This is a genomic window from Halobacillus litoralis, assembly GCF_020524025.1.
Classification (GTDB): domain Bacteria; phylum Bacillota; class Bacilli; order Bacillales; family Halobacillaceae; genus Halobacillus; species Halobacillus litoralis_D.
Map to the genome: position 1 here is coordinate 115,344 of NZ_JAIVKN010000004.1, position 57,671 is coordinate 173,014.

Consider the following 57,671-nt stretch of genomic DNA (forward strand, 5'->3'; position numbering starts at 1 on the left):
ATTCAAAGCCAGGAATGGTGGCAGATGACTCCGCTGTTCCGGAGCCTGTTGTTCCTTATCCTGCTATGGCTAATGAGCTATTTGCTTTACTACTGGTTTGTTGTAGCGAGGCGGATGTTTTTCTTTGTTTTGTTGACATTGATCTTCGTGACCGTCGTAGATACATTTACGGTATATGATGGTAAGTGGGCCATCGTCCGGACATTTATACTGGGAATGATGGCACTTGGGCTGTCTAGTTTTGCGAAAGAAATGGAGAAAGAATCCATTTCTATTGATGGGTTTCATAAAGCTAAAGTGTGGGCAGTCCCGCTGTTGGCCATTATTCTGCTTTCTTCTGCAGCCGCCTATGCTTCTCCTAAGCTTTCACCGCAGTGGCCGGATCCAGTGCCCTATCTAGAAAGTGCAGCAGGGGGATCAGGACCTGGTGGAAGTGGAAGGACTGTGCAGAAGGTCGGTTACGGCGAGGATGACAGTCGTCTGGGCGGTTCGTTTATACAGGATGACACCCCAGTATTTGAAGCAATGGCCGACGGGGATCGTTATTGGCGCATTGAATCGAAGGATACGTATACCGGAAAAGGGTGGGAGGATACGCTTGAAGAACCTGTTACAAACATGAACCCGGCAGATATTACATTTGAGACTTTTTCTGATGAAGTCGAAGTAGAGGAACAGACGGCGATGATAATGATGAAGCGAAATGCTTCGTTCCGCAAACTTGTCTATCCTTACGGCATCACTTCGATTAAGGGATACCCTCAAAACTATGACCTTCTTGTCCATGAAAATACAGGGGAAATGGACACGGTGAGTGCAGGAAATGGTGATCCTGCCAGACTGGGTTCCTCCATCATCTCCTATGAATTTCCGTCTTTTGAATACAATCAGTTGAGGGAGGCGGGAGCAGACGATCCGCAGGAAATACAAGAAAAATACCTGCAGCTTCCACAGCAGCTGCCGGGCAGGGTCCAAAACCTTGCCGGAGAAATTATGGAAGGTGAAGACAATCGATATGATAAGGCCAAGGCTGTGGAGTCCTACTTTTCTGCCAACGGCTTCGAATACTCAACAACCGAAGTCCCGGTCCCTGGAGAGAATCAGGACTATGTGGATCAATTTTTGTTTGAATCCCAGATCGGATATTGTGACAACTTTTCTACGTCCATGGTTGTCCTGCTTCGATCAGAAGGGATACCTGCCCGGTGGGTCAAGGGTTTCACAGGCGGGGAGCGAGTGGATACAAGAGAAACTTTTTCCGGTGATAACGTCCAAAATGTGTATGAAGTAACCAGTGGAAATGCTCACTCATGGGTAGAGGTTTACTTTCCGGATATCGGATGGGTACCCTTTGAACCGACTCAGGGATTTACCAATAATGCTGATTTCTATACAGACGTTGACACACCAGAAAATGAAGATGAAACAACTGGGACAGAGAACCAGCAGCCGGAGGATAATATGGGAAATCCGCAGCAAATGGAGGAAGAAGAACAAACTTCAGGAAGCACAGATGTCAGGGACACTAATAATGTGAATTGGACATGGGTGTGGATCACTCTGGCTGTTTTATCTGCAATCGCACTGGGGCTTTATTTTACCCGATTCCGGTGGATGTCTACATTGCTCATTTACAGGTATCGAAAGAATAAAGATGAGAAAACCTATGAAAAAGCTTATCACTTTCTCTTAAAGCTGCTGGACCATAGAGGGATTAAGCGGCAGCCGGAACAAACCTTAAGGGACTATGCGATCAAGGTGGATAAACATTACCAGTCCACAGAGATGCGCCGTTTGACGCACAACTACGAGAGAGTTATTTACCGAAATGAATCACAGCAGTCTCAGTGGCCTGAAGTAACTGAATTATGGGAAAATTTAATCAAAAAAACATTGTCTTGATTCCTTTCAGTCCGGTTGTTAGAATGGATGAAAATTATCAGATACATTCTTCCTTCGTATATCCTCGAGAATATGGCTCGAGAGTCTCTACCGGAGCACCGTAAAAGCTCTGACTATGAAGGTGGGAATCACAAGACATGTATAGTCATGGATGGATTTCTGCCTTCGTCGCTTATCTAGCAAACGTAAGGCAGAAATCCATTTTTTTTTGATAAAAGTACGCACGATTCTATCCAAACAGGGAGTGGAGCATGATGGAAAAAGTACAAGGAATGATTCTCGTTCTTGATTTCGGGAGTCAATATAATCAGCTGATAACACGAAGAATTCGTGAATTCGGCGTGTATAGTGAACTTCGTTCGCATCGGATAAGCCTGGAAGAAATCAAGGAGCTTAATCCAAGCGGAATTATTCTTTCTGGTGGACCGAATAGTGTCTACGGTGAAGACAGTTTTCGCTGCGATGAAGACCTATTCGAACTTGGCATTCCTGTTCTAGGAATTTGCTATGGCATGCAGTTGATGACCCATCATTTTGGTGGGAAAGTCGAACGTGCAAAAGAACGTGAATATGGGAAAGCAGAAATCAGCGTAGCAAAAGACCCGGTCCTGTTCCGTAAGACCCCTCGTGAACAGACGGTATGGATGAGCCATAGTGACAAAGTCATTGAGGCACCTGAAGGTTTCCAGGTTGATGCGACGAGTGCTTCCTGCCCGGTTGCGGCAATTAGTAATCATGATACCCGGATGTACGGAGTTCAGTTCCACCCGGAAGTCCGCCATTCGGAATATGGCAATGACCTTTTGCGCAGCTTTGTTTTTGACGTATGTGAAGCTGAAGATGATTGGACGATGGAGCATGTAGTGGAAATGGAAGTCGAAAAAATCCGCGAGCAAGTAGGAGATCGTAAAGTCTTATGCGCCTTAAGCGGCGGTGTAGATTCCTCCGTTGTAGCTGCTTTAATCCACCGTGCCATTGGTGACCAGCTGACTTGTATTTTCGTCGATCATGGACTGCTCCGTAAAAATGAAGCGGATGATGTAATGCGTACCCTCGGAGACGGATTCAATATGAATATCCTTAAAATCGATGCGAAAGAGCGCTTTATGAGTAAACTGGAAGGTGTGTCTGATCCAGAGAAGAAGAGGAAAATCATTGGAAATGAGTTTATCTATGTATTTGATGATGAAGCGGAAAAACTTAAAGACATCGACTACCTGGCTCAAGGAACGTTGTATACAGACATTATTGAAAGTGGCACGGAGACTGCACAGACAATTAAGTCCCACCACAATGTCGGCGGCCTGCCGGAGGACATGGAGTTTCAACTGATTGAACCACTAAACACCTTGTTTAAGGATGAGGTGCGTGCTCTTGGTACTGAGTTAGGTGTTCCTGAGCATATCGTCTGGCGTCAGCCCTTCCCTGGACCTGGTCTTGCAATTCGAGTACTTGGAGAAGTAACAGAAGAAAAATTAGAAATTGTCCGTGAATCCGATGCAGTTTTGCGTGATGAAATTAAAAAAGCCGGCTTAGATCGTGACATATGGCAATACTTCACAGTACTCCCGGATATCCGTTCTGTTGGGGTAATGGGAGATGAGCGTACGTATGATTACACGATTGGTATTCGCGCGGTTACTTCCATTGATGGTATGACATCTGACTGGGCTCGTATTCCATGGGATGTGTTGGAGAAGATCTCCACAAGAATCGTTAATGAAGTCGATCACATTAACCGTGTCGTATATGATGTAACGAGTAAGCCGCCTGCAACCATCGAGTGGGAATAATCGAACAATGATAGTTTTATATAAAAAAATGTTCGTGTTTAGGGTTGACTCCTTTTGTCGATTCTTGTAAGATAAAGACAAATCAATAAAGCAACACCGTCGTATAATTTTGGGGATATGGCCCATGAGTTTCTACCAGACTACCGTAAATCGGTCTGACTACGTTGGTGATTCGGAAGCAGGCATTTTTCCCGAGGCCTGTCGACCGTTCCCTATCGTATAAATGTAGACACTCTTGGATCATCCAAGAGTGTCTTTTTTTTTAGAACGCCTGGTACAACAAATAAATAAAACGGCTGGGTTCTCCGTATGGGAGATCGAAATTGAGACGATGCGGCGTGGATAAATGGTTAGATATGGGGAGGAATAAGAAATGAGTAAGTATTTTCAATTTAAAAAGTTCGGCACGACCTACCGCCGGGAGTTCATGGCGGGGTTAACGACATTTTTAGCGATGGCATACATTTTGTTCGTCAATCCATCTACACTTGCACTTGATGGAATCGAACAGCTTCCAGAAGGGGTCACTCGTATTGACAAAGGAGCTGTATTTACAGCTACAGCCATTGCCGCAGCTATCGGAACGTTAATTATGGGACTACTTGCGAAATATCCGATCGCTTTGGCGCCTGGTATGGGATTAAATGCATTTTTTGCGTACACCGTTGTCCTTGGCTTTGGAATTCCATGGGAAACAGCACTAGCAGGTGTGTTAGCTTCTGGACTTATATTTATTGTATTGACTGTTACAGGCCTGCGTACGATGATAATCGATGCTATTCCTGCCAATTTAAAACTGGCTGTCGGAGCGGGTATTGGACTGTTTATTGCTTTTATTGGCTTTCAAAATGCAGGGATTGTCCAGAATAGTGATGCCACGCTTGTTCAGCTTGGTGACTTAACGGCTGGACCGACATTGCTTGCTATCTTCGGTATTGTTGTCAGTATTGTTCTGATGGCTCTTGGTCTTAAAGGCGGTATATTCTATGGAATGGTCCTGACATCCATTGCCGGCATCATAGCAGGATTAATCGATCCTCCATCCGGAATAAACGGGATCGTAAGCACTGCCCCGAGCGTTGCGCCGACATTTGGAGCAGCGATTACTCATTTTGGTGACATCTTCACCATGCAGATGCTCGTCGTTATCTTAACGTTTTTGTTTGTCGATTTCTTTGATACAGCAGGTACGCTTGTAGCGGTGGCCACACAGGCAGGGTTTATGAAAGACAACAAACTGCCGCGTGCGAACCGTGCGCTTTTCGCAGATTCGGCTGCAACTGTTGTAGGAGCCGTCGTAGGTACGTCAACAACCACCTCCTACATCGAGTCAACAGCGGGTGTTGGAGCTGGCGGACGAACAGGGTTTGCATCTGTTGTAACAGCCGGTTTCTTCATTCTGGCCCTTTTCTTTTCTCCGCTTTTGGCGGTTGTAACAGCGGAAGTAACCGCTCCTGCTTTAATTATTGTTGGAGTTCTGATGGCGTCTACTTTGAAAAATATTGATTGGGATCAGTTCGAAATTGCAGTGCCGGCCTTTTTCACCATTGCTGCAATGCCGCTTACCTACAGCATAGCGACAGGTATTGCCATCGGGTTTATCTTCTACCCGATTACAATGCTTCTGAAAGGACGCAGGAAAGAGATTCATCCGATTATGTACGGTCTGTTTGCAATCTTTATTTTATACTTCGTATTCCTTGCTTAAGGCTTTCATTGGTGTTAGTGAAAGAAAAAGCCGGCACTCCCGCTTTAGGGGAGGCCGGTTTTATTCATCCTCAAGGTGACGAATAGTAATGGGCTGCTGACGCGTGGAGTCAGAGATGTACCGGTGCAGTTGAATGATAAGAAGTCCGTGCTTATAGGTGGCTTCTACTTTATCGTGTCGGACCGGGAAGGGAAGATCGATGCTGCGTTCGAAGGTGCCGTCAGCAATTTCTGATTTAATTTGATGACCGCCCCGGTGGTTGATTTCAATCTTTCCGCGCAGGGTAAGGGTCGAGTGGTTAACGAGTACATCTACATTCTTCGGATGGTTCATACCAGGTACATTAACAAAGCAGAGAAGTTCATTGTCGTATTGATACACATTGACAGCTGGAATAGAAGGCTTCATCATCCCTTCAAAGTCACCCCAGAAGTCCTGGCCGAAGAACCGGTCGAGGTTGTTTTTCCAATCCTTGAACTGATTCATTTTATCCACCTCCGTAATTTGTCTGTTTTTGCGGTAAAAACAGGTTGTGTCTGTGCATTCTCATGGTTTATAGTTTATGCAAGTGAATCGATTAGGTGAATGTCCCGGTGATGTATATCTAACGGAGGAGGCTTCCATTATGCTCGAAAACCCATTGTTGATCCTTGCGATTATTTTAGCTGTGAACATTACGTACGTCTCATTTTTTACGCTTCGGATGATTTTTACGTTAAAAGGACAGCGCTACATTGCTGCTTTTATCGGTATGTTTGAAATTGTCACGTATATTTATGGTCTTGGGATTGTCTTGGAACGATTGGATCAAATTGAGAATGTGATCGCTTATGCGGTCGGTTACGGTCTCGGAGTCATTGTAGGGATGAAGATTGAAGAGAAGCTCGCTCTCGGGTATATTACAGTTAATGTGATATCTTCAAACCCGGATATTGAATTTACCCGCAGACTTCGGGAAAAGGGGTATGGTGTGACGAGCTGGTATGCGTATGGCATGGAAGGTGACCGCCTGGCGATGCAGATCCTGACACCACGAAAGTATGAGCTCTCCTTATATGAAACCATTCGCTACATTGACCCGAAAGCGTTCATTGTAGCTTATGAACCGAAGCAGATTCACGGGGGGTTCTGGGTGAAATCCGTAAAGAGAGGAAAGATCCGCAATGCCCAAAAAGAACAGCAAGAAAAACAAGAAGCGCTTTGAAGTCGGTGAGAAAGAAACGATTGATCAATGTCTTGACCGCATGAAGAAAGAGGGATATATGCCAATTCGGCGCGCGGAAGAACCTGTTTTCCGTGAAGAAGTCCGTAATGGAGAGAAAGTTATGGAACCCGTAGGTAAAACAATCGTTTTTCATGCTGTGAAGGATTAAAACCGAACGATTATTGAAGTTTATTTCGTTAATGTTCGCTAATAGCGTTGACATTCAAGTGAATTTCTTGATATGATGAAAGCAGAATTGCATAGACGACCTCATATAAGACGGGGATATGGCCCGTACGTCTCTACCTGGGAACCGTAAATTCCCGGACTATGAGGGGAGTATAAGTCAGCTGCGTTTTTCAAACCGGACACACGTATGCCTGTTTGACTCCTCTCATTATTGAGGGGGAGTTAAGCAGGCTTTTTTTGTGGGGTATTTTATAAGGAAAGAGGGGATCCGCATGGCTGATGTTGGTGTAATCATGGGAAGTCTATCGGACTGGGAAACAATGAAAGAAGCGTGCAGCGTTCTGGATGAGCTTGGGATTGACTATGAAAAAGAGATCATTTCCGCTCATCGGACACCCGAAGACCTATTCTCCTATGCAGAAACAGCAAGAGATAAAGGGTTAAAAGTTGTCATTGCTGGAGCGGGCGGTGCTGCCCATCTACCAGGAATGGTTGCTTCAAAAACGACGCTTCCGGTCATTGGTGTTCCAGTTGAATCGAAAGCTCTTCAAGGATTGGATTCTCTATTATCGATTGTACAGATGCCGGGGGGCGTACCTGTTGCGACGGTGGCAATCGGCCGTGCAGGAGCGAAAAATGCCGGGCTGCTTGCAGCTGAAATGATGGGAGCCTACGATCCAACCATTGCTGGGAAATTGGCAGACTACCGTCTACAAATGATAGAAAAGGTCGAAACGATGAGGAGAGATTTACATGAAGCCTGACGTTATTCGTCCCGGTCAGACCATAGGAATTCTTGGAGGGGGTCAGCTCGGTCGGATGATGGCTGTCGCTGCCCGCCATATGGGATACAAAATAGCGGTTATGGATCCTGTTGAAGCCTGCCCGTGCGCACCGGTTGCGGATGAGCATATCATTGCTGCTTATGACGATGTCGAGGCAGCTGAGCGACTCAGTCAGATCAGCGATGTCATTACTTATGAATTTGAAAATGTGGATCTTAAGGTAGCGAGGCTTTTTGAAGAAGCTGGCAGACTGCCGCAGGGAGCTTACGCATTAGAAATTACGCAAAACCGAGAAAAAGAAAAAGCCATTGCAGTGGAAGCAGGTCTTTCTGTTCCTGATTATCGTATTGTTACCACTTTCAACCAATGTGAAAAGGCCCTGGAGGAAATCCCGTTTCCTGTCGTTATGAAAACGATCAGCGGGGGCTATGACGGAAAAGGTCAGTTGAAAATAGAAGGAGAAGATCAGCTGGATGAAGTGCGTTCGTTTATGAAAGAGGGCGGGACGTACATCGTAGAAGAATGGATCTATTTTAATCAAGAGATCTCACAAGTGTTTACCCGATCCCAGGATGGACGCATCACTTCGTTTCCATTAGCAGAAAATATCCATAAGAACCACATTCTTCATGAAACACGTGTGCCGGCAGAAGTTCCGGGAGGTGTGGTTCATAAAGCCAGAGAGGCCGTAGAGGCTTTAGCGGAGAAGATCGGTGTCGTCGGAACGTTCGCGGTGGAGATGTTTGTCAGGGGTGAAGACATTTATATCAATGAAATGGCTCCCCGTCCCCATAATTCCGGCCATTACACCATTGAAGCGTGCAGTGTCTCACAGTTTGAACAGCATATCCGTGCGATTTGCGGCCTTCCGCTGCTTCCTGTGTATACCTTTGGGGCAGCTGTGATGGTCAATGTACTAGGAAAACACAAAGGAATCCTGATTGATCGAATTGAAAAATATGAGGGCTGTCACATCCACGATTACGGCAAGCATGAATCCCGGACCAATCGGAAAATGGGACACCTCACCTTTATTGGAAATAATTTAGAAGAAATAGATGAACGGATCCAGCAAAATCAGATTCATCTATGGTAGGAGGAAGACGATGATTGAACGTTATACCCGTCCTGAAATGGGCGCCATTTGGACAGAAGAAAACCGTTATCAGGCATGGCTGGAGGTTGAACTTCTAGCTTGTGAAGCTTGGAGCGAACTTGGAGTCATCCCGAAAGAAGATGTAGAGCAGTTGAGAGGAAAAGCGACGTTCTCCATTGACCGTATCCATCAAATTGAGGCAGAAACACGTCATGATGTGGTGGCCTTTACCCGTGCGGTATCGGAAACCGTCGGAGAAGAGCGGAAGTGGGTTCACTATGGTTTGACGTCCACAGATGTTGTAGACACCGCCCTTTCTTATCAATTAAAGCAGGCGAATGAAATCATCCGGAAAGACCTGGTGAATTTCATTGGTATCCTCGGAGAGAAAGCGCGTGAACATAAGCATACGGTCATGATGGGGCGTACCCATGGCGTACACGCGGAACCGACAACATTTGGCTTAAAACTGGCATTGTATTATGAAGAAATGAAGCGGAATCTGGAACGTTTAGATCTTGCGATTGAACACATTCAAGTCGGCAAGCTGTCAGGAGCGGTAGGCACCTATGCCAATATCGATCCATTTGTGGAAGAATACGTTTGTGACAAACTCGGTCTTTCCGCTGCTCCTGTCTCAACTCAGACTCTGCAGCGTGACCGCCACGCTCATTACGTATCGACGCTTGCATTAATCGCTACGTCCATTGAGAAGATTGCTGTTGAAATACGCGGACTTCAAAAAACGGAAACACGTGAAGTTGAGGAGTTTTTCGCGAAAGGACAAAAAGGTTCTTCTGCCATGCCGCATAAACGCAATCCGATCGGCTCAGAGAACATGACGGGAATGGCTCGTGTGCTGCGAGGTGAAATGGTGACCGCTTTTGAAAATGTGCCCCTGTGGCATGAGCGCGATATTTCTCATTCATCAGCAGAACGCATTATTCTACCGGACGCTACAATTGCTTTGAACTATATGTTGAACCGTTTCGGCAGCCTTGTGAAAAACTTGACGGTATTTCCTGAGCGCATGCAGGAAAATATGGAAAAAACATACGGATTGATTTTCTCTCAACGTGTGCTGCTGACACTAATTGATGAAGGGATGGTTCGTGAGGAAGCTTACGATCTTGTTCAACCGAAAGCGATGGAAGCTTGGGAACGTGGTGTTCCATTCCGGGACCTTATTGAAGCGGATGATCAAATCACATCAACCCTTTCTGAAGAGCAGCTCGATGCATGCTTTGATTACAAGCATCACCTGAAGCAGGTCGACCGTATCTTCGATCGTATCGGACTATCCTGACTATTGATTCCAGCTTAAAATTGAACGTAACGATAGAGTATAAAAAAGAATGGCCTGTGGCAGTAAAAGCCGCAGGCCATCTAAAAATCCCATCCTGAGTGAGGTGTTTCTTGTATGAAAGGTTCACTATTATATGAAGGAAAAGCGAAACGGGTTTATCATACGACCGACAACTCTGACCGCCTGATTTTAGCCTATAAAGACGATGCCACGGCCTTTAATGGTAAGAAAAAAGATGAGTTTACAGGCAAAGGGCGCCTCAACAATCTGATCACCTCGAAAGTCTTTGAATACTTACATCAGCAAAACATCACGACCCACTTTATTGAAGCGTTGAACGACAAGGAGCAGCTGGTCAATCAAACGACCATCATCCCTCTTGAGGTTGTCGTTCGAAACAAAGCCGCTGGCAGCATTACCCGCCGGCTGGGCATTCAAGAAAAAACGAGCTTCATCCCGCCTATCATTGAGCTGTTCTATAAAAAAGATGAATTGGATGACCCCTTGATTAATGATATCCATGCTTATTATCTGACAGACATAACAGAACAGGAACTCACTTTTATTAAACAACAGGCCCTTGCCATCAATGAGCATTTAAAAAATCTATTCCGCAGTGCAGGTCTTGAGCTCATCGATTTTAAACTCGAATTCGGCCGTCTGCCTGACGGAACCATTGTCTTATCCGACGAAATATCCCCGGATACTTGCCGCCTTTGGGATATTGAAACAGGGAAGAAAATGGACAAAGATGTTTTTCGTGAAGATATCGGCAGCTTGATTGATACGTACGAAATGATTTTACAACGACTGGAGGAGAATGTATGCGCAAAGTAAAAATCTACATCACGTTAAAAGAAGGTGTCCTTGATCCTCAGGGCAAAGCAGTTCAAAACTCTCTGCAGTCCTTACAGTACAACAATGTTCAGGACGTACGCGTAGGAAAGTATATGGAAGTGCTCCTTGAAGAAAGTGAGAATCTTGACGAGCAGATCAATCGAATGTGTGATCAACTGCTGGCCAATCCTGTCATTGAAGATTACAGCTATACGATCGAGGAGGCAGGTTAACGTGAAATTTGCCGTTGTTGTTTTTCCGGGTTCGAACTGTGACCGTGATATGTACCATGCTGTCAAAGATAGTTTAGGAGCAGAAGCAGATCTAGTCTGGTATCAGGAAGCAAATCTAGCAGACTATGACGCTGTCCTTCTTCCGGGAGGCTTCTCCTATGGAGATTATCTGCGCTCAGGAGCAATGGCTTCGACTTCTCCAGTCATTAAGCAAATACGAGAAGCAGCCGAAGCGGGTAAGCCCGTACTGGGGGTCTGTAACGGATTCCAGATTCTCCTTGAAATGGGACTGCTCCCAGGCGCGATGCTTCCCAATGAACACTTAAAATTCATGTGCCATTATGAAACACTGACAGTTGAAAATGCCGATACTCTTTTCACCACCCACTATGAGAGCAAAGAAAAAATCCGAATTCCAATTGCCCATGGAGACGGAAATTATTATTGCGATGAAGCCACATATCAGCAGCTTCGTGACAACAACCAGATCGTCTTCACCTATGACAACAATCCGAATGGGTCTGTAGGGGATATTGCCGGTATCACAAATGATAAAGGCAACGTTCTTGGCATGATGCCGCACCCGGAACGTGCAGTGGAGGCATTGCTAGGTCATGATGACGGGTTACGTTTATTTCAATCGATTTTGACACACTGGAGGGAACATTATGCCATCAACGCTTGAGATCAGTCCGGAAATGATTGAAGAACAACGTCTATACGCTGAGATGGGATTGAAGGATGAGGAATACACATCGATCCGTTCAATCTTAGGACGACGCCCCAACTATACAGAAATCGGATTATTTTCTGTTATGTGGTCGGAGCATTGCAGTTATAAAAATTCCAAGCCGCTCTTGAGAAAATTCCCGACAGAAGGGGCACACGTTCTGCAGGGACCGGGTGAAGGTGCCGGTATCATTGATATTGGTGATGATCAGGCCGTAGTTTTCAAAATTGAAAGCCATAACCACCCGTCAGCCGTCGAGCCTTATCAAGGCGCTGCCACCGGCGTGGGCGGGATCCTGCGCGATGTGTTTTCTATGGGGGCGCGCCCCATTGCGCTGCTCAATTCATTAAGATTCGGATCGCTTCAACAGCCGCGCGTCAAATATCTGTTTGAAGAAGTCGTCCGTGGCATTGCAGGATACGGAAACTGTGTTGGTGTGCCGACGGTCGGTGGGGAAGTTCAGTTTGATGATGCTTATAACGGTAACCCGCTTGTGAACGCAATGTGTGTCGGACTGATCGGCCATAAGGACATACAGAAAGGCATTGCTGCCGGAACCGGCAACACAGTCATGTATGTCGGCGCCAAAACAGGACGCGACGGCATACATGGTGCTACATTTGCATCAGAAGAATTGTCGGAAGAGTCCGAAGGAAAGCGTCCTTCGGTACAGGTTGGCGATCCGTTTATGGAAAAACTTCTGATTGAAGCCTGCCTTGATGTCATTCACCATGACGCTCTTGTCGGTATCCAGGATATGGGAGCTGCTGGTCTTACGTCATCTGCCAGTGAGATGGCAAGTAAGGCGGGCACAGGAATGACGATGAACCTTGATCTCATTCCACAGCGGGAACAAAATATGAGCGCTTATGAAATGATGCTGTCGGAATCACAGGAGCGTATGCTTCTTGTTGTTGAAAGAGGGCGTGAGGAAGAGATTGCTCAAGTCTTCCGTAAGTATGACTTAGAAGCGGTGGCTGTTGGTGAAGTGACCGACACGAAGCGGTTCCGCTTAGAACACAAAGGAGAAGTTGTGGCAGATGTACCTGTTGACTCTCTTGCGGAGGATGCGCCGGTCTATCATCAACCTTCTAAACTACCAGCCTATTACCAGGAGTTTCAGAGTATGGAAGACTACCTTCCAACGGTGAAAGATCATAAGCAGACGCTCATCGATCTATTGAAGCAGCCGACCATTGCCAGTAAAGAGTGGGTCTATGATCAATATGATTCGATGGTACAGACAAACACGGTCGTAACACCGGGATCAGATGCGGCTGTCCTCCGCGTGCGTGGAACGAATAAGGCGCTTGCGATGACAACCGACTGTAACTCACGCTATATCTATGTCGATCCAGAAATTGGCGGGCAGATTGCCGTTGCTGAAGCAGCACGTAACATTGTCTGTTCAGGTGGCCGTCCGCTTGGAATTACGGATGGTCTTAACTTCGGTTCTCCGGAAAACCCGGAAATTTTCTGGCAGATGGAAAAAAGCGTAGATGGCATGAGTGAGGCTTGCCGGGAATTGAACACGCCTGTCATTGGCGGAAACGTCAGCCTTTACAACGAATCATTCGGAGGAAAAGCGATATATCCAACACCTATCGTTGGGATGGTCGGATTAATCGAGGATTTAGAGTACATTACTCAGTCTCATGCAAAAACAGCTGGCGACCTTATCTATATGATTGGGGAGACAAAAGCGGAATTTGGCGGCAGCGAATTACAGGGGATGATGGAAGGTAGACATTTTGGAAAAGCGCCAGCGCTTGATTTGCAGACAGAATCCGCCCGTCAGCAGCAGTTGCTGACAGCGATCCGCTCAGGCCTCGTAGAATCTGCCCATGATCTTGCAGAAGGTGGTCTTGGCGTAGCCCTTGCAGAGAAATTGTTCAATCAGGAGCTTGGCTGTGATGTAACAGTAGAAGGTGACGTGACAACAGTTCTCTTCTCAGAAACTCAGTCCCGCTTTTTAGTAACCATCAAGCCGGAGAACAAAGCGGCGTTTGAAGAGGCGGTGACAGATGCCCGCCCTATCGGAACGGTAACGGATGATGGCGTGTACCGCGTACGTCAAGGTGAAGTAGTCCTTGAAGCACAAACCTCAGAGCTGAAGACAGCGTGGAAAGGAGCCATTGCATGCTTGGTGAAATCAAAGGCTTAAATGAAGAATGTGGCATCTTTGGAGTCTGGGGGCACCCGGATTCTGCTCAGTTGACGTATTACGGACTGCATGCCCTCCAGCACCGTGGGCAGGAAGGGGCCGGGATTGTCACAACTGACGGCGAACAGTTAAAGCTTGCTAAAGGTCACGGCCTGATCAACGAAGTATTTTCCGAGAACCGCCTGGACGATTTAGAAGGTCATGCCTCGATCGGCCATGTTCGTTATGCAACAGCAGGAGATGGCGGCTATGAGAATATTCAGCCGCTCCTGTTCCGCTCGCAGACAGGGGGGCTTGCACTTGCGCACAATGGCAACCTGGTTAATGCCCATGCTTTGAAAAATCAACTGGAGGCTCAAGGGAGCATTTTACAGACGACATCGGATACGGAAGTGGTCGCGCATTTAATTAAGCGTGCCCGTCACCTCCCGCTCGACCAGGCGATTATGGAAGCTTTGTCAATGATTAAAGGCGCCTATGCCTTCTTAGTCATGACAGAGGATCGTATGTTTGTTGCCAATGACCCGCGTGGTTTACGCCCATTAAGTGTCGGCCGCCTTGGAGATTCGTGGGTCGTATCCTCTGAAACCTGTGCTTTTGACGTCATCGGGGCCACGTATGATCGTGAAATCGATCCCGGTGAACTTTTAGTTATTTCGGATGAAGGAATCGAATCAAAGCGTTTCTCCGCACCGATTCAGCGGACGCTCTGCTCGATGGAATATGTGTATTTTTCAAGACCGGACAGCAACGTCGACGGTAGGAATGTTCATGCCTCCCGTAAACGGATGGGCAAGGCGCTTGCTGAAGAGGCACCGATTGAAGCGGACGTTGTCACAGGGGTGCCGGATTCCAGTATCTCCGCAGCGATCGGGTATGCGGAAGCTTCAGGGATTCCTTATGAGCTTGGGTTAATTAAAAACCGCTATGTGGGCCGTACGTTTATCCAACCTTCCCAGGAGCTTCGTGAACAAGGGGTTAAAATGAAATTATCGGCTGTTCGCGGAATCGTTGAAGGCAAAAGGGTGGTCATGGTCGATGATTCCATAGTCCGGGGAACGACCAGCCGCCGGATTGTGAAAATGCTGAAAGAAGCGGGAGCTAAGGAAGTGCATGTGAGGATAGCATCTCCTCCAATTAAAAATCCCTGCTACTACGGGATCGATACTTCAAACAGCGGGGAGCTGATCGCGGCTAATCATTCGCTTGACGAAATGGAAGAGCAGATCGGTGCGGACAGTCTTTCTTTCTTATCGGTAGAAGGGTTAAACCAAAGCATTTACCAAGGAGAAGAATCACTGAAACACGGCGGTTGTATGGCCTGTTTCACAGGAAACTACCCGACAGAAATCTATCCGAGTACGATGCATCCATATGAAAAAGCGTAGGGAGGAACAATGATGAGTCAATCCTATAAACAAGCTGGCGTAGATGTTGAAGCCGGCTATGAAGCTGTTGAACGAATGAAGAAACATGTCAGCCGTACGATGCGTAAAGAAGTACTCGGCGGCCTCGGTTCTTTTGCAGGATTGTTCGATATCAGCGGTATGACGTATGAACAGCCCGTGCTCGTTACAGGGACAGACGGGGTCGGAACGAAGCTCAAACTCGCTTTTGATATGGATCGTCATGATACGATAGGAGTGGATGTTGTCGCCATGTGCGTCAACGATATTGCTGCCCAGGGGGCGGATCCTCTTTTGTTTTTAGATTATATCGCCTGCGGAAAGAACGAACCGGCACGTATTGAGCAGATTGTCAAAGGCATCGCGGACGGGTGTGAACAGTCTGGAGCAGCGCTGGTCGGCGGAGAAACAGCTGAAATGCCCGGCATGTATGACCCTGAAGAATATGACCTTGCCGGCTTTGTTGTCGGAATGGCTGATAAAAAACAGATTATTACAGGAGAGTCCATTACAGAAGGGGACGTCCTTATTGGTCTGCCGTCATCGGGTGTGCACTCAAATGGATTCTCGCTTGTCCGTAAGCTAATCGCAGACCTTGATCTGAATAAGGTCTATCCAGGTTTAGATCGACCGCTTGGCGACGTGCTTTTGACACCGACCGTCATCTACGTTAAAGCGATTCAGGCCCTTAAAGAATCGGTAGAAGTCAAAGGGCTCGCCCACATTACCGGAGGCGGGTTTTATGAGAATATTCCACGCTCGCTGCCAGAAGGACTTGGTGCTTTAATTGAAACAGACAGTTGGCAGGTCCCTGCTGTATTTCGCTTTCTACAGGAAAAAGGCGGTCTTTCCGATGAAGAGATGTTTGGTGTTTTTAATATGGGCATCGGGATGGTCGCGTCCATCCGTCGGGAAGATGTAGACAAAGCAGTCGCCTCCTGCCCGGATGCTGTTGTCATCGGCCGAGTGATCGGCGGAGAAGGGGTGCGGTGGTCATGATAAACATCGCTGTCTTTGCTTCCGGGACGGGTTCGAATTTTGATGCGATACTAAAGGCCATTGAAGAGGGGACGCTTGATGCCAGGGTAGCTCTGCTCGTCTGTGACCGTGTAGGTGCAGGAGTTATTGAAAAGGCGCAGCTTCATGAGATAGATACGGTTGTTTATACCCCGAAGATATTTGAAAATAAAGCGGCTTATGAAGCTGCCATCCTGGAAGACTGCCGGACAAGAGGGGTAGAATTTATTATTCTAGCCGGCTATATGCGGTTGATCGGACCAACGCTTTTACAGCCTTATGAAGGTCGGATTGTTAATATTCATCCATCTCTACTGCCCGCGTTTCCCGGTAAAGATGCGATCGGCCAGGCACTAGATGCAAAAGTAAAAGTGACAGGAGTAACGGTCCACTTTGTCGATGATGGAATGGATACAGGACCAATCATTGATCAGGAAGCAGTCAAAATTGAAGCTGCAGATGGCCCTGAAGATCTAAAAGAAAAAATTCAGGCCGTTGAGCACCGCCTTTACCCAGAAGTCATCCAGTCTTTATTCATCAAGGAGGAATTGAAATGAAAAAACGAGCACTGCTCAGCGTATCCAACAAACAAGGACTCACGGAATTTGCGAAACAACTGCATGAACTAGATTACGAACTTGTCTCTACAGGCGGAACCAAGAGGACAATTGAAGAAGCGGGAGTGCCCGTTTTATCCATTTCCGAGGTGACCGATTTTCCTGAAATCATGGACGGACGTGTAAAAACGCTCCACCCTTCTGTTCACGGCGGTCTGCTTGCCAAGCGGTCCAACGAAGATCATATGAAACAGCTGGATGAATTGAACATTGAAACGATCGATCTTGTCGCCGTCAATTTGTACCCGTTCAAAGAAACAATTGCTAAAGAAGATGTAACGGAAGCAGATGCGATTGAAAACATCGATATCGGCGGACCAACAATGCTTCGTGCCGCTGCCAAAAGTTTTGAAGATGTCGCGGTCGTTGTTGATCCTGCTGACTATAGCGAGGTGGTATCGAGTCTGCGTGAAGGAGAGCTCTCCTTTGAAGCCCGCCGTAAGCTTGCGGCAAAAGTGTTCCGTCATACAGCCAACTATGATGCAATGATTGCCGGCTACTTCGCTGAGCTGACAGAAGAGGCGTACCCAGAAACGTATACAGTTACCTATGAGAAAGTTCAGTCCCTGCGTTATGGTGAAAATCCACATCAGAGTGCTTCTTTCTATAAAAAAGCCAATGTGGATGGAACGTCTCTTGCAGAGGCCGAGCAGCTGAACGGAAAAGAACTTTCCTATAATAACATACAGGATGCCAACGCTGCGCTTGAAGTGGTGTTGGAATTCAACCAGCCGGCAGCAGTAGCTGTGAAACATATGAACCCGTGCGGTGTCGGGGTTGGAGATAACTTATATGATGCTTATGTGAAAGCTTATGAAGGAGATCCAATATCCATTTTCGGTGGAATCGTTGCGCTCAATCGTGAAGTAGATGCGGATACTGCAGCAAAGTTAAAGGAGATCTTTCTTGAAATCATTATTGCTCCTTCCTTTAGTCAAGAAGCGCTTGATCTATTGACAACGAAGAAGAATCTCCGTCTTCTGAAAGTCGATATGAAGAAATCTGATCGACCGTCACACAAGCTTACAACTGTAAATGGAGGATTGCTCGTTCAGGATTCAGACGAAGGATCCCTGGATGACGTGGACCTTGAAGTAGCGACAGAACGTGAACCAACAGAACAGGAATTGGAAGACTTAAAGCTTGGCTGGAAAGTAGTTAAGCATGTGAAGTCAAACGCCATCATTGTTGCAAAAGGTGATCGTACGCTTGGAGTCGGCGCAGGGCAGATGAACCGTGTAGGAGCAGCAAAAATCGCTTTCGAACAGGCTGGTGAAAAGGCGGAAGGAAGTATTATGGCCTCAGATGCCTTTTTCCCAATGCCGGATACAGTCGAAGCAGCAGCTGAAGCTGGTGTAAAAGCAATCATCCAGCCTGGCGGATCTAAACGAGATCAGGATTCTATTGATGCCTGCAATAAACACGGCATAGCGATGGTCTTTACAAAAATGCGTCATTTCAAACATTAATGGAGAAGGGGGCAGGGCGATGAATATACTCGTTATCGGACGTGGAGGGCGTGAGCACAGTCTCGTTCAGAAGCTTTCAGAAAGTGAGCAGACCGATCGGATTTTTGCAGCACCTGGAAATGCAGGCATGGAGAAAATCGCGGAATGCGTGGTCATTGACGAAGGCGATCATGAGCGGCTTATCGCTTTTGCTCAGCAGAATGAAGTGGGATTGACAATCGTCGGACCGGAAAACCCTCTCCTTGATGGAGTTGTGGACCGCTTTGTCGAGGCTGGGTTGAAAGTGTTCGGCCCTTCGCAGGCAGCTGCTTTGATTGAAGGAAGCAAGCATTTCGCTAAGCAGCTGATGGAAAAGTACCACATTCCAACCGCGGGTTATCAAGCTTTTGAAGATATAAAGAATGCCAGGGCTTACATTGAAGAGAAAGGTGCCCCTATTGTCATTAAAGCGGATGGCTTGGCAGCTGGAAAAGGCGTGGTAGTCGCTGAAACAGTTGAGGAGGCCGTTGCTGCAGCTGAAGAGATGCTTGAGAATGGGCAATTCGGGGATGCGAGCAGAGAGATTGTCGTTGAGGAATTTTTAGCAGGGGAAGAATTTTCGCTGATGGCTTTTGTTAATGGAGAAGAAGTGTATCCGATGGTTCCTGCAAAAGATCATAAGAGGGCATTCGATGGTGATGAAGGTCCAAACACCGGTGGCATGGGGGCTTTTGCTCCTGTCCCTCAACTAACCGAAAAATCGTATCAGACGGCACTCCATGATATCGTTACTCCTGTAGCGGCAGCTATGGTGGAAGAGGGGCGGTCGTTTACCGGAATTCTATACGCTGGATTGATTGAAACGTCAGAGGGGCCCAAAGTGATTGAATTCAATGCGCGTTTTGGAGATCCTGAGACGCAGGTAGTACTTCCGCTGTTACAAAATGACCTTGTGCAGGTGATTTTGGATATTCTGGACGGCAGGGATCCTCAACTGTCATGGACGAATGAGTCGTGCGCAGGTGTTGTTGTGGCCTCCAAAGGGTATCCAGGAGCCTATGAAAAAGGGCGGCTTCTTCCTGCCATTTCGGTCGAGGATGATGTGTTTGTCGTTCATGCAGGAACAGCCCTTGATGAAAAAGGGTATGTATCCAACGGCGGACGCGTCCTTCTTGTTGGCAGTAAAGGAAAGACCTTAGCTGATGCATTGAGTCAGACCTATCATTCTGTGCAGGTCTTTGATAATTTCGATGACTTTTTTTACAGGCATGATATTGGTCGTTCATCGGTTCTTTCTTCGGCTTCGCACTCCGACGAAGAATAGTGCGGCAACCGAGCCGATGATGGTAACGACAACAAATCCAATGTCTGTTAAGTTTTCCATGAAATCCATAGTACCCATCCTTTCGTTCAGCGGGGTCTTCCCCGCTCTTTTTTTGTCTGGAAAAATGAAACAGTCCCTTTATATATGGTGATTTTATTTAAGCTTCCTTATCAGGAACAGTTGATTTCGAGGTGTAGGCTGAGTGTAAGGAGCAGTAGAAAAGGATTCGCTTTCCTGTGGGGAACTGACGAGCTTCCCCGGGGTTCGCCCTGTGGGATCTCGTCTACTCCCTTTTACCGCGGAAGTCGCACCTTTTCCTACGCCCCTTAACGTGTAGGATTTCCCGAAATCCCTATTGGAGTCTTATAGATCGTTAAAAGATTATGGAAGGGGTGATGTTTTGATCCTTTCCAGTATGACGGCAGAAAAATCTAGTAATCCTTAAATTAAATTGCGGATCCCCTGGGTTTTATTCGGCATGCACACCGATTGAACGCTGTCCGCCTTTCTTCTTCTCCACAAAAATAGAAAAGTGCGTCATGATTCCGCTTTTCGAATGAATGGAAGAAGGAACTCCCGAAAATGGGGAGTTCCTGGGGCAGTTATGAGGCTGCTTTTTTGGGTTTCTCGGTCTTTTTCTTCATATATCGGCTGAATACAAAAAGAAGTGGAAAAAACACTGACAAACACCTCCACTGACGGAGCATCTATTAGATGCGTACGCTTTTATTGGTGGTGCGGAATGTCTTGCTGCCAGCTTTCTTCTTTTCCATCCGTCTCTGTCGCCATTTCTTCATAAATCGCAGTGACCGGGCAGAACCGTACAATACCTTCAGCAACTTTCAGTGCAGCCATCATAATCAGCATCGGGTGAGAGGAAGCGTCCTTTTTGCGGACGCCTCGTATGGTTAGGAAAGTAAGCATACTTAATCCTGCCGTAATGCGAACCATGCTGTTGATAATCCCAATGTTCGGCTTCATCAGGTTCCTCCTTACCATATAGGAATAGGCTGTGTTACGATAGAACATAATGAAATCAGGGAGGGATACTCCATGAATGAAACACGTTTCCGTTGGCGGAACCGTCAGCTGAGAGAACATGCAGCGGTCATTGACGGTAAGAACGCGCCGACGAAAGTAATTACGAACACGACCTATTTAAATGTTTACTTAAAAAAATGGATGACCGGCCATATCTGGCTATACAATGATCGAATCATTTATACAGGGGAAGCACTTCCTTCCAATACAGAAGGAACAGAAATGATTGATGGGAAAGACAGTTATATTGTCCCTGGCTACATCGAGCCTCATGCCCATCCATTTCAATTATATAATCCCCAAAGTTTAGCTGAGTATGCAGGCGCAACAGGTACGACTACACTCATCAATGACAACTTGATGTGGCTTTTTTTAACAAAAAAAGAGAAAGCGTTTTCTTTATTGGAGGACTTCATGAATCTGCCTGCTTCGATGTACTGGTGGGCGCGATTTGACCCCCAGTCCGTCCTGCGTGATGAGGACAGACAGGCGTTTGATGACCAAATTCCTGACTGGATCAATCATGATGCTGTTATTCAAGGGGGAGAACTAACCGCGTGGCCCGATGTGCTCCATCATGGAGATGAGCAGATTCTGCACTGGATGCAGGAGACAAAGCGCTCGCGCAAGCCTCTTGAAGCACATCTTCCCGGGGCATCGGAAGATACTTTGGTTAAAATGCGTCTCCTAGGCATGGATTCAGAACACGAGTCGATGAGCGCAGAAGATGTAATTAAACGTCTGGAAATTGGATACCATACTGGTCTTCGCTATTCTTCCATTCGTCCTGATCTGCCTGTTATTCTGCAGGGGCTTGTTGAGCAGGGGCACGAGCATTACGATCACTTAATGTACACGACAGACGGGTCTACTCCAGGTTTTTATCGAGATGGACTTATCAATTCCTGTATTCAAATTGCTCTTGATGCAGGAGTTCCTGTAATAGAGGCTTATATGATGGCAACCTACCAGGCTGCCCGCCATTTTGGAATTGAAAACAGGGTCGGCAGTTTAAATGCCGGTCGTGTTGCCCACTTGAATTTCTTATCAGATCCGAAAAATCCAACCCCTCACTCCGTCATTGCCAAAGGGGAATGGGTGAAGAAGGATTCTAAAGTCATAGCAGAAGAAACGACTATTCAATGGGAGAAAAATGGGATTCAGCCACTCGAATTGGATTGGGAAGTTACCGAAGGAGACTTACAGTTCTCTATGCCGGTGGGTCTGAAAATGATTAACGATGTTATTATGAAGCCGTATGCCATTGATACAGAAGCGGCGACTGAACGGCTGTCTGATGAGACGGATGAATCATTTCTTGTATTGCTTGACCGGGAAGGGGAGTGGAAAGTGAATACCCTGTTGAAAGGGTTCACACGAACCCTCGGAGGACTTGTCAGTTCCTATAGCAATACCGGTGACATTATTTTAACTGGAAAATCGAAAAACGATATGCAGATGGCGTTTAAACGCATGAAAGAAATAGGCGGAGGTATTGTTCTGGTGAATGAAGGGGATATTGTTTTTGAAATGGCCCTGCCACTGGGAGGAGTCATGTCAGATCTCCCGATGAAAGAGCTTATTGAAGAAGAGGCACAATTGAAAGCGATTCTGAACGATTATGGTTTCGGATTTTCAGATCCCGTTTATACGCTGCTTTTCTTATCTTCCATGCATCTGCCTTATATCCGCATCACACCGCTTGGAATTATGGATGTAAAAAAGAAAGAGGTACTCTTTCCTTCGATAATGCGTTAAAATAAAGATGGGACTACAGAAGAGGAAGTGCTGTAATGAGAAAGCTTACGTTCTTTTGTTTGCTTTTCATTTTGCTACTCACTGCTTGTAATGGCACAGACGATATTGTGCAACGGTTTAAAGAATGGAAAGAGAAAGATACAGCGGCCGAAAACCAAAACGGGAATGAAAAGATTTTTCCATTGACGGGTGAACAAGCGCCGGATCAAGTAGATCACCGCATCCTTTCTGTCATGATCAATAACCATACCAAGGCACGGCCACAGACTGGGCTGAGCCAGGCAGATATCGTATATGAAGTATTGGCAGAAGGGCAGATCACACGCTTCTTAGCTTTGTTCCACAGTGAGATTCCTGATACAATTGGACCAGTAAGAAGTGCGCGCCCGTACTTTCTTGAAATTGCAAGAGGGTTCAACGCTCTCTATGTATATCACGGCGCTTCCAATAAAATTAATGATCAGGTCGCAGCCAGCGGCATCAATTATTTGGATGGAGCGCTTTATGACAATAACGGCTGGCTTTTTCAGCGGTCATCAGACAGACAGGCACCACACAATTCCTACTTGTTGACGCAGGGAATTGAACGAATGGCTGAACAAAAAGGATACGTTTTTACTCATTCGGTAAATGCGCTGCCATTTGACAGCCAGGCGGAGCTTGACGGTACACCTGTTAACCATATCATCATTACGTACGGGCCACGTACCAAGGTTCGTTATTCTTATAAACCGAAGGAAGGTTTCCTGCGCTCCAGTGATGGAGAGCCGACAGTGGATCGTGCAGATGGTGAACAGATTGCTGTAGAAAACCTATGGATCATCAAAGCAGACCATCGTGTAATGGATAGCGCCGGCCGGCGTGAGATTAATCTAAAGTCAGGCGGCACAGGTTATCTCTTACAAAAAGGGCAGATGAAAGAAGTCCAGTGGAAAAATATAAGTGGGCGCTTACTGCCGTTTGAAGATGGAAAAGCACTCCCATTCCTCCCGGGGAAAACCTGGGTCAATATTATATCAGAGAACACGACCGTTGAACGGTCATAGTTAAAGGAGGGAATCCTAATGCAAATCGATAAACTGCGTGGAAAAACGCTTGATCAGCTTTTTGAAGCTATTCTATCTTTACAGGATGTTGAAGACTGCTATGAGTTTTTTGACGACTTGGCAACAATGAATGAAGTGCAATCCCTGGCTCAGCGACTGGAAGTGGCTCGTATGCTGAGAGAAGGATTTACTTATCATAAAATTGAAACTGAAACCGGCGCATCGACAGCGACGATTTCCCGTGTGAAACGCTGCTTGAACTACGGAAACGACGCCTATACCAAAGCGCTTGATCGTGTCCAGGCGAAACATACAGAGTAAGAAAAAAAGACTACCATCCCGGTAGTCTTTTTTAATGGAAACTCGAACATTTCTTCTTTGCTCTCCAATCACTATAACGTATCTTCTATTTCAGATAGGACGAGCATAGGTTAGTACTATGGAAGGAGACTGGCCTATGAAGCAGATGGTGAAAAAAGGTGTGATGATCCTGATCGGCAGTTTCATCCTTTCTTTAGGAATCAATTTTTTTCTCATTCCCGACCACGTACTGGATGGAGGTATTATCGGTATCGGGATGATTGCTAATTATATGTGGGGAATGAAGGTAGGGCTGACCATCATTTGTTTTAGTATCCCTATTTTCACGCTCGCCTGGTTCTACTTCCGTGCCTACTTTTACAACAGCCTGCACGGACTTCTCGTTTCTTCGTTTTCAATTGATGTCCTACAAGGCCTGCGTGCTTACCATCTTCCCATTGATCCTGCAATCAGCTCTATTATAGGCGGGGCGCTGGTTGGGGGCGGGATAGGAATTATGCTTCGTCACCAAACGAGTACAGGAGGCACGGACCTTTTAGCTCAAATGATTGCCGACTGGTGTAAGGTTAATGTAGGTTTTGTAATATTAGCGATTGACGCTGTAGTCATCGGTGCAAGCGGCGTCTTATTTTCAGTGGAAACATTGTTATTATCGGCCATTACTATTCTGAGTGTCGGTCTTGTAACCATGACGTTTACATCAACGCGACTGCTCCCTGAACACCCTTCCTAAAAAGCAGCCTTCTCCAGTAAGGCTGCTTTTTTATTTGCTCTTTTGAGCTGGTTTTACATAAGATCTCTTTTTTAAAGCTGAAGTTTCCAGGTGGTTTTAGAGTATTATAAGGTCCTGCAGATGATGTAGACCTATCTCATTCAAGTTCTTAAGATAACTGCCATACCCCGCTTCAAGGATGTGACCGTTCCTTTTAAAGATAAATTCACGTACATTTGCGCGGAAAGAGGGTACGTTAAGAGATAGACTCTCTCCCTCATCCTATAGGAGCTTTTCTAAAGACAGAATTTTTTATCGGCGTTCAACTCTCAACCCGGGGCGTAAATTTTGTTATAATGAGTGAATGGATAACTGTTGTTTTGGAGGACGGAAATGTACAATATAAGCGAGTGGGATCATGCGTTTAAGCTTGATCCGAATAAGACGATCACGAATGAGGATCTCCGGCGGATCTGTATGTCAGGAACGGATGCGATCATCGTCGGAGGGACAGATGGTGTAACATTTGAAAATGTCACAGATTTGCAGGAAAGGATCGAAAGCTATGATGTCAGGTGTGTGCTTGAAGTCTCAGACCTTGAAGCCATCGCTCCTGGCTTCGATGCGTATTTCATTCCGCTTGTTTTAAACAGCGGGGAGAAAAAATGGATGATCGACGTTCAACACCAGGCGATCAGGGAATATGCTGACGTCATCAATTGGGAGGACATGGCTGCTGAAGGGTACTGTGTATTGAACCCTGAAGCGAAAGTGTTTAAGAAAACGACGTGTACGCTTCCAAGTGAAACAGACGTTGTCGCCTATGCGCAAATGGCTGAACATATTTTCCGTCTGCCTGTTTTCTATATGGAATACAGCGGAACGTATGGGAATCCAGCTCTTGTACAATCCGTCGCCAGTCAATTAGATAAGACAACGCTCGTCTACGGGGGCGGCATCCGCTCAAAGAGTCAGGCGCAGGAGATGGCTGCTTATGCGGATGTCATCGTCGTCGGTGATGTGATTTATGATCATTTAGAAACGGCTCTTCAAACGGTCGAAGCAGTCAAATCAACAAAGATGAAGGATGGTGGACCCTCATGACCCAGGCTTTGAACGCATTGATTCAAGGTTTGAATACAGAACAAAGAAACGCGGTAACCCACACAGAAGGACCGCTTTTAATTATGGCAGGTGCCGGCAGTGGAAAGACCCGCGTATTGACACACCGTATTGCCTACTTACTTAGTGAAAAAGATATAGCGCCACGAAATATATTAGCCATTACATTTACAAATAAAGCGGCACGCGAGATGAAAGAGCGTGTTGAATCACTTGTCGGAAAAGACGGTGAGAAAATCTGGATGTCCACGTTCCACTCCATGTGTGTGCGGATATTACGACGGGACATCGACCGCATCGGTTATGATCGGAATTTCTCCATTTTGGACTCCAGTGACCAGCTTTCTGTCATTAAGCAGGTACTTAAAGAAATCAATCTGGACCCGAAAAAGTGGGATCCGCGTGCGATGCTCGGTGCAATCAGCAATAGCAAAAACGAACTGATGACAGCAGAGGACTATGCCAAGCAGGCAGGAAATATGCACGAAGAACAGATTGCTGAAATCTATAAAGGTTATCAGAAAAAGCTTCGTAAAAATCAGTCGCTTGACTTCGATGATCTCATCATGCAGACACTACGGCTTTTTGATGAGGTTCCAGAAGTTCTTGAATCCTACCAGCGCCGTTTTCAGTACATTCACGTAGATGAGTATCAAGATACCAACCATGCACAATACCAGCTTGTGAAACATTTAGCGAGCCGTTATCAAAACCTTTGTGTAGTCGGTGATTCCGACCAGTCCATATATGCTTGGCGCGGGGCGGATATTCAGAACATCCTCAATTTTGAAAGCGACTATCCAAATGCGCGAACGATTCTGCTTGAGCAGAACTATCGTTCCACAGAATTGATTCTGGATGCGGCGAACAATGTAATTGACAAGAACAGCGGTCGTAAACCAAAGCGCCTTTGGACAGATAATAAAGGCGGAGAGAAAATTCATTACCACCAGGCAGGCACGGAGCGTGAGGAAGGTCTTTTTGTAACGGATAAGATTGAAGACCTTGTCCGCCAGGGCCGGTATCGTTATCAGGACGTCGCGATTCTTTACCGTACCAATGCTCAGTCTCGTACGATTGAGGAAACGTTTGTAAAAGCGGGCGTTCCTTATCAGATGATTGGCGGTACAAAGTTCTATGACAGAAAAGAAATTAAGGATATGCTTGCGTATCTCCGCCTGATCGCTAACCCGAATGATGATTTGAGTTTCCAACGTGTCGTCAACGAACCGAAGCGTGGCGTTGGTAAAACAAGTATGGATAAAATGCTTGCCTACGCAGCGGATCATGACATTTCTTTATACGACGCAGCAGCTGAAGTCGATTTTGTTGGTGTGAGTGCCAAAGCAGCAAAAGCAATTATGAGCTTTCGTAAAATGATTCAAAATTGGTGTGATCAGCAGGAATTTCTATCAGCGACAGACATGGTTCAGGAAGTGATTGATAAAACCGGCTATGAAGAAATGTTGAAGAATGAAAAAAGCATTGAAGCACAGAGCCGACTGGAAAACATTGAAGAATTCAAATCCGTAACCAAAAACTTTGAAGAGAATGCAGAAGACAAGACGCTTGTCGCTTTCTTAACAGACCTTGCTTTAATTGCGGATATTGATTCCATGAATGAAGATCCGAGCAGTGATGACACAGTCACACTCATGACGCTTCACTCAGCCAAGGGTCTTGAGTTTCCTGTTGTATTCCTCATTGGAATGGAAGAGAACGTCTTCCCTCACAGCCGTGCCCTGATGGAAGAAGAAGAGATGGAGGAAGAACGTCGTCTTGCTTATGTAGGGATTACACGTGCGGAGAAAGAATTATTTATCTCCCATGCGAAAATGCGGACTCTTTACGGACGTACAAATATGAACCCGATCAGCCGATTCATTCATGAGATTCCAGGAGAATTGATTGAAGGTAAAGAGGAAAAAGAAGAACTGCCATTCTTCAATAAAAAGCGGGAAACAACTCCATTTGGTGCAAAACCCCAGGAAGCTCCGCAAAAGCGTGCAGCAAAGAAAACGAAGAAAAAAGAATCAACAGGTGGAGAGAAAATTACCTGGCAGCCTGGAGACAAAGCCCAGCATAAGAAGTGGGGAGAAGGAACGGTCGTTAAAGTCCAGGGTGAAGGGGACGCGATGGAACTGGATATCGCCTTCCCTGCACCGACCGGCATTAAGCGACTGCTTGCCCGGTTTGCTCCGATTACGAAAGCGTAAGGAAGTGGATGGAAATGAACCCAACGGAAGCGCAACAAAAAATAGAAGCTTTGAGAGAAGAGCTCGAGCAATACAGCTACGAATACCACACGAAAGATAATCCAAGTGTGTCGGACTATGAGTATGATAAAAAAATGCAGGAACTGATCAAACTGGAAGAAGAGTTTCCTGATCTTCAAACACCGGACTCGCCATCCCAGCGAGTGGGAGGCGCTCCTTTAGATGCCTTTGTCAAAGTCCAGCATGACATTCCGATGCTCAGTCTCGGCAATGCTTTTAATGAAGAAGAGCTGCGTGATTTTGACCGCCGCGTCAAAAATGGAACGGATGCTGACGTAAGTTATGTGTGTGAGTTGAAAATTGATGGACTTGCCGTTTCCTTGAAATATGAGAATGGCCTTTTCGTCCGCGGCGCAACACGTGGGGATGGGACGACAGGTGAAGATATTACCAAGAACCTGCGGACAATCCGTAACATTCCGCTTCGTTTGAAAGAACCCGTTACCCTGGAAGTGCGTGGAGAAGCGTATATGCCAAAGAAATCTTTCGTGGCCTTGAATGAAGCGAAAGAAGCGAATGGAGATGAACCATTCGCAAACCCGCGTAATGCAGCTGCAGGATCACTGCGTCAATTAGATCCAAAAATCGCAGCGAAACGGAATCTTGATATTTTCTTATATGGGATCGGTGTTTGGGAGAACGACCCGACAGATGCTCACAGCGAACGACTCGAGAAAATGAAAACCCTCGGATTAAAAACCAATCCGGAGTGGAAAAAGTGTAACAATATTGATGAGGTCATCGACTATGTAAATAGCTGGGTTGAGCACCGCCCCGATTTAGACTATGAAATTGATGGCATTGTTATTAAAGTTGACTCTCTTGATCAGCAGGAGACGCTCGGGTTCACAGCTAAAAGCCCGCGCTGGGCAACGGCATATAAATTCCCTGCCGAAGAAGCCGTGACTAAATTGAACGATATCGAGCTCAGCGTCGGCCGTACGGGGGCCGTTACACCAACAGCAATTCTTGATCCTGTTAAAGTAGCGGGCACAACTGTCCAGCGGGCTTCGCTTCATAATGAGGATCTTATTAAAGAAAAGGATATCCGAATCGGTGATACTGTCGTCATCAAAAAAGCGGGGGATATTATCCCGGAAGTGGTTCGTGTCCTTGAAGATCAGCGTACAGGAGAAGAGGAACCGTACCGCATGCCCGAAACATGTCCAGAGTGTGGCAGTAACCTTGTACGTTTAGATGAAGAAGTCGCACTTCGGTGTATCAACCCTAACTGTCCCGCTCAACTGCGTGAAGGTCTGATTCACTTTGTATCCCGAAATGCGATGGATATTGAAGGGCTCGGAGAAAAAGTGATCGCCCAGCTTTTTCAGGAGAATTTAATTCACAATATTGCTGATTTGTACAAGCTTGACCGGGACGAGTTGCTGCAGCTTGACCGGATGGGAGAAAAGTCAGTCGAGAACTTATTGAACGCCATCGAAGCTTCTAAAGAGAAGTCCTTAGAGCGTCTTTTGTTCGGCCTTGGCGTCCGCTACGTCGGTTCAAAAGCGGCAGGCACACTTGCCCAGCATTTTGAACAGATGGACAACCTCCTGCAAGCCGATGCAGCTGAGCTTGAAGCGATCCCTGAGATTGGCAGTAAGATGGCCGAGTCCATTGCCAGCTACTTTAATAAATCACAAGTGATTGATTTAATTGAGGAGCTGAAATCGCTCGGGCTTAATATGGAATATAAAGGTGCGAAGAAGAGCGACCAGCCGGCTGACTCACCATTTATGGACAAGACCATCGTCCTTACAGGGAAAATGGAACACTTCAGCCGATCAGAAGCGAAGAAAATTGTTCAGGAACTTGGCGGGAATGTCACTGGAAGTGTGAGCAAAAAAACCGACCTTCTCATCGCCGGGGAAGATGCCGGTTCAAAATATACTAAGGCGAGTGACCTGGGAATTGAAATCTGGGACGAAGAGAAGTTTAGAAGCGTTTTATCAGAGTAACTGCAGGATGGTTTAAGGGAATATGATCTAGCTCATGCGTCTTTTCTCTGTTTTTTTGGCTCGTTCTGAGGATAAAACATATCGGAGAGTAAAGGCGCCTGGGTTTTTCTTAATTAGGGAGTGGGAAACATGAGGAAGTGGCACGCACTGTTACTTAGTTCTGTGTTCGTTGTAAGCGCGTGTACGCCCGTTTTTGACAACAGAGAAGAAGTCATACAAGAAACGAAAGATGAAAACAATAACCAATCCGCTATAGTACCAAACTACAGCATGTCAGAAGAAGATTACCGGATGATTTTAACCGAAAGCAGCCCGAAAGTGTCAAGTGCCAGGGCCGTAACGACGAATCAGATGGGAAACCGGATGGATATCGATGAATTTGAAAGTGGACTCCGCCGTCATTCTAAAGAATACTACAACCCGGAAAAGTACTTTTTTCAGCCGGGACAGTATCTGAGTGATGGTACTCTTTTAGATTGGTTATCCAGAAAAAGTAGTACAAAAGAAGCAGGGTTGAATCCGGAACTTGATGAGGATAAAGCAACAGAAGAAGATTTCCGTGAAAAACCCCGCTATATATCCAACATCGTTGAACAGGACTATCTGGTGAAAAAAGATGAAAATGTGGTGGAATTAAAAGGCCTCACTATTGGAATTTCCCTACGTACCGTCTACAATTTTAAGACGCCCGATGGGAAGAGTTTTTCAGAGGACCATTCGACTTCAGAGTTGTTGAAAAAAGGAAAAGAATACGCAGGCGAAATTCTTAAGCGGATCCGGGAACGGGAGGAGCTTAATAACGTCCCGGTAGTGTTTGCGCTCTACGAAGAAGAAGAAGCAAGCTCCAAAGTACCCGGTAAATTTTTAAGTAAGGCATATGTGAAAGGCTCTGACATGACCGTGGACGGCTGGGATTCGATTAAAGAAAAGCACATCCTTTTCCCGTCAGCAGAAGCTAAGAAAGATCACTTCGATGACTCGCAGATTTTCTCTGATTTCAGGAATGAAGTCTCCGATTATTTCCCTAACTTTGTAGGGATGATAGCGAATGGGTTTTATGTGAACAATGATCTGCGTCAAGTATCAATAGAAATTCCAATCCAGTTTCAATCACAGTCTGAAGTGGTTGGCTTCACTCAATACGTCTACAGCCTTGTTGTTGAGATGTTCCCTGAACATTACGACGTGCAGGTGAATATCCATAACATGGACGAACCTGAGAGCCTGATTGTTCGTAAAGCTGGTGAAACCGAGCCATTTGTCCATATTTATGAATGATTGAGAGACCGCACAGCAAATCAGGCTGTGCGGTCTTTTTAATATAATATAGAGAAAAGTAAAACGAACGGTTAACTGTAGAGGGTCAAAGGGGGGAGGGTCTTTCTCTGCAGGTGTGTGCTGAGTCTCCTGATCCCCCATCGGATCCTGCTCAGAAAGATGCTTTACATCCTGCCTGTATATTTCTGTATCGTACCTGAAGAGTCAGGCCTGCCGATTAGCCATACCAAAAAAGTAAAAGATACAGGCGCTTTGGTGTGTGAAACTATTCAAATCAGGGGATAAAAGGAAAAGAACAAACAATCAGGAGCTGGTGACTTTGTTACATGTGGTCTGGTTTAAACGCGATCTTCGTCTATATGATCATGAACCATTAAATAAAGCAGTCCAAGCAGGTGATCCAATCCTTCCAATCTATGTAGCCGAGCCTTCTATTTGGCAGGGGCAGGAATTATCGGCCCGACACTATCAGTTTGTCCAGGAGAGTCTTCGTGATCTGCAGGAAAACATAAGAAAGAAAGAAGGAGAATTGTACATCGCTGTTGCTGAGATGGAAGAAGTGTTGAATGCAATCTACGATACTTTTGGAGCTTTTACCCTTCATGCTCATGAAGAGAATGGTACCCCTCATACATATGCGCGTGATGTGAAGGTTCATCGCTGGATGGAAAAGAGAAACCTTATTTTTAATGAACAACAGCATTTCGGAGTGGTGCGCAGGCTGAAATCCAGAGACGACTTCAGCAGCTATTGGGAGGAATTCATGACGAGAGAGATTACACCTGTGACAGACAGGCTGCCTTGTGTAGGAACAGTTCCTGATTGCTTTACGCCGCAATTGGAAAAATTGAAGGAGCTTTATGTAGGTGGAACTAAGCTTGAGACAGGTCAAACCGGTGGCGAAAAGGAAGCCCATCGAACTTTAAACAGCTTCTTAAAGGAGCGTTTCCGAACCTACAATGATCATTTATCAAAGCCTCATCCGTCTTCGATTTCCGGAAGCCGATTATTTCCTTATCTTGCGTGGGGGAATATTTCAATTCGTTACGTTGTCCAGAAAACAAGACAGAAACTGTCCGCTTGTGAAGATGTAATAGATCGCAGGCAATTACAGGCCTTCCTCTCACGGATGCATTGGCACTGCTACTTTATTCAACGTCTGGAAGATGATCCGGAGCTCACAGAAAAAGCGATGAATCCAGCTTTTGATCAAATTCGAACGGATTGGAATGAGAGGGCTTTTAAACAATGGTATCAGGGACGAACAGGAATACCGATGGTGGATGCCGCTATGCGCGCACTCCATGAAACCGGATGGATTAACTTTCGTTTACGGGCGATGGTTGTGTCGTTTGTCTGTCATACCCTGACGTTGGATTGGCGGAAGCCTGCCCATGCACTGGCCGGCCTTTTTCTTGATTATGAACCAGGGATTCACTACAGCCAGATCCAGATGCAGGCCGGGACAACCGGGTTTAATACCATTCGGGTTTATAATCCAATAAAGCAGGGACTTGACCACGACCCGGATGGCACATTTATACGAAAGTTCGTTCCTGAACTTAGAGGCATTCCCCTGTCATTTATCCATGAACCTTGGAAGCTGCCAACGTCCTATAATCTTGACTATCCGAATCCTATGGTTGATGTGCCGACAGCGAGTAAACGGGCACATGATGTTCTTTGGTCGATGAAGGAAACAGATGAAGCGAAGGAATGGGCTGCAAAACAACAGGATAAACACGGATGGAGAAAAAAGAAGAAAGAAAGGAAGTCAGAGAAGGCCGAACAACTGACGTTTGACTTATTTGAATAGAGAGGAGGAGTCGTATGAACTCCACCCGGGCACTAAAAGACCTGTTTCTGAAGTAGGAGCAGGTTTTTTAGTATATGAAAAGAGGGAACATACAACATCTGTGGCCTATATAATAGAAGAAACTTACTTATGATTTTTCGACAAATGGAGAAAATATACGAGCATATCTGACAATGAGCGATTATAAAAAAGCTATTTTCTGGTCATATCTTATTTTCCGTATATTTGGGTAGTAATCGTTTGAACTGTTCACCTAGTTACGATAGAATAGTTTTGGAAACGCTTATTGTGATAATTTTCAAAAAATTACATAGCGTCAAACCCATTCCCTTCAAGGAGGCGTTTTTTATGGTGGTCCCTTACAAACATGAACCATTCACTGATTTTACTGTAGTAGAAAATCAAAAAGCTTTGGAAGCTGCAATTAAGCAGGTCGAAGCGGACCTTGGAAAAGATTATCCCCTTATCATTGGCGGGGAGCGGATAATGACGGATGATAAAATCGAAGTCGTCAATCCAGCCAATAAAAAAGAGGTCATCGGTCGTGTGTCAAAAGCCAATCAGGATCTTGCAGAAAAAGCGCACCAGGTCGCAGACGAAACGTTTGAGTGGTGGCGTAAGACAAAAGCTCAGTTCCGTGCAGACATTTTGTTCAGAGCTGCTGCCATCGTCAGGCGCCGTAAACATGAATTTACAGCTCATCTTGTAAAAGAGGGCGGGAAGCCATGGAAGGAAGCGGATGCGGATACAGCGGAAGCGATTGACTTTTTGGAGTATTATGGGCGGCAGATGTTAGAAATTGATAAAGGCGTGGAAGTTAATTCCCGTCCTATAGAAAATAACCGCTTCCACTATATCCCTCTCGGTGTAGGGGTCGTCATTTCCCCATGGAACTTCCTATTTGCAATCATGTGCGGAACGACAGTCGCCGCCATGGTTTCCGGTAATACGGTTCTATTAAAACCGGCAAGTGCAACACCGATTATCGCTTATAAGATGATGGAAGTGCTTGAGGAAGCGGGTCTTCCAAATGGCGTCATTAACTATATTCCAGGAAGCGGAAAAGAAGTGGGTGACTATCTGGTCGATCATCCACGCACACGGTTTATCAGCTTTACAGGATCACGTGAAGTGGGTACACGTTTGTTTGAGCGTGCAGCCAAAGTTCATGATGGGCAGAAGTGGCTGAAACGAACCATTATTGAAATGGGAGGAAAAGATACGATTGTGGTTGACAGTGACTCAGACCTTGAATTAGCCGCTGATGCCATCACTTATTCGGCCTTCGGTTTTTCCGGGCAGAAATGTTCGGCCTGCTCCCGTGTCGTCGCACATGAAGAGATTTATGATGAGCTGGTCGATCGTGTAGTTCAGAAGACGAAAGAACAAGTCAACTATGGCGATCCAACAGACAACAGCAACTATATGGGGCCGGTCATTGATCAAGGGGCCTATGATAAGATCATGAGTTACATTGAAATTGGTAAAGACGAAGGGAAGCTGCTGACAGGCGGAAAAGGCGATGACAGTAAAGGGTGGTTTGTAGCACCAACTATTTTTGGTGATTTACAGCCCGATGCCCGTCTCATGCAGGAAGAAATCTTTGGACCAGTTGTTGGCTTTACGAAGGCAAAGTCCTTTGATGAAGCTATTGAAATAGCTAACAATACGGAATACGGTTTGACTGGCGCTGTTATTTCCAATAACCGCGAACATATTGAGAAAGCACGTGAAGATTTCCATGTCGGTAATCTTTATTTTAACCGAGGCTGTACCGCTGCTATCGTCGGGTACCATCCTTTTGGCGGATTCAATATGTCCGGAACAGATTCTAAGGCTGGTGGGCCGGATTATCTCATCCACCATATGCAAGGCAAAACGACATCTGAAATGTTATAGTTTTTAAAAACGAAAAACCCCCTTCCTCATAAAAGTGGAAAGGGGGTTTTTTGGTTTAGAAAAGAGCATACTAGGGAAGTAAGAAACAGTTCCATTGGGACCATTTGCATAACCTAATTAAATTTTTTTAATAAATTTTGTGAATGAATATCATAAGAAAGTCATCTATTTGCATGATTATACATGTTACAGGAATATTCATTCAAATTAGCTGATTTATACCAATTTTTGCAATGTTCGCTCAAAGGTTATATGATATAGTTGTACCTGTATTTGGATTTTTTAAGTCTATATGACTTAAGAACCATGCGTCGGTACCATTGCATAGAATTGTATAGACCAAACCAGGGAGGTGACAATGTGTTTGAACTCGCTACCGCAACATCAGCAACAATCGCAGGGGCAACATGGTTCTGGTTATTTGTCCCGATGCCAATTTTACTTATCCTATCTATCATTACACTTTTTACTGAGAGGAGCGAATAACAAAACATGAGTACTGCAACGTTAATAACATTTATTGTTTACTTAATAGGTATGCTGGGCATTGGCTTTGCCGCATATCGTCTAACATCTGATTTATCTGATTACGTTTTAGGCGGCCGTCGTTTAGGTCCGGGAGTTGCTGCGCTGTCAGCCGGTGCTTCCGACATGAGTGGCTGGCTGCTGCTGGGTCTGCCTGGTGCTATTTACGCATCTGGTTTGTCTGAAGCCTGGATCGGTGTCGGTCTTGCTATTGGTGCTTATTTAAACTGGCAGTTTGTCGCACGCCGTCTTCGAGTATTTACAGAAGTTGCGAACGATTCCATTACGGTTCCTGACTATCTTGAGAACCGTTTCCAAGATAAATCACACATCTTACGTGTGGTATCTGCAGCTGTAATCTTATTATTCTTTACCTTTTACACATCTTCCGGTATGGTTGCCGGTGCGAAGCTGTTTGAAGCTTCCTTTGCATTAAGCTACACACAAGCCCTGTGGCTGGGTGCTATTGTAACAATTTCTTACACATTCCTTGGTGGATTCCTGGCAGTAAGCTGGACAGACTTTGTTCAAGGGATCCTGATGTTCTTAGCTTTAATCTCTGTACCTATTGTAGCGATTTCTGAACTTGGCGGGTGGAATGCAGCCACAGACGCTGTAGCTCAAATCAATCCATCCCACTTGAACATGGTTCAAGGTGTCGGAGCCCTTGCAATCATCTCATCTCTCGCATGGGGTCTTGGTTACTTTGGTCAGCCGCATATCCTTGTGCGTTTTATGGCACTGCGCTCTCCTAAAGATGTACCGAAAGCTCGTTTAATCGGGATCGGATGGATGGTTCTTGGTCTGTATGGTGCTATCTTCACAGGTCTATTCGGACTTGCTTATATCAATACGGCAGACGTTGCTGACCTAACCACATTTAATGCTGAAGTAGTAACAGAAGGCGGCATTCAAATGCTGGCTGACTCAGAGAAGATTTTCATCACCTTCTCTCAGATTCTGTTCCACCCGGTGATTGCAGGTATCCTGCTGGCAGCTATTCTATCTGCCATCATGAGTACGATTGACTCTCAATTGCTTGTATCTTCTTCTGCTCTTGCAGAGGACTTCTATAAAGCATTGTTCCGTCCGAATGCTACAGAGAAAGAATTGGTATGGATCGGCCGTGTAGCCGTTGCAGGTATTGCTTTAATTGCTGTCCTGCTTGCTGGTAACCCAGATAGTACCGTTCTTGGTCTTGTATCATACGCCTGGGCAGGTTTCGGTGCCGCGTTTGGTCCGATCATTATCTTGTCTCTATTCTGGAAAGGCATTACGCGTAACGGTGCCATCACAGGTCTGGTTGTCGGTGCGGTGGTTGTTGTCCTTTGGGGTGACTTCCTCAGCGGCGGAATCTTCGACCTTTATGAAATCGTACCTGGTTTCATCTTGAGTGCTCTTGCAGCTATCTTAGTTAGTATGGCAGGTAAACCGCCAAAAGCTGTTGTCGATGCATTTGAAGAAGCTAAAAAACAGTATTAATTCGATATAAAGATCCCTGGTCCTAGGACCAGGGATCTTTTTTAATTGGCCGGGCAACCAAGTCTTCGATAGACGTGCTTTTTACAATATAGAAGGAACAAGGTTTCATTCACCATGGAACATCAAGATTTCTGTCTTTCTTGAAAAAAGACACACCTCCTTCAGATATGTTAAGATAAGAAAGATGTGCAGCGTACGTTGAAATTAGATTCTTAAATTTGGTATGATCATATATTATGTGAGATCGAAATGGAGGTCGCATTATGTCCAGAATCAGTAAAGAAGAAGTGAAGCATGTCGCAAACCTTGCGCGTCTTGCCATCACGGATGAAGAAGCAACGACATTCACAAAACAGCTGGATGATATTATCACCTATGCCGAGCAGTTGAATGAACTAGATACAACAGGCGTTGAGCCGACAACACACGTCCTTGATCTTAAGAACGTGATGCGTAAGGACGAGCCGAAGAAGTGGATCACCCAGGATGATGCACTTAAAAATGCACCAGATAAACAGGACGGGCAGTTTAAAGTGCCATCCGTATTGGAATAAGGAGGTTCGACGATGTCTTTATTTGACTATACATTACGTGAGCTTCAAGAGAAGCTACATAGCAAAGAAATCTCTGTCACAGATTTAGTGGAAGAATCCTATAAACGTATTGAAGAAGTGGACGAAGAAGTCCAGGCGTTTATTACGTTGAACAAAGAAGCAGCGAAAGCAAAAGCAGCTGAACTTGATCAAGAACGAGGCAGCGCCAATGCTGAATTGTTCGGTCTTCCGATCGGTGTCAAAGACAATATTGTGACAAAAGGACTGCGCACAACAGCAGGAAGTCAATTCCTCTCAAACTTCGAAGACCCGCTTTATGATGCGACGGTTGTCAACAAGTTGAATGATGCCAAATCCGTCACAATCGGTAAATTAAATATGGACGAATTCGCGATGGGTTCTTCCAATGAAAACTCAAGTTACGCAGCAGCGCGCAATCCGTGGAATACAGATTATGTACCAGGTGGATCCAGTGGTGGTTCAGCTGCAGCGGTAGCCGCAGGTGAAGTTCCTTACTCTCTTGGTTCTGATACAGGTGGATCAATCCGTCAACCAGCCGCGTATTGTGGTGTTGTTGGACTGAAACCAACGTATGGCCGCGTTTCCCGTTTTGGATTAATCGCGTTTGCGTCTTCTTTAGACCAAATTGGACCGATTACACGTAACGTGGAAGACAATGCGTTCTTATTAGAAACCATTGCCGGACACGACAAGATGGACTCAACGTCGGCGGACGTAGATGTACCTAAGTACACAGAATCTCTAACCGGGGATGTTAAAGGTCTGAAAATCGGTGTGCCGAAGGAGTACCTTGCTGAAGGTGTTGCACCAGAAGTGAAAGAGGCAGTCCAAGCGGCTCTTAATGAATATGAAAAAATGGGCGCAACGTGGGAAGAAGTGTCTCTTCCACACTCTAAATACGCACTTTCTACTTATTATCTACTTTCTTCTTCAGAAGCGTCTGCCAATCTGGCCCGCTTTGATGGCGTCCGTTATGGCAACCGCGCGGAAGATGCAGAATCTATGCTCGACATGTTCAAGCGTTCCCGTGCAGAAGGCTTTGGTGATGAAGTGAAGCGCCGTATTATGCTTGGAACTTTCGCACTAAGCTCCGGCTACTATGATGCTTACTACAAAAAAGCACAGCAGGTACGTACATTGATTAAAAATGACTTTGAAAAAGTATTTGAAGACTACGATGTCATCGTTGGACCGACAACACCGACACCTGCCTTTAAAGTAGGAGACAAAGTTGATGACCCAATGACGATGTATGCCAACGATATTTTGACAATCCCTGTGAACTTAGCAGGCGTACCGGGAATCTCTATCCCATGCGGGTTCTCTGCTGAAGGACTGCCAATCGGATTGCAGATTATCGGGAAGCACTTTGACGAAGCTACGGTTTACCGTGCTGCTCATGCCTTCGAACAGGCAACTGATTATCATAAACAACGCCCGTCCCTTGGAGGTGCGCGCTCATGAATTTTGAAACGATTATCGGACTAGAGGTCCACGTAGAGCTTAAAACGGACTCGAAAATCTTCAGTCCTTCCCCAAACATGTTTGGGGACGATCCGAACACAAACGTCAATCCGATTGACCTTGGGTACCCAGGTGTTCTTCCTGTCTTAAACGAAGAAGCTGTTAACTTCGCTATGAAAGCGGCGATGGCTCTAAACTGTGACATTGCTACGGATACGAAATTTGACCGTAAAAACTACTTTTACCCGGACAATCCGAAAGCTTATCAAATCTCTCAATTTGATAAGCCGATCGGTGAGAACGGCTATATTGATATTGAAGTCGATGGTAAGAAAAAGCGGATCGGCATCACTCGTCTTCATATGGAAGAGGATGCAGGTAAACTGACACACAGTGACGACGGTTATTCCTTAGTTGACTTTAACCGTCAGGGAACACCGCTTGTTGAAATCGTATCTGAGCCTGACATCCGCTCACCAAAAGAGGCGTATGCGTACTTAGAAGCGTTAAAGAATATCATTCAGTACACAGGCGTATCCGACTGTAAGATGGAAGAAGGATCCCTTCGTTGTGATGCGAACATTTCCCTTCGTCCAATCGGTCAGGAAGAGTTCGGGACAAAAGCAGAGCTTAAGAACTTGAACTCTTTCTCCTTTGTACAAAAAGGACTGGAATTTGAAGAGGTCCGTCAGCAGAAAGAACTTCTTTCAGGCGGAGAAATTCTTCAAGAGACACGCCGTTATGATGAGCAGACAAAAGAAACGATTCTAATGCGTGTCAAAGAAGGATCTGACGACTACCGTTACTTCCCAGAGCCTGACCTTGTTCCTCTTCACATCGATGAAGCGTGGAAAGAGCGTATCAAGGCTCAAATTCCTGAGCTTCCAGATGCGCGTAAGAAACGCTATATTGAAGAGCTTGAACTTCCAGAGTACGATGCGATGGTTCTTACAAACAACAAAGAACTCTCCGACTTCTTCGAAGAAACAATCGCCGCCGGTGGTGACGTTAAACAGGCGTCCAACTGGCTGATGGGTGAAGTTTCTGCGTATATGAACAAGAATTATAAAGACCTTCATGAGCTTGCTTTAACGCCGGATGCGCTGGCGAAAATGATCAAGCTGATTGAAGATGGCACCATCTCTTCCAAGATGGCCAAGAAAGTCTTTACTGAGCTTGTCGAAAACGGTGGTGAGCCTGAGCAGATCGTTAAAGATAAAGGACTTGTTCAAATCTCCGACGAAGGTCAGCTTACAGAAATCATCGTCGGGATTATGGATAATAATCCACAGTCGATCGAGGACTATAAGAACGGAAAAGATAAAGCACTCGGCTTCCTTGTAGGTCAAGTTATGAAACAAACAAAAGGGCAGGCAAATCCGCCGATGGTTAACAAAATCATTTTGGCAGAAATGGACAAACGCTAACAGCCCCATAGGATACAGAAAGCACGCACCCGATGAGAAGTGCGTGCTTTCGTATGGAAGAATGGAAGTCTTCATATACTATACAGTGGTTTGCAAAAACAGGAAAAAGAGATATGATGTACTATGGAACAAGCTTGGATAAAGGGGGTCATACGATGAAACGTGCCCGAATAATATATAATCCGACCTCTGGAAGAGAAGTCATCCGCAAGGTTCTTCCGGACATTCTGCAGCGATTTGAACAGTCCGGATACGAAACCTCCGCCCATGCCACAACCTGTGCTGGTGATGCCGCTAAGGCTGCTCAGTATGCCGTCGACCGCAAATTCGATGTGGTTGTTGCAGCCGGAGGAGACGGAACCATTAATGAAGTCATCAACGGTCTTGCCGAACAGGACCACAAACCAAAACTCGGCGTCATTCCAGTTGGGACGACAAACGACTTTGCCCGTGCCCTGCACATACCAAGAAACATTCATAAAGCCGTCGATATCATTCTCGAAGGGTACACGCATCCTTTAGACATTGGCCGCGTCAATGATCAATACTTTATGAATATCGCCGGTGGCGGAAAAATCACCGAGGTATCTTATGAAGTGCCAAGTAAGCTGAAGACGATGATTGGACAGCTTGCTTATTACTTAAAAGGCATAGAAATGCTCCCATCTATTCGTCCGACCCGTGTCGAGATGGAGTATGATGGCAAGTGGTATGAAGGGGAAATTATGCTGTTTCTCGTCAGCAACACCAATTCTGTCGGCGGGCTTGAAAAGCTGGCCCCATCTGCACGGATGGATGACGGCCTATTCGATTTGATGATCATCGAAAAAATGAACATCGCAGAATTTGTCCGACTCGCCACACTCGCCATTCAGGGAAATCATCTCAACCATCCAAAGTTCATTCACACAACAGCAAGCCGTGTGAAAGTAAAGACAGACGAGAAGATGCAGCTGAATATTGACGGGGAATTTGGCGGATTATTGCCCGGGGAATTTGTCAATTTGTACAAACACTTAGACTTTTTCGTTCCAGAAGATATATTTAATGAAGAAGATGAAGAATATTAGGAAGAGCGCTGCTGACTATCAGTGGCGTTCTTTCTTTTGTGTAGAAACGAATGAATTAACGTAGCACTCGTGTATAGGTGAAGAGGACAGGGAAGCAACTTGCTTGATATCATAAGCCAAACAAGTTCGAAAAGGGAGAGCACTTCTCTCCACCATTATTCTTATGCTTGTCGCAGCTACCAGGGCGACTTTGCACTTAGGGATATGATAAACTACGTATAGAGTATATAGACAAAGGACGGATGAAGAATGGCGAAACCTAAACCGCCGGTACAGAAAAACCAAACGATTGAACTCAGTTTTGAAGACTTGACGCATGAGGGCAATGGGGTAGGGAAAGTCGATGGCTATCCACTTTTCGTACCGTATGGCCTTCCTGGTGAAAAGGCAGAAGTGAAAGTCGTTAAAGTAAAGAAAAATTTTGGATTTGGGAAGCTCGTGAACGTTATAGAGGCAAGCGAAGATCGTGTCGAACCTCCTTGTGACGTTTTCTATCAGTGTGGCGGATGTCAGATACAGCACATGAGCTACCAAATGCAGCTTAATATGAAACAAAAGCAAGTGAAAGATAACATGAAAAAGATCGGCCATCTTGAGAATGTGCCCGTACATCCGACCATCGGTATGGAAGATCCGTGGCGCTACCGTAACAAAGTGCAGATTCCTGTCGGACAGAAAGAAGATGGCGAACTGATGACCGGTTTTTATCAAAAACGCAGCCATAATATTATTGATATGGACACCTGTCTTATTCAAGATGAAGTGAATGACCGTATGGTAGAAACTGTCCGCCGTATTGCTTCTAAACATGGCATCGACGCCTATGATGAGGATACACACCGTGGCGTACTGCGTCACATTATGGTCCGAACTGGACAGAATACAAAAGATATTATGATTGTGATCGTTACAAAAACGAAGAAACTTCCTCATAAAGACAAGATGATTGATGAAATCCGGGACGCTTTCCCGAACGTGAAGTCGATCGTTCATAACGTGAACAGTGCAAAAACGAATGTCATCTTAGGAAAAGAAACGAATATTCTATGGGGTGATGAGTACATTTACGATACCATTGGCGATATCAAATTCATGATTTCCCCAAAATCGTTCTACCAAGTCAACCCAACACAGACGAAAGAGTTATATGACAAGGCACTCGAGTATGCCGACCTGCGCGGCGGAGAAACCGTCATCGATGCTTACTGCGGAATCGGGACAATCTCCTTATTCTTAGCACAAAAAGCTAAAAAGGTGTACGGTGTTGAAATCGTACCGGAGGCCGTCACGGACGCGAAGAAAAACGCGCGGCTGAATAAGATGGACAATGCTGATTTCTTTGTGGGGGAAGCAGAAAAGCTGATGCCATGGTGGCGCAACCAGGGACTGCGTCCTGAGGTGACCGTGGTCGATCCGCCTCGTAAAGGCTGTGATGAGGAACTGCTGAAAGCGATGCTTGATATGGAACCGGAGCGTATCGTTTATGTATCTTGTAACCCATCAACATTGGCGCGTGATTTGCGAGTTTTGGAAGACGGCGGGTATGAGACGAAGGAAGTTCAACCTGTTGATATGTTCCCGCAGACGAGTCATGTGGAGTGTGTAACATGGCTGGAGAAGAAAGAAAAGTAAGCCTCACTTATGATATTCGATGGTAATTGTAAGAACTAGTGAAATAAAGTAGTAAGAGTAGTGGAAGGATGATTGAAGAAAAAGCAGGGGGGATCCTCCTGCTTTTTTTATCTGAATTTGAAAGCTACTCCTTTATCTCATAAAAAAATCAAAATCATCCTGGATACAACTGATTGGTTCATTGCAAGGGGAGCCAGGACACAACTCTCCAAGATACTGAAGGCATCAAAGGAGAATAAGTTATATTCTTTGAAGTGCAGGGTACTTAAAGTGGGAAGAGTTGTCCCCATGCTTCTAAAAAAGAATCGTGTCAGAGTAATACGCTAAGGAGAATGAGGGCACTTGATTAAGGGTATAGATAAGGAAACCCTTGGCCAGAATCTTGACACAAACGTAAGCGAAACCACATTACATTCACTCACTAGGAAGGGGAATTTCTCATGGCTGAAGAAAATATAAGCAAAAATTTAATGGATGCTGCATTTAAAAAGAAAAACTCAGAAGAAGAACAGAAAGTAAAAGAAGATGAAAAAGCAACTGTTGGCGATATCATAACTTTCCAAAAAGACGGCCAGCAGTTTGAAGCTGTCGTAACTTCTGCTAATTTACAAAACTCCGTTGTTTGCGATATGACCATTATGGATGATTTCCATGAGCGCAATTTAGATTTCGAAAAAACCGTTGTTGCTCAGACAAATTACAGCATTAAAAAACGCCGCGACGCGTAAGTTCAACAATAATTTCGGGGCTGCGTCCCAGGTATGTTAACACTCTAACGTGCTAGGGGCAGGCACTTTTTTATAACTAATTCAAAATAGCACTAAAAAACCGATCAGGGGCATCCCTGATCGGTTTTTTTACTGTTTGGCGTTATCTTTGTTTGCTTTGACCAAGGACATATATTAATTGGACTACAATAGGATCAAATTTATCTAACGTGCTTGTTTGGTTATCATCGTTCTTTTCTATTTTCCCATCATACTTGCTATGGGGCATAAGCTGGTAGTGCCCCCGCAGCAGAGATAACAATTGCTTTACCGATTATAACAGTCCAATTATCTGACTCGAAGATGGAGAAAAAACGCAGGTGGACAATGTTACTTCGTTCTTTACTAGAAATCATTGGTTCTTTTCTTGCTCAAAGGAGTCATAATTGGGAAGTCTGTGTCAATTTGATCAAGAGACCATAAGAATTGATGCCATTTTTGGATATTTCCTATGACCTTGATCGAAGAAGGGGAAGGACGGTTGTTGGTGGTGGCTAGCTCATATAAGGTGTCTTTATTCATAATGACCTTTACTTGATCTTCTTTTAGTTCATCTGATAAATAACGAAAGATTCCACGTTTGACCTCTGTTAAGGCTTTTTCTTTACGATCGGTAATGATGAAGTTTAACTTGAAATTATATTCACCGGCGATCAATCCATTAATTCGGATACTTAACATATTCATTAGTTGTTCGAGTGTCATACTATCCAGAACCTCTGTTGTGATGGTAGACTTCTGTATTGGAATAATTCCATAACGAAGTTCTTGAGCCCCCATCAAATATTCATTACGCCATGGTCCGGATTCGGCAATGTAGGCAAGCTGCTCCAAAGCGTCCGCACATAAGTATTTGGCTTTCTTATTGGAGGGGTTTGCGAATATGACGTGCTTGGTAACTTCAGCTACCCATTGGTATTCGCCTTCTCTGAAGCTTTTTTTCGCTTTCTTAATAATTTCTTCCTCTCCACCCATATAGTCGACATATTTTTTTGATGACTCTTCCGGGAGCAGTTTGTTTAAATCAACAGGGTTTCCGTTATACCATCCCATATATTTTTGGTACACTGCTTTAGAGTTGTGATTGACCGTTCCGTAAAAAGAGCTGTTAAACCACTCCTCTTTTAGGCTTTCAGGAAATGTTACCAGTCTACCTACTTGATCTATCGTGTAGCCTTGATTAATTAACCTTAGTGTCTGATCGTTAATATACTGGTACATGTCCCGCTGCTTTTCCATATAATCAATGCAGTATTCTCTTCCGTGCCTCGGCCAATTATGCACTTCAAATACAGATGTCAATTGGTTGCCAAAAAGCTCGATGGCCTGTTGGATGTATTCCGCCCAGGCAACTGGGTCCCGCACTTCAGCTCCGCGTAATGTATAGATGTTATGAAGTGATGCTGTACAGTTTTCTGCAATACAGAGGCTCTTTTCTTCAGGGATAAACATATTCATTTCCGCCGGCGCTTCTGTATCCGGGGTGAGTTGGAACTGTATTCTTACCCCATCGATCACCTTTTCGACATAGGATTCATTCTTTGAAGTTGAAATTTCTTCAGCAGTATTGACTAAAGTCACCACACCAGTGGATACATATTTTCCGATGCCGCTGTCTATTTGACCTTTTTCTCCGCGGGGCAGTACCTCACCATACATGTAAAAGCCCCGCCTCGACATGGCCACGCCCGCAGTCACGTTCTCTTCCAGAGCTGCACTTAAAAAACCGCTCGGTGCATATATTTTCACATCATCCGTGGTTCCACTATTAAGAACCCCGTCCACTCCACCATAATGGTCGACGTGTGAATGGGAGAAGATGATGGCACTAATCGGGAACTTCCCAAAATAGCTGTCGATTAATTCAAAAGCGGCTTCTGCTGTTTCCCTGCTTGTGAGACAGTCAATAACAATCCATCCTGTTTTTCCACGAATAATGCTTAAATTTGCAAGGTCATAGCCTCGAACCTGATAAATATTTTCTGTCACTTGAAAAAGACCGGCGTTCAAATTCAGTTTTCCCTGGTACCATAGTTTTGGGTTAACGGTTGGTGGGAGTTTGTCTTTCAGAAGGAAATCATAGCTTTTTAAATCCCAGACAGGAAGAAGCGAATCATCTGGTTTGATAACGGGGAGGGAGACGCTTTTCAGGACATTTCGTGTTGCCCATTCCTGTTCAATCTTCAGTCTTTCCCAGGGGAGGTTCTTTTTAATTAATTGATTGATCTTCTCCGTCTTCTTCGTGGCATCCTTGGGAAGAGGGGTGAATTCCGCCTCTACTTTCTCGTTATGGTTTTGTTCCATGAGATGTCACCTCCATGAAACATAGTATTCATGCGAAATTCCCTTTATACGCGGGGGCACCCACCTTGTAACTCGAAAGTACATCGATCTATGATAGTGCCTGACTCCCATCGTGGTAAAGCAGGGGGTCAGGCACTGACACAATCAGCCTTGCAGCCAGGGATCACTTTAAGTTTCTCTGGCTTATTAACTCAGCTACAACAAAAGCCAGGTCGTCATTTCCATAGAGTGACAGCACTTCAAGTAACGTTTCAGAATCAATGTAGTCTGACTCCTGCTTCGGAACGGTCAGCTCCAAGGCATCGATCAGTTCTTTATTTTTATCCTGAAAGGGATAGGCTTCTTTATAAATGGCTGCAGCATCCAGGTCATGATTGATACACCACTGGGCGAAAAGTAAAACCATCATTTTTTCGCCTTCTTGATAATTACGAATAACTTTTTCTTCATGGCTCCGATCCACACAGCATACCTCCTTGTAAGCAGGGACGGTTTTATATCTCGTCTAACTCCCGCAGTAGAATATTTTCCTCACCATCCCATGATAGCAGATATTAATGAAAGACTGGTCCGAACGTTAAATGGTTTTCTCATTAATAAAGTGATTACGAAAGATCTAATTGCCGTAATTTATTTTCAATCTCCTGTATAATAATCCGATTGGTTTTCACCCTTGCATAATATTTATCTTCTCCTTCTACAATGTGCCACTTATTTTCTGGAGTAGAAGTATACTGAAGCATATCCTCTACAGCTTCCTCATACTGATCCCATTTGGATCGGTTCCTCCAGTCCTCTTCAGTGATTTTCCATGTCTTTAATGGGTCTGCTTGTCTTTCCTGGAATCGTTTAAGCTGTTCTTCTTTAGAAATATGGAGCCATAGTTTAATCACAACATATCGATCCTGTACAAGAAAATTTTCAAATTGAACGATTTCGTTATAGGCTCTATTCCATTCTGAAACAGAAGCGAACTGCTCGACTCTCTCTACAAGGACACGTCCATACCAGGATCGGTCAAATATAGCTATTTTTCCGTACGGTGGAATCTCCTTCCAAAAGCGCTTAAGGTAATGGTGTTTCTTCTCATTAGTGGAAGGAGCGCCAATGGAATGCACTTCAAATCCTCGTGGATCGAGCCCGTTGGTTAATCGTTTAATAGAGCCTCCTTTTCCTGAAGCATCCCAGCCTTCAAAAACAACAATAACCCCTAACTGGTTATCATAGATGGATCGTTGTAAATGGAGTAATTTCAACTGTGACTGTTTCAGCTCTTTTTTATATTGTTTTTTGTCTATTTTTAAGGATAGATCAATGGATTCCAACATACCGTCATCTCCTTTAAAGCTTTTTAAATTAACGAACCTTTCTCTATATATTCACCATGACTAACCTGAAACCTTTTGGAAACCAGTCTAGATAAAAGAATAATAACCTGTCCGCCCCGGTCATTAATTTACAGAAGATACCTATCAAGGCTGCTTGATGGATGGGATAGTTATAAAAAAAAACGGTATAGATAAAGTGTCGAATGTCTGCCATAGTAAGCGGATACAAAAAAACTAACTTTGTCGCCAACCACACGACAAAGTTAGTTTTCTATTTTCTTGTTATGGAACAGTTCCTCACCTATCATTAAACATATAAATAATATGTTTAAGAAAGGAAGAGGAAAGTGGCAGAATCAAACATTAAAGTGAGAATTCAGAAGTTTGGTAACTTCCTCAGTTCTATGGTATTGCCCAACATTGGTGCTTTTATTGCATGGGGATTGATTACAGCACTATTTATTCCTACTGGTATTATTCCAAATGAAAGCCTTGCCAATTTAGTTGAGCCTATGGTTTTTTACTTATTACCACTATTGATTGGATATACAGGAGGTAAGCTCATCCACGATCAGCGTGGAGGTGTGGTCGGTGCGATTGCTACGATGGGTGTCATTGTCGGAGCGCCTGACACACCAATGTTCTTAGGTGCGATGGTGATGGGCCCTCTGGGAGCCTATGTCATTAAGAAATTTGACCAGCTGATTGAAGGGAAAATCAGAGCAGGTTTTGAAATGCTTATTAATAATTTCTCTGCAGGTATTATCGGAGGAATTCTTGCAATCTTAGCTTACTTAGGTGTAGGGCCGGCTGTAGATGCATTTACAGAAGTGTTAGTTGCCGGGGTAGATTGGCTTATTGGAGCGGGATTATTACCGTTAACGAGTATTTTAATCGAACCTGCAAAAATATTGTTCTTGAATAACGCGATCAACCACGGTGTCCTCTCTCCAATTGGATTGGAGCAGGTACAGCAGGGAGGTAAATCCATCCTGTTCCTGCTTGAGGCAAACCCTGGACCTGGACTTGGTGTTTTACTTGCATTCATGTTGTTCGGCAAAGGAACAGCGAAGCGCTCTGCACCGGGAGCAGGTATTATCCACTTCTTAGGCGGGATTCATGAAATTTACTTCCCGTATGTTCTTATGAAACCGATGCTTTTCATTTCTGTTATTTTTGGGGGAATGAGTGGAATCTTTACACTCGTCCTTTTAGGTGGGGGCCTTGTTTCTCCAGCTTCTCCTGGAAGTATATTTGCAATCCTGGCTGTTACACCACCGCAAGGGATGACGTATGTAGCTAACATTGCAGCTGTTTTAGTAGCAACAACGGTTTCCTTCTTAATTTCATCTGTCATTCTTAAGTCGAGCAAGGCTTCTGAAGAGGATATCGACGAAGCAACGAAAAAGATGGAAGAAATGAAAGGGAAGAAGAGCTCTGTTTCCGGCCAGTTGAATAATGGAAGCATGCCGGCACCGGCAAGCGTAAATAAAGTAGTCTTTGCATGTGATGCAGGTATGGGTTCCAGTGCGATGGGAGCTTCTCTCCTGCGTAAGAAAATGAAAGAGGCAGATCTCGGCATTACCGTTACGAATACTTCTATCAGTAATCTTCCAGCTGATGCGGAAATTGTCATTACCCAGGAGGAATTGACTCCTCGGGCGAAGAACAAGCTTCCAGATGCTTATCATATTTCGGTAGATAACTTTTTAGACAGTCCTGAATATGAGAGACTGATTACAAGCCTTAAAGAAGGAATCACCCATGAGCAGGAAGAGTTGGTAGACTACTCTGAGAGCGGGGCTGCACTTGAGGAAGAGACCACTTCTCAAGAGGAGGACCTTTTACTTGAAGAGAACATCTTCTTAAATCAATCTTTCGAAACGAAAGAAGATGCCATTCGATTTGCGGGTGAGGCATTAGTGAATGCCGGATACGTTAAGAAGGACTATGTAGACGCGATGGTGGAACGGGAAGCGATCACTTCCACGTATATGGGGAATAATGTAGCGATTCCACATGGTACGGAAGATGCGAAGAAAGCCGTTATCAAATCAGGATTCACGGTTGTTCAAGTTCCTGAAGGTGTTGATTTTAACGGAGAGAAAGCTAAGTTGATCTTTGGGATTGCAGGGAAAGATGGAACGCACTTGGAAATTTTATCAGGGATTGCTGTCATCTGCTCTGAACAGGAGAATATCGATCAAATGGTACAAGCGACCACAGCCAAAGAGTTGAAAGACATCATTAACAGCAATTGATCGAATTCTGGAGAAAGGCGGGTCCCCGCCTTTCTCTTCCCATTTTTAGAGAGATAAGCAGAAGTTCAATCGCGCTTCGTCCCATCGTTTAAAGGGTTACGACCTTTAGTATAGAAAGCTTTGAAAAGAAATGAGTGGGTTGCATGTTTATTACATCAAAAGAAAAAGCGATTATTGAATTGATTGTAAGAACATCTGGAAAGCATACAGTTTATTCTCTTTCAGTAGCTCTGAACGTAAGTGGAAGAACGATACAAAGAAACCTTAAGTCCATTGAGAATATATTGAAAGAATTCCAACTGGAACTGAAGCGTACTACAGATGAAGGATTGTTTATCGATGGTACGAATCAGTCTATTTATAAATTGATTCAGGGCTTGGCAGCAGTAAATACGACAGACGAAACCCCAGAGGAAAGAAAGTTGCGATTATTGATCCTACTATTTGAAGAGGGCCCTTCGTTCAAAAAGCAGGTACTAGCAAAGCAATTAGGTGTGAGTATAGCTACGATGAATACACACCTTGAGGATTTGGAAGAATGGCTTCGTAAATTCTCCATAACCTTGACGAAGAAAAGGGGAGTCGGGTTGGAGGTGTCTGCCAGCGAATCGAATAAAAGGAAGGCACTTGCAAGCTTTTTACTCGTGTATTTCTATGAGGATATTATGGAGCAGCTATACTTGTTAAAGGAAGAAAACCACCATCAGGAGTCTGTACTTGGTTACTTTCATCCTGACTATTTAGTCTCTGCAGATGAGGTGGTCAGTGAGCAGTTTTCGAACGAGCGGATGAAGGTAGTCGATATTGATTATTTAGGGTTGATTGTCCATTTATGTATAACGATGCAGCGGTCGGATACCGGGCATTTACTGGAAGAATATACGCCGATAGAGAAAGGCTACCTTGTAGAAAGGGAGTTAATGAGAAACATTACCGGGGTGTTGAAACAAAGGCTCCGCGTCGATATGACTGACCAGGACATTGACTATATGACGATTGTCCTTAAGGGTTCAAAAGTACAACATGATACAGGGATGTATTATGACAAAATTTTGTTGGGACACATAATCAGAGATGTGATTCGAGATGTATCATCAAATCTTCATGTAGATTTAACCAATGATTTTTCTTTGTATCAAGGTTTACTTGCCCATATGGGGACCTCAGTCTTTCGTTTACAGCAGGAAATGGGTTTATATAATCCATTGAAGGAAGAGATTCAAAAGAAGTACCCGGTTCTATTCATGGCTGTGAAAAAAAGTTTGGAATCCTATTTCAAGGACATCGCATTCCCAGACGATGAAATTGCTTTTATCGTCCTCCACTTTGGATCTGCTCTCCTTGCAAAAGAAGAGAATTCGAATATTCAAGCCGTTGTCGTATGTCCAACAGGGATTGGGGCATCCAAAATGCTTGCCAGTCGTATCCAGAAAGAACTGCCTATGATACAAAAAGTAGAAATCTTATCGATTAATGACTTTCAAACGGCTGATTTAGATAAATATGACTTAATTATCTCTACGGTCAGGCTTCCATTTTCAGGTGTGGAGTATATTATGACAAGTCCATTATTGAACGAAGAAGATATTGGATTTATCCAAAATTACCTGCAGAACAACTTGGAAAAGTTAACAGCGAAGAAGCAGTGGAGACCGCTGGAAAAAGAGCGGAGTAATTCTTCCAAGCCTACGAAAGTACGTGTGCTTTTGAAGGAAATTAAAGAAGTACACACAAGTATGGAAGCCATCCTTCAAAATTTTCGTGTGTACCGCAAGCGTTCTGTGATGAGTCATTGGGATGTCATTGGTGAAATGGTACAAGAGGCAGAGGAAGAAAAGCTTCTGGTTCAAGCCGATAAGGTCTTTCATCACTTGAAGGAAAGGGAACGTATGGGGGGACTCGGAATTCCCGGCACAAATATGGGACTTTTCCACTGCAGGGATGAAAGTGTGAAACAGTTGGTCTTCCAAGTAGCGCACTTAGATAATCCTTCGAGCGTAAAAGGGATGGATGGGGAAGAAGTGAAGATGAAAAGCCTTCTCTTGATGATCGCTCCAGAGGATTTAAGCAGTAGACAACAAGAGATTTTAAGCATTATAAGTACAGGACTAATTGATAGTCAGGAATCGATGATGATTTTTTCATCTTCAAATAAAGTGATCATCCAAGAAAAATTAGAGGAATTATTCTTAGACTATTTACAAAAAAAACTGATAAAGGAATGATTAACTTGAATAAGACTGTCCATTTTGGAGCAGGAAATATCGGAAGAGGTTTTATAGGTGCATTGTTTGCTAAATCCGGATATGAAGTAACTTTCGTTGATATTGCAGAGAATATTATCGATAAACTTAATGAGGAAAAGACGTATGAGGTAATTTTAGCAAAAGAAGAAACAGAGACGGAAATTATTAAGAATGTGGCTGGACTAAATAATAGGACGCAGGAAGATGAAGTTATAGAAGCTATACAACATGCCGCGTTTGTAACAACAGCGATCGGTCCAAACATTTTACCAAGAATAGCACCGCTTATTGCACGAGGACTTGTCAAACGCGCTCAATCGACCAGTGAGAAAATCTATGTCATCGCATGCGAAAATCAAATTGGTGCGACAGATATATTGAAAGGTCATATTTTTGAACAGTTGAATGAATCAGAACAGGAGCAGGTAACAGAACGTGTATCCTTCCTTAATTCTGCTGTTGACCGTATTGTTCCAATTCAAGACCAAAATTCCCTCGACGTATTGGTGGAACCCTACTATGAATGGGTGGTGGAATCGAAAGAGGAAGTACCTTCAGTTGAAGGAATGACAACTGTTGAGAACCTTGCGCCGTTTATCGAGAGAAAACTGTTTACGGTAAATACCGGCCATGCTGTCATTGCTTATCTTGGGTATTCAGCTGGGAAAGAGACAATTGATGAGACGCTTGCTGATCAGGAAATACAGGAACAGGTTTTAGAAACGCTGAAAGAAACGGGCGCCTATCTTATCCATCAATACGGTCTCAATGAAGAAGAACATAACGCTTATATTCATAAAAATATTGATCGCTTTAAAAATAAGAAGTTGAATGATCTTGTCACTCGAGTAGGGCGGGCTCCACTTCGTAAATTAGGGCCGCAAGATCGACTAATTCGTCCTGCAGTAGAGGCGGAAAAGGCTGGGCTTAGTTATTCTAACCTTGCCAAAGCTATTGCCTCCGCCTTGTTGTTTGATCATCCTGAAGATGAAGAAGCAATGAAAATGCAGCAGATGATAGAAGAGAAGGGACCTGAATATGTGCTGCACGAAGTAAGCAAGTTGGAGGAAGGCTCTGATCTTACTGGAGAAGTCGTTAGAATTTATGAGCAGTTACGTACAAAATAAATAATTGATGCCATCGTTTTTTAACTGGAAAACCCCTTATCTGAAGTTCAGATAAGGGGTTTTAAAATTATCCGTTATGGGACATCTGCAAATCTTTGTTTGTCTTAAGGTCAAAGCGGTCGGCGTTCATCACTTTAACCCATGCATTCACAAAGTCACGCACAAATTTTTCTTGATTGTCTTGTTGTGCATAGACCTCTGCAAGGGAACGCAGGACGGAGTTTGAACCAAAGACGAGGTCGACTCTTGTAGCGGTACGTACAAGTTCACCGGTGCTGCGGTCGCGGCCTTCGTATTCGTTGTAGTCAGAAGGCTTCCATTCAATGCCCATATCAAGCAGGTTCACGAAAAAGTCGTTTGTAAGTGTTCCCACCTGGTTTGTGAATACACCGTGATCTTTGCCTGCGTAGTTTGCGCCAAGTACACGCATACCGCCGATCAAAACAGTCATTTCCGGTGCAGAGAGTCCAAGCAGCTGTGCTTTGTCCACAAGCAGCTCTTCTGGACTTAACGTATATTTCTTTTTCTCGTAATTACGGAATCCATCAGCCATCGGCTCCAACACATCAAAGCTTTCAATATCTGTTTGCTCCTGCGTTGCATCGCCGCGTCCCAGCGCAAATGGAACAGTAATATCGACACCAGCGTCTTTGGCTGCTTTCTCTACAGCCGCGCTGCCTCCAAGGACAATTAAATCAGCCAGGCTGACTTTCTTATCCAGATCGTTTTGAATGTCTTCATAGACATTGAGCACGTGTGAAAGCTGTTCCGGTTCGTTGACCTCCCAGTTCTTCTGCGGCTCTAAGCGGATGCGGGCGCCATTGGCACCACCACGATTATCAGAGCCACGGAATGTGCTCGCAGAAGCCCAGGCAGTTTTCACAAGCTCGCTGACGGATAATCCTGAATCAAGAATGTTCGCTTTTAAGTCAGCAATTTCAGAGTCATTCAGGTTATAGTCGACTTTCGGAATGGGATCCTGCCAGATCAGATCTTCATCGGGTACTTCCGGTCCAAGATACCTATCTTTAGGTCCCATGTCACGGTGAAGCAGTTTGAACCAGGCACGTGCAAAGGCATCAGCGAACTCATCAGGGTTTTTATGATAACGTCGGGAAATTTTCTCATAATCAGGGTCTTCCCGCAGGGCCATATCGGCCGTTGTCATAAACGTCGGAACTTTTACAGATGGATCTTCTGCATCTGGTGCCAGATCTTCTTCTTTAGGATTGACCGGTGCCCATTGATTAGCACCTGCAGCGCTCTTCGTAAGCTCCCATTCGTAGCCGAATAATAGATCATAGTAACCGTTATCCCATACGGTCGGGTTGACTGTCCATGCTCCATCCACACCACTTGTGATGGTATCCCTGCCTTTTCCGCTTCCGTGCGTGCTCTTCCAGCCTAACCCTTGATCCTCAATGTCCGCGGCTTCCGGAGCGGCACCGACATGAGCTTCTGCATCGCCTGCACCGTGGGCTTTACCAAATGTGTGACCCCCGGCAACCAAAGCAACGGTTTCTTCATCGTTCATTCCCATGCGGGCAAAAGTTTCACGAATGTCGCGGGCACTTGCAAGCGGGTCTGGGTTACCGTTTGGTCCTTCAGGGTTAACATAGATCAATCCCATCTGTACGGCGGCCAGCGGACTTTCAAGCTCGCGGTCGCCAGAATAACGGTTGTCACCGAGCCATTCTTTTTCGTTCCCCCAGTAAATATCTTCTTCAGGATGATAGATATCTTCGCGTCCACCACCAAAGCCGAATGTCTTCAATCCCATAGACTCCAGCGCGACATTACCTGTCAGGACAAGTAAGTCAGCCCAGGAAATCTTGTTTCCGTATTTTTGCTTGATCGGCCACAATAGACGGCGGGCTTTATCAAGGTTTGCGTTATCCGGCCAGCTGTTCAATGGAGCAAAACGCTGGTTGCCTGTTCCACCGCCTCCGCGTCCATCACCCGTCCGATAGGTTCCGGCTGCGTGCCAGGACATACGGATGAATAGCGGCCCGTAGTGCCCATAATCAGCCGGCCACCATTCCTGACTTTCTGTCATCAGGTTATGAAGATCCTGCTTCAACGCATCATAGTCCAGCTTTTGGAATTCCTCTTCATAGTTGAAGTCTTCCCCCATTGGATTTGTTTTCTTATCATGTTGACGAAGAATGTGCAGGTTTAGCTGGTTCGGCCACCAATCTTTGTTGGTTGTTCCTACTTTTTCAGTCGTGATAGCGCTTTCTTCTTGTGTCTTATCGTGAGATACCGGGCACTTACCAGCCTGACTGTCGTGCATTTCGTTCTTGTCCATGTGTAAATCCTCCTCTATGTTTTGGGGTGAATAATTATAATCTCTATTAGATTATAATTATAATAAATTAGCTTCTGAATGGAAAGCGAGAAGCCTTACTTTTCAAAAAACTAAGCGTGATCAAGTGTCAGTGGTAATCATAGAAATAAAGGGACAAATGTTCGAAGTAGTGGGAATCGAGGTTAAAAGCTCTCAATTCTTATTCTAACAAACTTACAGAAAATATAGTATATTTTGTCATTTTAAAATACACTTGTGACATGTAAAAGGTACTTCGATTGTCGAAACAAATCAATTGACCATAATCGAATAGAAGAGTACCTTAAAATACATCGTCCATTCTTTTATGCTGCAGGGAGTTGTTGGGTATAAGGGAGGGCGGAATGTGAATCCAGCAAACTATGATTTACTCATATAGGTAAAGAGTCTTTCTAATAAGAATCGTAAAAGGAGAATAAATGATGGAAAACTATCAAGAACTAACAGCAAAACAGAAGTCCTTTTTCCGAAGTGGTCAAACAAAAGATGTTCAATTTCGTAAGGATGCGTTAAATAAATTGAAAGAGCTGATGATGTCTCATGAACAGGACATTTTGGACGCTTTAAAAAAAGATTTAAACAAACCAGAAATCGAGGCGAAACGTGCAGAGGTCGGTCTTGTTCTATCAGAAATCAACTATATGATCGAGAACTTAACGTCTTGGTCGACTCCGGTAGAAGTAAAGACACCAGAGACCCATGGAGAAGCGGAAAGCTTTATTGTTCCTGAACCTTATGGTGCAGCTCTGGTTATTGCCCCTTGGAACTATCCGGTTCAATTAGCGGTAAATCCATTAGCAGGAGCAATTGCAGCTGGAAATACGGCTGTCTTGAAACCGTCTGAGTTAACACCAAACACTTCCAATCTTTTAGCGGAGATGATTAATGAGAACTTCCCAGAAGAATACGTGCGTGTCGTAGAAGGGGAAGTAGAGACAAGTACAGCTCTCTTAAAAGAGAAGTTCGATTATATTTTCTTCACAGGCAGTACCGGAGTGGGGAGGATTGTAGCTGAAGCTGCAGCGAAAAACTTAACTCCAACCACTCTTGAGTTAGGAGGAAAAAGCCCTGCCATCGTACATGAGGATGCGGACTTAGATGAAACGGCTAAGAGGCTGGCACGCGGAAAGTTTGCAAACGCTGGACAGACGTGTGTAGCACCGGACTATGTATATGCACATCGAAGTGTAAAAGATCAATTAATCACGAAAATCAAAGAAGTCATTACAAACACATATGGCGGGGAAGTTTCAGGAAGTACTTTCCCTCATGTAGTCAGTGAGAGACATTTTGATCGTTTACAGAATTTCTTAGATAACGGGAAGCTTGTTGCTGGAGGAAAATCAGATCGATCACAGTTATTCATCGAACCGACGGTGCTTGATGAAATCTCTTGGGATGATGCTGTGATGAAAGATGAGATTTTCGGTCCAATTCTTCCAATTATGACGTATGATGAAACTTTTGATGCGATTGAAGAGATTATGAACCATCCGAAGCCATTAGCGCTCTATCTCTTCTCTGATGATGAAAAAGTCCAGGACGATGTACTGAATAACATTTCATTTGGTGGCGGTGCCATTAATGATACGATTAACCACATGACTTCACACTACCTTCCATTCGGCGGTGTCGGCGACAGTGGAATGGGTGCGTATCACGGGAAGGCAAGCTTTGATACTTTCTCTCACTTCAAGAGCATTCTGAAACGTTCAAATAAATAAGTGAAAAAGGGAAGTTCCTTTGCCAGGGAACTTCCCCTTTTTTATGAAACCCCAGTATCGTTCTATGAAGATCTTCACTATAAAGAGCAGCTAAAATGGGGGAGTTACGAAAAAAGAGATGATTTAATTAGGAACCAATCTCCCTGGAAAATTTAAATCTTTTCATTTTCATCTTTTTGACCTTTACGCTCTTCTTCCATCGTACCCCAGTCATACCCTGACCTTCCCCAATAAATGAGGAATATAGCCGGGGCTGCTATCATGAGTATAGCTATGATGAGCTGCATATATATACCCTCCATATATTTGTCTTTTATACAAATACGTTTAAGATGGTCATAAGTTTCAAATCTTCTTCGATAATACGAAAAAAGTCATTCATTCAGGTGAGGGATATTTATATCAA

47 protein-coding genes and 3 riboswitches (1 of these 50 only partly in view) are annotated in these 57,671 nt (G+C 44.8%); of the genes, 39 read left to right on the plus strand and 8 right to left on the minus strand.

Features of this window, described 5'->3' with window-relative positions:
- From LC036_RS14805 to LC036_RS14815, 3 genes are all read left to right on the plus strand, one after another.
- Window positions 1-1,902 carry the 3' portion of a DUF4129 domain-containing transglutaminase family protein gene (locus LC036_RS14805; RefSeq protein ID WP_226584349.1) on the plus strand. The gene continues 300 nt to the left of window position 1, outside the view, so 1,902 of the gene's 2,202 nt are visible here — the last part of the coding sequence; its start codon lies beyond the left edge, outside the window; its stop codon occupies window positions 1,900-1,902.
- Window positions 1,903-1,936: 34 nt separating this feature from the next.
- A riboswitch (purine riboswitch) is annotated at window positions 1,937-2,038 on the plus strand.
- A 118-nt stretch (window positions 2,039-2,156) separates the two neighbouring features.
- On the plus strand, window positions 2,157-3,695 hold the full coding sequence (guaA, locus tag LC036_RS14810; RefSeq protein ID WP_226584353.1) for a glutamine-hydrolyzing GMP synthase: 1,539 nt from the start codon (window positions 2,157-2,159) through the stop codon (window positions 3,693-3,695).
- 79 nt (window positions 3,696-3,774) lie between these two features.
- A riboswitch (purine riboswitch) is annotated at window positions 3,775-3,877 on the plus strand.
- A gap of 191 nt (window positions 3,878-4,068) precedes the next feature.
- A complete protein-coding gene (locus tag LC036_RS14815; protein ID WP_226584357.1) occupies window positions 4,069-5,403 on the plus strand; it encodes an NCS2 family permease in 1,335 nt (444 codons plus the stop codon).
- A 60-nt stretch (window positions 5,404-5,463) separates the two neighbouring features.
- Here LC036_RS14815 and LC036_RS14820 read toward each other — a convergent pair whose 3' ends face one another.
- On the minus strand, window positions 5,464-5,889 hold the full coding sequence (locus LC036_RS14820; protein ID WP_226584359.1) for an Hsp20/alpha crystallin family protein: 426 nt from the start codon (window positions 5,887-5,889) through the stop codon (window positions 5,464-5,466).
- A 139-nt stretch (window positions 5,890-6,028) separates the two neighbouring features.
- Here LC036_RS14820 and LC036_RS14825 point away from each other — a divergent pair, with 139 nt between their 5' ends.
- From LC036_RS14825 to purD, 14 genes are all read left to right on the plus strand, one after another.
- Window positions 6,029-6,607, plus strand: a complete 579-nt coding sequence (locus LC036_RS14825; protein WP_226584362.1) for a DUF2179 domain-containing protein — start codon at window positions 6,029-6,031, stop codon at window positions 6,605-6,607.
- A complete protein-coding gene (locus LC036_RS14830) occupies window positions 6,567-6,776 on the plus strand; it encodes an NETI motif-containing protein (protein ID WP_226584365.1) in 210 nt (69 codons plus the stop codon). The genes LC036_RS14825 and LC036_RS14830 overlap by 41 nt, the downstream gene beginning before the upstream one ends.
- Window positions 6,777-6,857: 81 nt before the next feature.
- A riboswitch (purine riboswitch) is annotated at window positions 6,858-6,958 on the plus strand.
- A 110-nt stretch (window positions 6,959-7,068) separates the two neighbouring features.
- The gene (gene purE, locus LC036_RS14835; RefSeq protein WP_226584368.1) at window positions 7,069-7,560 is read left to right on the plus strand and encodes a 5-(carboxyamino)imidazole ribonucleotide mutase; all 492 of its coding nucleotides are present in this window, start codon (window positions 7,069-7,071) and stop codon (window positions 7,558-7,560) included.
- The gene (purK, locus tag LC036_RS14840) at window positions 7,550-8,677 is read left to right on the plus strand and encodes a 5-(carboxyamino)imidazole ribonucleotide synthase (RefSeq protein ID WP_226584371.1); all 1,128 of its coding nucleotides are present in this window, start codon (window positions 7,550-7,552) and stop codon (window positions 8,675-8,677) included. The genes purE and purK overlap by 11 nt, the downstream gene beginning before the upstream one ends.
- Window positions 8,678-8,687: 10 nt before the next feature.
- Window positions 8,688-9,983 (plus strand): adenylosuccinate lyase, encoded by a 1,296-nt coding sequence (gene purB / locus LC036_RS14845; protein WP_226584375.1) that lies wholly within the window; start codon window positions 8,688-8,690, stop codon window positions 9,981-9,983.
- Between the two features lie 114 nt (window positions 9,984-10,097).
- Window positions 10,098-10,820: a phosphoribosylaminoimidazolesuccinocarboxamide synthase gene (purC, locus tag LC036_RS14850; protein WP_226584378.1), complete on the plus strand. Its 723-nt coding sequence runs from the start codon at window positions 10,098-10,100 to the stop codon at window positions 10,818-10,820.
- Window positions 10,808-11,053: a phosphoribosylformylglycinamidine synthase subunit PurS gene (purS, locus tag LC036_RS14855; protein WP_226584381.1), complete on the plus strand. Its 246-nt coding sequence runs from the start codon at window positions 10,808-10,810 to the stop codon at window positions 11,051-11,053. Before purC ends, purS begins: the two co-directional genes overlap by 13 nt.
- 1 nt (window position 11,054) lies before the next feature.
- A complete protein-coding gene (gene purQ / locus LC036_RS14860; RefSeq protein ID WP_226584385.1) occupies window positions 11,055-11,738 on the plus strand; it encodes a phosphoribosylformylglycinamidine synthase subunit PurQ in 684 nt (227 codons plus the stop codon).
- Window positions 11,722-13,947, plus strand: a complete 2,226-nt coding sequence (gene purL, locus LC036_RS14865) for a phosphoribosylformylglycinamidine synthase subunit PurL (RefSeq protein ID WP_226584388.1) — start codon at window positions 11,722-11,724, stop codon at window positions 13,945-13,947. The genes purQ and purL overlap by 17 nt, the downstream gene beginning before the upstream one ends.
- Complete coding sequence (purF, locus tag LC036_RS14870) at window positions 13,923-15,335, plus strand: amidophosphoribosyltransferase (protein WP_226584391.1); 1,413 nt, start codon at window positions 13,923-13,925, stop codon at window positions 15,333-15,335. The genes purL and purF overlap by 25 nt, the downstream gene beginning before the upstream one ends.
- A gap of 12 nt (window positions 15,336-15,347) precedes the next feature.
- Window positions 15,348-16,352 carry a phosphoribosylformylglycinamidine cyclo-ligase gene (gene purM, locus LC036_RS14875; protein ID WP_226584394.1) on the plus strand — a complete coding sequence of 335 codons (1,005 nt, stop codon included), beginning with the start codon at window positions 15,348-15,350 and terminating at the stop codon, window positions 16,350-16,352.
- Window positions 16,349-16,927 carry a phosphoribosylglycinamide formyltransferase gene (gene purN / locus LC036_RS14880; protein ID WP_226584397.1) on the plus strand — a complete coding sequence of 193 codons (579 nt, stop codon included), beginning with the start codon at window positions 16,349-16,351 and terminating at the stop codon, window positions 16,925-16,927. Before purM ends, purN begins: the two co-directional genes overlap by 4 nt.
- Window positions 16,924-18,456: a bifunctional phosphoribosylaminoimidazolecarboxamide formyltransferase/IMP cyclohydrolase gene (gene purH / locus LC036_RS14885; RefSeq protein ID WP_226584401.1), complete on the plus strand. Its 1,533-nt coding sequence runs from the start codon at window positions 16,924-16,926 to the stop codon at window positions 18,454-18,456. Before purN ends, purH begins: the two co-directional genes overlap by 4 nt.
- 19 nt (window positions 18,457-18,475) lie before the next feature.
- A complete protein-coding gene (purD, locus tag LC036_RS14890; RefSeq protein WP_226584404.1) occupies window positions 18,476-19,759 on the plus strand; it encodes a phosphoribosylamine--glycine ligase in 1,284 nt (427 codons plus the stop codon).
- On the opposite strand, the gene LC036_RS18630 is transcribed toward purD, so the two are convergent.
- Both LC036_RS18630 and LC036_RS14895 read right to left on the minus strand, forming a co-directional pair.
- Complete coding sequence (locus tag LC036_RS18630; protein WP_413229930.1) at window positions 19,718-19,837, minus strand: EYxxD motif small membrane protein; 120 nt, start codon at window positions 19,835-19,837, stop codon at window positions 19,718-19,720. The genes purD and LC036_RS18630 overlap by 42 nt on opposite strands.
- A 648-nt stretch (window positions 19,838-20,485) precedes the next feature.
- On the minus strand, window positions 20,486-20,740 hold the full coding sequence (locus LC036_RS14895) for a DUF2892 domain-containing protein (RefSeq protein ID WP_226584406.1): 255 nt from the start codon (window positions 20,738-20,740) through the stop codon (window positions 20,486-20,488).
- Window positions 20,741-20,812: 72 nt separating this feature from the next.
- Between LC036_RS14895 and LC036_RS14900 the strand changes: the two genes are divergently transcribed.
- The 18 genes from LC036_RS14900 (at window position 20,813) to LC036_RS14980 (ending at window position 43,889) form a co-directional block, all read left to right on the plus strand.
- A complete protein-coding gene (locus LC036_RS14900) occupies window positions 20,813-22,558 on the plus strand; it encodes an adenine deaminase C-terminal domain-containing protein (RefSeq protein WP_226584409.1) in 1,746 nt (581 codons plus the stop codon).
- 35 nt (window positions 22,559-22,593) lie between these two features.
- A complete protein-coding gene (locus tag LC036_RS14905; RefSeq protein WP_226584412.1) occupies window positions 22,594-23,604 on the plus strand; it encodes a DUF3048 domain-containing protein in 1,011 nt (336 codons plus the stop codon).
- Between the two features lie 18 nt (window positions 23,605-23,622).
- Complete coding sequence (locus LC036_RS14910) at window positions 23,623-23,925, plus strand: YerC/YecD family TrpR-related protein (RefSeq protein ID WP_226584415.1); 303 nt, start codon at window positions 23,623-23,625, stop codon at window positions 23,923-23,925.
- 136 nt (window positions 23,926-24,061) lie between these two features.
- On the plus strand, window positions 24,062-24,658 hold the full coding sequence (locus LC036_RS14915; RefSeq protein ID WP_226584418.1) for a YitT family protein: 597 nt from the start codon (window positions 24,062-24,064) through the stop codon (window positions 24,656-24,658).
- A gap of 372 nt (window positions 24,659-25,030) precedes the next feature.
- Entirely contained in the window at window positions 25,031-25,741 is a 711-nt protein-coding gene (locus tag LC036_RS14920) for a heptaprenylglyceryl phosphate synthase (RefSeq protein ID WP_226584422.1), read from the plus strand.
- Window positions 25,738-27,975 (plus strand): DNA helicase PcrA, encoded by a 2,238-nt coding sequence (gene pcrA, locus LC036_RS14925; RefSeq protein ID WP_226584424.1) that lies wholly within the window; start codon window positions 25,738-25,740, stop codon window positions 27,973-27,975. The genes LC036_RS14920 and pcrA overlap by 4 nt, the downstream gene beginning before the upstream one ends.
- Window positions 27,976-27,989: 14 nt before the next feature.
- A complete protein-coding gene (gene ligA, locus LC036_RS14930) occupies window positions 27,990-29,993 on the plus strand; it encodes an NAD-dependent DNA ligase LigA (protein ID WP_226585204.1) in 2,004 nt (667 codons plus the stop codon).
- A 129-nt stretch (window positions 29,994-30,122) separates the two neighbouring features.
- A complete protein-coding gene (locus tag LC036_RS14935) occupies window positions 30,123-31,271 on the plus strand; it encodes a CamS family sex pheromone protein (RefSeq protein WP_226584437.1) in 1,149 nt (382 codons plus the stop codon).
- A 313-nt stretch (window positions 31,272-31,584) separates the two neighbouring features.
- Window positions 31,585-33,087, plus strand: a complete 1,503-nt coding sequence (locus tag LC036_RS14940) for an FAD-binding domain-containing protein (protein WP_226585205.1) — start codon at window positions 31,585-31,587, stop codon at window positions 33,085-33,087.
- 348 nt (window positions 33,088-33,435) lie between these two features.
- Window positions 33,436-34,986: an L-glutamate gamma-semialdehyde dehydrogenase gene (pruA, locus tag LC036_RS14945; RefSeq protein ID WP_226584440.1), complete on the plus strand. Its 1,551-nt coding sequence runs from the start codon at window positions 33,436-33,438 to the stop codon at window positions 34,984-34,986.
- A gap of 360 nt (window positions 34,987-35,346) precedes the next feature.
- Entirely contained in the window at window positions 35,347-35,472 is a 126-nt protein-coding gene (locus LC036_RS18515) for a hypothetical protein (protein WP_264188395.1), read from the plus strand.
- Between the two features lie 6 nt (window positions 35,473-35,478).
- Complete coding sequence (gene putP, locus LC036_RS14950) at window positions 35,479-36,993, plus strand: sodium/proline symporter PutP (RefSeq protein ID WP_226584456.1); 1,515 nt, start codon at window positions 35,479-35,481, stop codon at window positions 36,991-36,993.
- A 263-nt stretch (window positions 36,994-37,256) separates the two neighbouring features.
- Window positions 37,257-37,547, plus strand: coding sequence for an Asp-tRNA(Asn)/Glu-tRNA(Gln) amidotransferase subunit GatC (gatC, locus tag LC036_RS14955; RefSeq protein WP_226584459.1), 291 nt, complete (start codon window positions 37,257-37,259; stop codon window positions 37,545-37,547).
- Window positions 37,548-37,559: 12 nt separating this feature from the next.
- Entirely contained in the window at window positions 37,560-39,032 is a 1,473-nt protein-coding gene (gene gatA / locus LC036_RS14960) for an Asp-tRNA(Asn)/Glu-tRNA(Gln) amidotransferase subunit GatA (RefSeq protein WP_226584475.1), read from the plus strand.
- Window positions 39,029-40,459 carry an Asp-tRNA(Asn)/Glu-tRNA(Gln) amidotransferase subunit GatB gene (gatB, locus tag LC036_RS14965; RefSeq protein WP_226584478.1) on the plus strand — a complete coding sequence of 477 codons (1,431 nt, stop codon included), beginning with the start codon at window positions 39,029-39,031 and terminating at the stop codon, window positions 40,457-40,459. Before gatA ends, gatB begins: the two co-directional genes overlap by 4 nt.
- Window positions 40,460-40,614: 155 nt before the next feature.
- The gene (locus LC036_RS14970; RefSeq protein WP_226584481.1) at window positions 40,615-41,529 is read left to right on the plus strand and encodes a diacylglycerol kinase; all 915 of its coding nucleotides are present in this window, start codon (window positions 40,615-40,617) and stop codon (window positions 41,527-41,529) included.
- Between the two features lie 249 nt (window positions 41,530-41,778).
- Window positions 41,779-43,161, plus strand: coding sequence for a 23S rRNA (uracil(1939)-C(5))-methyltransferase RlmD (gene rlmD, locus LC036_RS14975; protein WP_226584496.1), 1,383 nt, complete (start codon window positions 41,779-41,781; stop codon window positions 43,159-43,161).
- A gap of 440 nt (window positions 43,162-43,601) precedes the next feature.
- A complete protein-coding gene (locus LC036_RS14980) occupies window positions 43,602-43,889 on the plus strand; it encodes a YkvS family protein (RefSeq protein WP_226584499.1) in 288 nt (95 codons plus the stop codon).
- 384 nt (window positions 43,890-44,273) lie between these two features.
- Here LC036_RS14980 and LC036_RS14985 read toward each other — a convergent pair whose 3' ends face one another.
- The 3 genes from LC036_RS14985 to LC036_RS14995 all read right to left on the minus strand — a co-directional run bounded on the left by LC036_RS14985 (window position 44,274) and on the right by LC036_RS14995 (window position 47,560).
- A complete protein-coding gene (locus LC036_RS14985; RefSeq protein ID WP_226584502.1) occupies window positions 44,274-46,232 on the minus strand; it encodes an alkyl/aryl-sulfatase in 1,959 nt (652 codons plus the stop codon).
- A 163-nt stretch (window positions 46,233-46,395) separates the two neighbouring features.
- Window positions 46,396-46,695: a hypothetical protein gene (locus LC036_RS14990; RefSeq protein ID WP_226584506.1), complete on the minus strand. Its 300-nt coding sequence runs from the start codon at window positions 46,693-46,695 to the stop codon at window positions 46,396-46,398.
- Between the two features lie 142 nt (window positions 46,696-46,837).
- Complete coding sequence (locus tag LC036_RS14995; protein WP_226584509.1) at window positions 46,838-47,560, minus strand: polyphosphate kinase 2 family protein; 723 nt, start codon at window positions 47,558-47,560, stop codon at window positions 46,838-46,840.
- Window positions 47,561-47,907: 347 nt separating this feature from the next.
- Between LC036_RS14995 and LC036_RS15000 the strand changes: the two genes are divergently transcribed.
- The 3 genes from LC036_RS15000 to LC036_RS15010 all read left to right on the plus strand — a co-directional run bounded on the left by LC036_RS15000 (window position 47,908) and on the right by LC036_RS15010 (window position 53,194).
- A complete protein-coding gene (locus tag LC036_RS15000; protein ID WP_226584512.1) occupies window positions 47,908-49,821 on the plus strand; it encodes a PTS mannitol transporter subunit IICBA in 1,914 nt (637 codons plus the stop codon).
- Between the two features lie 143 nt (window positions 49,822-49,964).
- On the plus strand, window positions 49,965-52,046 hold the full coding sequence (locus LC036_RS15005; RefSeq protein WP_226584515.1) for a BglG family transcription antiterminator: 2,082 nt from the start codon (window positions 49,965-49,967) through the stop codon (window positions 52,044-52,046).
- 5 nt (window positions 52,047-52,051) lie between these two features.
- Complete coding sequence (locus LC036_RS15010; protein ID WP_226584519.1) at window positions 52,052-53,194, plus strand: mannitol-1-phosphate 5-dehydrogenase; 1,143 nt, start codon at window positions 52,052-52,054, stop codon at window positions 53,192-53,194.
- 67 nt (window positions 53,195-53,261) lie between these two features.
- Here the strand turns inward: LC036_RS15010 and katG are convergent, their stop codons facing one another.
- Window positions 53,262-55,502, minus strand: a complete 2,241-nt coding sequence (gene katG, locus LC036_RS15015) for a catalase/peroxidase HPI (protein WP_319004485.1) — start codon at window positions 55,500-55,502, stop codon at window positions 53,262-53,264.
- A gap of 461 nt (window positions 55,503-55,963) precedes the next feature.
- On the opposite strand from katG, the gene LC036_RS15020 reads away from it, so the two are divergent.
- The gene (locus LC036_RS15020; RefSeq protein ID WP_226584522.1) at window positions 55,964-57,265 is read left to right on the plus strand and encodes an aldehyde dehydrogenase; all 1,302 of its coding nucleotides are present in this window, start codon (window positions 55,964-55,966) and stop codon (window positions 57,263-57,265) included.
- A gap of 152 nt (window positions 57,266-57,417) precedes the next feature.
- Here the strand turns inward: LC036_RS15020 and LC036_RS18520 are convergent, their stop codons facing one another.
- Window positions 57,418-57,552 (minus strand): hypothetical protein, encoded by a 135-nt coding sequence (locus LC036_RS18520; RefSeq protein WP_264188396.1) that lies wholly within the window; start codon window positions 57,550-57,552, stop codon window positions 57,418-57,420.
- Between the last annotated feature and the right edge of the window lie 119 nt (window positions 57,553-57,671).

Coding starts and splice junctions, on each gene's coding strand:
- purC (WP_226584378.1), top strand. CDS start 10,098: ATGAAAGGTTCACTATTATATGAAGGAAAAGCGAAACGGGTTTATCAT.
- LC036_RS14815 (WP_226584357.1), top strand. CDS start 4,069: ATGAGTAAGTATTTTCAATTTAAAAAGTTCGGCACGACCTACCGCCGG.
- LC036_RS14995 (WP_226584509.1), bottom strand. CDS start 47,560: ATGTTGGAATCCATTGATCTATCCTTAAAAATAGACAAAAAACAATAT.
- purK (WP_226584371.1), top strand. CDS start 7,550: ATGAAGCCTGACGTTATTCGTCCCGGTCAGACCATAGGAATTCTTGGA.
- putP (WP_226584456.1), top strand. CDS start 35,479: ATGAGTACTGCAACGTTAATAACATTTATTGTTTACTTAATAGGTATG.
- LC036_RS14820 (WP_226584359.1), bottom strand. CDS start 5,889: ATGAATCAGTTCAAGGATTGGAAAAACAACCTCGACCGGTTCTTCGGC.
- purB (WP_226584375.1), top strand. CDS start 8,688: ATGATTGAACGTTATACCCGTCCTGAAATGGGCGCCATTTGGACAGAA.
- purF (WP_226584391.1), top strand. CDS start 13,923: ATGCTTGGTGAAATCAAAGGCTTAAATGAAGAATGTGGCATCTTTGGA.
- LC036_RS15020 (WP_226584522.1), top strand. CDS start 55,964: ATGGAAAACTATCAAGAACTAACAGCAAAACAGAAGTCCTTTTTCCGA.
- LC036_RS18520 (WP_264188396.1), bottom strand. CDS start 57,552: ATGCAGCTCATCATAGCTATACTCATGATAGCAGCCCCGGCTATATTC.
- purE (WP_226584368.1), top strand. CDS start 7,069: ATGGCTGATGTTGGTGTAATCATGGGAAGTCTATCGGACTGGGAAACA.
- LC036_RS14935 (WP_226584437.1), top strand. CDS start 30,123: ATGAGGAAGTGGCACGCACTGTTACTTAGTTCTGTGTTCGTTGTAAGC.
- guaA (WP_226584353.1), top strand. CDS start 2,157: ATGGAAAAAGTACAAGGAATGATTCTCGTTCTTGATTTCGGGAGTCAA.
- LC036_RS14920 (WP_226584422.1), top strand. CDS start 25,031: ATGTACAATATAAGCGAGTGGGATCATGCGTTTAAGCTTGATCCGAAT.
- LC036_RS14825 (WP_226584362.1), top strand. CDS start 6,029: ATGCTCGAAAACCCATTGTTGATCCTTGCGATTATTTTAGCTGTGAAC.
- LC036_RS14900 (WP_226584409.1), top strand. CDS start 20,813: ATGAATGAAACACGTTTCCGTTGGCGGAACCGTCAGCTGAGAGAACAT.
- purM (WP_226584394.1), top strand. CDS start 15,348: ATGAGTCAATCCTATAAACAAGCTGGCGTAGATGTTGAAGCCGGCTAT.
- rlmD (WP_226584496.1), top strand. CDS start 41,779: ATGGCGAAACCTAAACCGCCGGTACAGAAAAACCAAACGATTGAACTC.
- pruA (WP_226584440.1), top strand. CDS start 33,436: ATGGTGGTCCCTTACAAACATGAACCATTCACTGATTTTACTGTAGTA.
- purH (WP_226584401.1), top strand. CDS start 16,924: ATGAAAAAACGAGCACTGCTCAGCGTATCCAACAAACAAGGACTCACG.
- LC036_RS14830 (WP_226584365.1), top strand. CDS start 6,567: ATGCCCAAAAAGAACAGCAAGAAAAACAAGAAGCGCTTTGAAGTCGGT.
- gatA (WP_226584475.1), top strand. CDS start 37,560: ATGTCTTTATTTGACTATACATTACGTGAGCTTCAAGAGAAGCTACAT.
- LC036_RS14980 (WP_226584499.1), top strand. CDS start 43,602: ATGGCTGAAGAAAATATAAGCAAAAATTTAATGGATGCTGCATTTAAA.
- LC036_RS14910 (WP_226584415.1), top strand. CDS start 23,623: ATGCAAATCGATAAACTGCGTGGAAAAACGCTTGATCAGCTTTTTGAA.
- gatC (WP_226584459.1), top strand. CDS start 37,257: ATGTCCAGAATCAGTAAAGAAGAAGTGAAGCATGTCGCAAACCTTGCG.
- pcrA (WP_226584424.1), top strand. CDS start 25,738: ATGACCCAGGCTTTGAACGCATTGATTCAAGGTTTGAATACAGAACAA.
- purD (WP_226584404.1), top strand. CDS start 18,476: ATGAATATACTCGTTATCGGACGTGGAGGGCGTGAGCACAGTCTCGTT.
- purN (WP_226584397.1), top strand. CDS start 16,349: ATGATAAACATCGCTGTCTTTGCTTCCGGGACGGGTTCGAATTTTGAT.
- katG (WP_319004485.1), bottom strand. CDS start 55,502: ATGGACAAGAACGAAATGCACGACAGTCAGGCTGGTAAGTGCCCGGTA.
- LC036_RS14985 (WP_226584502.1), bottom strand. CDS start 46,232: ATGGAACAAAACCATAACGAGAAAGTAGAGGCGGAATTCACCCCTCTT.
- LC036_RS15005 (WP_226584515.1), top strand. CDS start 49,965: ATGTTTATTACATCAAAAGAAAAAGCGATTATTGAATTGATTGTAAGA.
- purS (WP_226584381.1), top strand. CDS start 10,808: ATGCGCAAAGTAAAAATCTACATCACGTTAAAAGAAGGTGTCCTTGAT.
- purL (WP_226584388.1), top strand. CDS start 11,722: ATGCCATCAACGCTTGAGATCAGTCCGGAAATGATTGAAGAACAACGT.
- LC036_RS14915 (WP_226584418.1), top strand. CDS start 24,062: ATGAAGCAGATGGTGAAAAAAGGTGTGATGATCCTGATCGGCAGTTTC.
- LC036_RS14905 (WP_226584412.1), top strand. CDS start 22,594: ATGAGAAAGCTTACGTTCTTTTGTTTGCTTTTCATTTTGCTACTCACT.
- gatB (WP_226584478.1), top strand. CDS start 39,029: ATGAATTTTGAAACGATTATCGGACTAGAGGTCCACGTAGAGCTTAAA.
- LC036_RS14895 (WP_226584406.1), bottom strand. CDS start 20,740: ATGAAGCCGAACATTGGGATTATCAACAGCATGGTTCGCATTACGGCA.
- LC036_RS18630 (WP_413229930.1), bottom strand. CDS start 19,837: ATGGGTACTATGGATTTCATGGAAAACTTAACAGACATTGGATTTGTT.
- ligA (WP_226585204.1), top strand. CDS start 27,990: ATGAACCCAACGGAAGCGCAACAAAAAATAGAAGCTTTGAGAGAAGAG.
- LC036_RS14970 (WP_226584481.1), top strand. CDS start 40,615: ATGAAACGTGCCCGAATAATATATAATCCGACCTCTGGAAGAGAAGTC.